General features: G+C 76.2%; 59 protein-coding genes and 1 riboswitch (2 of these 60 running past the window's edge). Of the genes, 19 read left to right on the top strand and 40 right to left on the bottom strand.

Annotation, left to right across the window (positions count from 1 at the left end):
• Both IEY94_RS21440 and IEY94_RS21435 read right to left on the bottom strand, forming a co-directional pair.
• Positions 1-529: the 5' end (the start) of a hypothetical protein gene (locus tag IEY94_RS21440; protein ID WP_189172037.1), read on the bottom strand. Its footprint begins 1,757 nt before the window's first position; 529 of the gene's 2,286 nt are visible here — the first part of the coding sequence; its start codon is at positions 527-529; the stop codon falls past the left edge of the window.
• Positions 519-983, bottom strand: coding sequence for a GtrA family protein (locus IEY94_RS21435; protein ID WP_189172036.1), 465 nt, complete (start codon positions 981-983; stop codon positions 519-521). The genes IEY94_RS21440 and IEY94_RS21435 overlap by 11 nt, the downstream gene beginning before the upstream one ends.
• A gap of 82 nt (positions 984-1,065) precedes the next feature.
• Here IEY94_RS21435 and IEY94_RS21430 point away from each other — a divergent pair, with 82 nt between their 5' ends.
• From IEY94_RS21430 to IEY94_RS21415, 4 genes are all read left to right on the top strand, one after another.
• Positions 1,066-2,031 (top strand): glycosyltransferase family 2 protein, encoded by a 966-nt coding sequence (locus IEY94_RS21430; protein ID WP_189172035.1) that lies wholly within the window; start codon positions 1,066-1,068, stop codon positions 2,029-2,031.
• 95 nt (positions 2,032-2,126) lie between these two features.
• Positions 2,127-2,567: a VOC family protein gene (locus IEY94_RS21425; RefSeq protein WP_189172034.1), complete on the top strand. Its 441-nt coding sequence runs from the start codon at positions 2,127-2,129 to the stop codon at positions 2,565-2,567.
• Positions 2,568-2,632: 65 nt separating this feature from the next.
• Positions 2,633-3,043: a YciI family protein gene (locus tag IEY94_RS21420; protein WP_189172033.1), complete on the top strand. Its 411-nt coding sequence runs from the start codon at positions 2,633-2,635 to the stop codon at positions 3,041-3,043.
• Positions 3,040-4,176: an RNA polymerase sigma factor gene (locus tag IEY94_RS21415; protein ID WP_189172032.1), complete on the top strand. Its 1,137-nt coding sequence runs from the start codon at positions 3,040-3,042 to the stop codon at positions 4,174-4,176. The genes IEY94_RS21420 and IEY94_RS21415 overlap by 4 nt, the downstream gene beginning before the upstream one ends.
• Positions 4,177-4,335: 159 nt before the next feature.
• Here the strand turns inward: IEY94_RS21415 and IEY94_RS21410 are convergent, their stop codons facing one another.
• From IEY94_RS21410 to IEY94_RS21390, 5 genes are all read right to left on the bottom strand, one after another.
• A complete protein-coding gene (locus IEY94_RS21410; protein ID WP_189172031.1) occupies positions 4,336-5,049 on the bottom strand; it encodes a class I SAM-dependent methyltransferase in 714 nt (237 codons plus the stop codon).
• A 173-nt stretch (positions 5,050-5,222) separates the two neighbouring features.
• Positions 5,223-5,804: a dienelactone hydrolase family protein gene (locus IEY94_RS21405; RefSeq protein ID WP_189172030.1), complete on the bottom strand. Its 582-nt coding sequence runs from the start codon at positions 5,802-5,804 to the stop codon at positions 5,223-5,225.
• A 38-nt stretch (positions 5,805-5,842) separates the two neighbouring features.
• Positions 5,843-6,712, bottom strand: coding sequence for a formyltransferase family protein (locus IEY94_RS21400; protein WP_189172029.1), 870 nt, complete (start codon positions 6,710-6,712; stop codon positions 5,843-5,845).
• Positions 6,709-7,878, bottom strand: a complete 1,170-nt coding sequence (gene rffA / locus IEY94_RS21395; protein WP_229784324.1) for a dTDP-4-amino-4,6-dideoxygalactose transaminase — start codon at positions 7,876-7,878, stop codon at positions 6,709-6,711. Before rffA ends, IEY94_RS21400 begins: the two co-directional genes overlap by 4 nt.
• A gap of 69 nt (positions 7,879-7,947) precedes the next feature.
• Positions 7,948-8,109, bottom strand: coding sequence for a hypothetical protein (locus IEY94_RS21390; RefSeq protein ID WP_189172028.1), 162 nt, complete (start codon positions 8,107-8,109; stop codon positions 7,948-7,950).
• A gap of 215 nt (positions 8,110-8,324) precedes the next feature.
• On the opposite strand from IEY94_RS21390, the gene IEY94_RS21385 reads away from it, so the two are divergent.
• The gene (locus tag IEY94_RS21385) at positions 8,325-8,912 is read left to right on the top strand and encodes a TIGR03086 family metal-binding protein (RefSeq protein ID WP_189172027.1); all 588 of its coding nucleotides are present in this window, start codon (positions 8,325-8,327) and stop codon (positions 8,910-8,912) included.
• Positions 8,913-9,093: 181 nt separating this feature from the next.
• The gene (locus IEY94_RS21380; RefSeq protein WP_306341617.1) at positions 9,094-9,681 is read left to right on the top strand and encodes a sugar O-acetyltransferase; all 588 of its coding nucleotides are present in this window, start codon (positions 9,094-9,096) and stop codon (positions 9,679-9,681) included.
• An 83-nt stretch (positions 9,682-9,764) separates the two neighbouring features.
• Here the strand turns inward: IEY94_RS21380 and IEY94_RS21375 are convergent, their stop codons facing one another.
• From IEY94_RS21375 to IEY94_RS21360, 4 genes are all read right to left on the bottom strand, one after another.
• On the bottom strand, positions 9,765-10,664 hold the full coding sequence (locus IEY94_RS21375; RefSeq protein WP_189172026.1) for a TSUP family transporter: 900 nt from the start codon (positions 10,662-10,664) through the stop codon (positions 9,765-9,767).
• Positions 10,661-11,467: a class I SAM-dependent methyltransferase gene (locus IEY94_RS21370; protein ID WP_189172025.1), complete on the bottom strand. Its 807-nt coding sequence runs from the start codon at positions 11,465-11,467 to the stop codon at positions 10,661-10,663. The genes IEY94_RS21375 and IEY94_RS21370 overlap by 4 nt, the downstream gene beginning before the upstream one ends.
• A 60-nt stretch (positions 11,468-11,527) precedes the next feature.
• Positions 11,528-12,181 carry a maleylpyruvate isomerase mycothiol-dependent enzyme family protein gene (locus IEY94_RS21365; RefSeq protein WP_189172024.1) on the bottom strand — a complete coding sequence of 218 codons (654 nt, stop codon included), beginning with the start codon at positions 12,179-12,181 and terminating at the stop codon, positions 11,528-11,530.
• 125 nt (positions 12,182-12,306) lie between these two features.
• Positions 12,307-12,555, bottom strand: a complete 249-nt coding sequence (locus IEY94_RS21360; protein ID WP_189172023.1) for a hypothetical protein — start codon at positions 12,553-12,555, stop codon at positions 12,307-12,309.
• A gap of 197 nt (positions 12,556-12,752) precedes the next feature.
• Between IEY94_RS21360 and IEY94_RS21355 the strand changes: the two genes are divergently transcribed.
• Complete coding sequence (locus IEY94_RS21355; protein WP_189172022.1) at positions 12,753-13,745, top strand: tyrosine-type recombinase/integrase; 993 nt, start codon at positions 12,753-12,755, stop codon at positions 13,743-13,745.
• A 4-nt stretch (positions 13,746-13,749) separates the two neighbouring features.
• On the opposite strand, the gene IEY94_RS21350 is transcribed toward IEY94_RS21355, so the two are convergent.
• The 5 genes from IEY94_RS21350 to IEY94_RS21330 all read right to left on the bottom strand — a co-directional run bounded on the left by IEY94_RS21350 (position 13,750) and on the right by IEY94_RS21330 (position 18,529).
• The gene (locus IEY94_RS21350) at positions 13,750-15,108 is read right to left on the bottom strand and encodes an MFS transporter (protein WP_189172021.1); all 1,359 of its coding nucleotides are present in this window, start codon (positions 15,106-15,108) and stop codon (positions 13,750-13,752) included.
• Complete coding sequence (locus tag IEY94_RS21345; RefSeq protein WP_189172060.1) at positions 15,099-15,878, bottom strand: glycerophosphodiester phosphodiesterase family protein; 780 nt, start codon at positions 15,876-15,878, stop codon at positions 15,099-15,101. The genes IEY94_RS21350 and IEY94_RS21345 overlap by 10 nt, the downstream gene beginning before the upstream one ends.
• 53 nt (positions 15,879-15,931) lie before the next feature.
• Entirely contained in the window at positions 15,932-16,669 is a 738-nt protein-coding gene (locus IEY94_RS21340) for a lysophospholipid acyltransferase family protein (RefSeq protein ID WP_189172061.1), read from the bottom strand.
• A 50-nt stretch (positions 16,670-16,719) separates the two neighbouring features.
• Positions 16,720-17,406 carry a DUF6319 family protein gene (locus tag IEY94_RS21335; protein ID WP_189172020.1) on the bottom strand — a complete coding sequence of 229 codons (687 nt, stop codon included), beginning with the start codon at positions 17,404-17,406 and terminating at the stop codon, positions 16,720-16,722.
• Between the two features lie 94 nt (positions 17,407-17,500).
• Positions 17,501-18,529, bottom strand: a complete 1,029-nt coding sequence (locus IEY94_RS21330; protein ID WP_189172019.1) for a hypothetical protein — start codon at positions 18,527-18,529, stop codon at positions 17,501-17,503.
• Between the two features lie 519 nt (positions 18,530-19,048).
• Between IEY94_RS21330 and IEY94_RS21325 the strand changes: the two genes are divergently transcribed.
• From IEY94_RS21325 to IEY94_RS21310, 4 genes are read left to right on the top strand one after another with little or no spacing between them, the layout of a single operon-like run.
• Positions 19,049-19,792: an SDR family oxidoreductase gene (locus tag IEY94_RS21325; RefSeq protein ID WP_189172018.1), complete on the top strand. Its 744-nt coding sequence runs from the start codon at positions 19,049-19,051 to the stop codon at positions 19,790-19,792.
• A 25-nt stretch (positions 19,793-19,817) separates the two neighbouring features.
• The gene (locus tag IEY94_RS21320; RefSeq protein ID WP_189172017.1) at positions 19,818-21,458 is read left to right on the top strand and encodes an IucA/IucC family protein; all 1,641 of its coding nucleotides are present in this window, start codon (positions 19,818-19,820) and stop codon (positions 21,456-21,458) included.
• Positions 21,455-23,038 (top strand): IucA/IucC family protein, encoded by a 1,584-nt coding sequence (locus tag IEY94_RS21315; protein ID WP_229784322.1) that lies wholly within the window; start codon positions 21,455-21,457, stop codon positions 23,036-23,038. The genes IEY94_RS21320 and IEY94_RS21315 overlap by 4 nt, the downstream gene beginning before the upstream one ends.
• Positions 23,010-24,188: a type III PLP-dependent enzyme domain-containing protein gene (locus IEY94_RS21310; protein ID WP_229784321.1), complete on the top strand. Its 1,179-nt coding sequence runs from the start codon at positions 23,010-23,012 to the stop codon at positions 24,186-24,188. Before IEY94_RS21315 ends, IEY94_RS21310 begins: the two co-directional genes overlap by 29 nt.
• Positions 24,189-24,386: 198 nt before the next feature.
• On the opposite strand, the gene IEY94_RS21305 is transcribed toward IEY94_RS21310, so the two are convergent.
• Positions 24,387-25,721: a chorismate-binding protein gene (locus IEY94_RS21305; RefSeq protein WP_373291346.1), complete on the bottom strand. Its 1,335-nt coding sequence runs from the start codon at positions 25,719-25,721 to the stop codon at positions 24,387-24,389.
• 152 nt (positions 25,722-25,873) lie between these two features.
• Here IEY94_RS21305 and IEY94_RS21300 point away from each other — a divergent pair, with 152 nt between their 5' ends.
• Entirely contained in the window at positions 25,874-26,074 is a 201-nt protein-coding gene (locus IEY94_RS21300; RefSeq protein WP_189172058.1) for a DUF5999 family protein, read from the top strand.
• Between the two features lie 97 nt (positions 26,075-26,171).
• Here the strand turns inward: IEY94_RS21300 and gcvP are convergent, their stop codons facing one another.
• The 12 genes from gcvP to IEY94_RS23775 all read right to left on the bottom strand — a co-directional run bounded on the left by gcvP (position 26,172) and on the right by IEY94_RS23775 (position 37,342).
• Complete coding sequence (gene gcvP / locus IEY94_RS21295; RefSeq protein ID WP_189172014.1) at positions 26,172-29,000, bottom strand: aminomethyl-transferring glycine dehydrogenase; 2,829 nt, start codon at positions 28,998-29,000, stop codon at positions 26,172-26,174.
• Between the two features lie 82 nt (positions 29,001-29,082).
• A riboswitch (glycine riboswitch) is annotated at positions 29,083-29,199 on the bottom strand.
• 336 nt (positions 29,200-29,535) lie between these two features.
• Complete coding sequence (locus tag IEY94_RS21290) at positions 29,536-30,243, bottom strand: SanA/YdcF family protein (protein WP_373291345.1); 708 nt, start codon at positions 30,241-30,243, stop codon at positions 29,536-29,538.
• A 175-nt stretch (positions 30,244-30,418) separates the two neighbouring features.
• A complete protein-coding gene (locus tag IEY94_RS21285; RefSeq protein WP_189172012.1) occupies positions 30,419-30,988 on the bottom strand; it encodes a MerR family transcriptional regulator in 570 nt (189 codons plus the stop codon).
• A 144-nt stretch (positions 30,989-31,132) separates the two neighbouring features.
• The gene (locus IEY94_RS21280) at positions 31,133-31,597 is read right to left on the bottom strand and encodes a bifunctional nuclease family protein (protein WP_189172011.1); all 465 of its coding nucleotides are present in this window, start codon (positions 31,595-31,597) and stop codon (positions 31,133-31,135) included.
• Between the two features lie 132 nt (positions 31,598-31,729).
• Positions 31,730-32,398, bottom strand: coding sequence for a transcriptional regulator FtsR (gene ftsR, locus IEY94_RS21275; protein WP_189172010.1), 669 nt, complete (start codon positions 32,396-32,398; stop codon positions 31,730-31,732).
• A 53-nt stretch (positions 32,399-32,451) separates the two neighbouring features.
• Positions 32,452-32,889: an oxoglutarate dehydrogenase inhibitor Odhl gene (gene odhI / locus IEY94_RS21270; RefSeq protein ID WP_189172009.1), complete on the bottom strand. Its 438-nt coding sequence runs from the start codon at positions 32,887-32,889 to the stop codon at positions 32,452-32,454.
• 227 nt (positions 32,890-33,116) lie between these two features.
• Positions 33,117-33,494 (bottom strand): glycine cleavage system protein GcvH, encoded by a 378-nt coding sequence (gene gcvH, locus IEY94_RS21265; RefSeq protein WP_189172008.1) that lies wholly within the window; start codon positions 33,492-33,494, stop codon positions 33,117-33,119.
• 110 nt (positions 33,495-33,604) lie between these two features.
• Positions 33,605-34,681, bottom strand: a complete 1,077-nt coding sequence (locus tag IEY94_RS24065) for a DUF881 domain-containing protein (protein WP_189172007.1) — start codon at positions 34,679-34,681, stop codon at positions 33,605-33,607.
• Positions 34,682-34,691: 10 nt separating this feature from the next.
• Positions 34,692-35,024 (bottom strand): small basic family protein, encoded by a 333-nt coding sequence (locus tag IEY94_RS21255; RefSeq protein WP_189172006.1) that lies wholly within the window; start codon positions 35,022-35,024, stop codon positions 34,692-34,694.
• Positions 35,025-36,011, bottom strand: coding sequence for a DUF881 domain-containing protein (locus tag IEY94_RS21250; protein ID WP_189172005.1), 987 nt, complete (start codon positions 36,009-36,011; stop codon positions 35,025-35,027).
• A complete protein-coding gene (gene clsA / locus IEY94_RS21245; protein WP_189172004.1) occupies positions 36,008-36,586 on the bottom strand; it encodes a cardiolipin synthase ClsA in 579 nt (192 codons plus the stop codon). The genes IEY94_RS21250 and clsA overlap by 4 nt, the downstream gene beginning before the upstream one ends.
• 153 nt (positions 36,587-36,739) lie before the next feature.
• Positions 36,740-37,342 (bottom strand): M23 family metallopeptidase, encoded by a 603-nt coding sequence (locus IEY94_RS23775; protein WP_229784319.1) that lies wholly within the window; start codon positions 37,340-37,342, stop codon positions 36,740-36,742.
• Positions 37,343-37,567: 225 nt separating this feature from the next.
• Between IEY94_RS23775 and IEY94_RS21235 the strand changes: the two genes are divergently transcribed.
• Together IEY94_RS21235 and IEY94_RS21230 are read left to right on the top strand one after the other, a co-directional pair.
• Positions 37,568-38,434, top strand: coding sequence for a sigma-70 family RNA polymerase sigma factor (locus IEY94_RS21235; RefSeq protein ID WP_189172003.1), 867 nt, complete (start codon positions 37,568-37,570; stop codon positions 38,432-38,434).
• A 386-nt stretch (positions 38,435-38,820) separates the two neighbouring features.
• On the top strand, positions 38,821-39,837 hold the full coding sequence (locus IEY94_RS21230) for a coiled-coil domain-containing protein (protein WP_189172056.1): 1,017 nt from the start codon (positions 38,821-38,823) through the stop codon (positions 39,835-39,837).
• Positions 39,838-39,867: 30 nt separating this feature from the next.
• Here IEY94_RS21230 and fabG read toward each other — a convergent pair whose 3' ends face one another.
• The 7 genes from fabG to IEY94_RS21200 form a co-directional block, all read right to left on the bottom strand.
• Complete coding sequence (fabG, locus tag IEY94_RS21225) at positions 39,868-40,626, bottom strand: 3-oxoacyl-ACP reductase FabG (RefSeq protein WP_189172002.1); 759 nt, start codon at positions 40,624-40,626, stop codon at positions 39,868-39,870.
• 17 nt (positions 40,627-40,643) lie between these two features.
• On the bottom strand, positions 40,644-41,828 hold the full coding sequence (locus tag IEY94_RS21220; protein WP_189172001.1) for a thiolase family protein: 1,185 nt from the start codon (positions 41,826-41,828) through the stop codon (positions 40,644-40,646).
• A gap of 194 nt (positions 41,829-42,022) precedes the next feature.
• A complete protein-coding gene (locus IEY94_RS21215) occupies positions 42,023-43,054 on the bottom strand; it encodes a hypothetical protein (RefSeq protein WP_189172000.1) in 1,032 nt (343 codons plus the stop codon).
• A 230-nt stretch (positions 43,055-43,284) separates the two neighbouring features.
• Positions 43,285-44,007: a PP2C family protein-serine/threonine phosphatase gene (locus IEY94_RS21210; protein WP_189171999.1), complete on the bottom strand. Its 723-nt coding sequence runs from the start codon at positions 44,005-44,007 to the stop codon at positions 43,285-43,287.
• 172 nt (positions 44,008-44,179) lie between these two features.
• On the bottom strand, positions 44,180-44,302 hold the full coding sequence (locus IEY94_RS24060) for a hypothetical protein (protein WP_268244868.1): 123 nt from the start codon (positions 44,300-44,302) through the stop codon (positions 44,180-44,182).
• Positions 44,299-45,750, bottom strand: coding sequence for an NADP-dependent phosphogluconate dehydrogenase (gene gnd, locus IEY94_RS21205; RefSeq protein WP_189171998.1), 1,452 nt, complete (start codon positions 45,748-45,750; stop codon positions 44,299-44,301). Before gnd ends, IEY94_RS24060 begins: the two co-directional genes overlap by 4 nt.
• A 284-nt stretch (positions 45,751-46,034) precedes the next feature.
• A complete protein-coding gene (locus IEY94_RS21200) occupies positions 46,035-47,000 on the bottom strand; it encodes a pirin family protein (protein ID WP_189171997.1) in 966 nt (321 codons plus the stop codon).
• A gap of 138 nt (positions 47,001-47,138) precedes the next feature.
• On the opposite strand from IEY94_RS21200, the gene IEY94_RS21195 reads away from it, so the two are divergent.
• Positions 47,139-47,363: a hypothetical protein gene (locus tag IEY94_RS21195; protein ID WP_189171996.1), complete on the top strand. Its 225-nt coding sequence runs from the start codon at positions 47,139-47,141 to the stop codon at positions 47,361-47,363.
• 284 nt (positions 47,364-47,647) lie between these two features.
• Here IEY94_RS21195 and IEY94_RS21190 read toward each other — a convergent pair whose 3' ends face one another.
• Positions 47,648-48,244, bottom strand: coding sequence for a PulJ/GspJ family protein (locus IEY94_RS21190; RefSeq protein WP_189171995.1), 597 nt, complete (start codon positions 48,242-48,244; stop codon positions 47,648-47,650).
• Entirely contained in the window at positions 48,241-49,113 is an 873-nt protein-coding gene (locus tag IEY94_RS21185) for an Ig domain-containing protein (protein ID WP_229784318.1), read from the bottom strand. Before IEY94_RS21185 ends, IEY94_RS21190 begins: the two co-directional genes overlap by 4 nt.
• Positions 49,114-49,311: 198 nt before the next feature.
• Between IEY94_RS21185 and IEY94_RS21180 the strand changes: the two genes are divergently transcribed.
• The 3 genes from IEY94_RS21180 to IEY94_RS21170 all read left to right on the top strand — a co-directional run bounded on the left by IEY94_RS21180 (position 49,312) and on the right by IEY94_RS21170 (position 53,779).
• Entirely contained in the window at positions 49,312-50,301 is a 990-nt protein-coding gene (locus tag IEY94_RS21180) for a winged helix-turn-helix domain-containing protein (protein ID WP_189171994.1), read from the top strand.
• A 227-nt stretch (positions 50,302-50,528) separates the two neighbouring features.
• A complete protein-coding gene (locus IEY94_RS21175; protein ID WP_189171993.1) occupies positions 50,529-51,752 on the top strand; it encodes a DUF418 domain-containing protein in 1,224 nt (407 codons plus the stop codon).
• Between the two features lie 191 nt (positions 51,753-51,943).
• On the top strand, positions 51,944-53,779 hold the full coding sequence (locus IEY94_RS21170) for a sensor histidine kinase (RefSeq protein ID WP_189171992.1): 1,836 nt from the start codon (positions 51,944-51,946) through the stop codon (positions 53,777-53,779).
• 31 nt (positions 53,780-53,810) lie between these two features.
• Here IEY94_RS21170 and IEY94_RS21165 read toward each other — a convergent pair whose 3' ends face one another.
• Complete coding sequence (locus IEY94_RS21165; RefSeq protein WP_189171991.1) at positions 53,811-54,311, bottom strand: response regulator; 501 nt, start codon at positions 54,309-54,311, stop codon at positions 53,811-53,813.
• 237 nt (positions 54,312-54,548) lie between these two features.
• Complete coding sequence (locus IEY94_RS21160) at positions 54,549-55,094, bottom strand: GNAT family N-acetyltransferase (protein WP_189171990.1); 546 nt, start codon at positions 55,092-55,094, stop codon at positions 54,549-54,551.
• A gap of 208 nt (positions 55,095-55,302) precedes the next feature.
• Here IEY94_RS21160 and IEY94_RS21155 point away from each other — a divergent pair, with 208 nt between their 5' ends.
• A protein-coding gene (locus IEY94_RS21155; protein ID WP_189171989.1) for a hypothetical protein crosses the window boundary here: on the top strand, positions 55,303-55,352 show its 5' end (the start). Its footprint extends 301 nt past the window's final position; the window shows 50 of its 351 coding nt (coding positions 1-50); the start codon lies at positions 55,303-55,305; its stop codon lies off the right edge, out of view.

The raw sequence follows: 55,352 nt of genomic DNA, 5'->3' as shown, positions 1-55,352 counted from the left end.
CCGGCCAGGTCAGCGGGTGCGGCCGGAAGTACGCCACCGCCGCCCAGCCCAGCACCGCGGCGGCGAGGCCGGCGACCGACCACGCCCACGCCGGCCGGGTGGGCGGGGCGTCGGTGCGCCAGTGGCGGCGCAGCCGCGGCGCCGCGGCGAACAGCACCACGACCGCGGCGGCCAGCACCACCGGCCCGTACGGGAAGCCGGCGGCCCGGCCGGGCAGGTAGGCGCCGATGGTCAGCGCGTACCCGGTGGCGGCGCCGCCGACCAGGTCGGCGGGCAGCCCGGCGGAGCCGCCGCGCAGCGCCCGCCACACGAGCACGCCGGGCAGCAGCACCACCCCGGCCAGGTAGCCGCCGAACCGGGCCTGGGTGGCGGGGTCGACGCCGTACCGGTACAGGACCGCGGCCGCGGCGGCGACCAGCAGCGCCCCCGGCAGCAGCCGCCACCACCGGTGGCCGGGGCGGGCCGGGACGGCCGCGGGCGCGGCCGGGCGGGCGGGGGCGTCGAGGACGGACGTGGACTCAGCGCGCACCGCGCACCTCCCGTCGGCGGAACGCCCAGCCGCGCCCCAGCCGGTAGTTGATCGCCGGGCCGGCGACCAGGACGGCCGCCTGCGCCACCAGCACGTGCACGCCGAGGACCTCGACCAGCAGCGCCAGTCCGGCCACGCCGAACAGCAGCGCCCACAGGCACACCGCGTAGAAGCGCAGGAACCCGGCGACGATCGGCCCGTCGGCGCGGAACACCCCCCGCCGGTACAGCGGGTAGGTGACCAGCGCGGTCGCCGTGCAGGTGGCCACGGCGAGCGCCGGGTACGGCAGCCACCGCCCGGCGGCCAGCCACCCGGCGGTGAACAGCAGGTAGTAGACGGCGGCGCTGAGCCCGCCGGCGAGCAGGTAGCGGACCCGCTGGTCGGCGGCCAGGCGGGCGAGGGTGGCGGCGGTGATCGGGACTCCCGGGGTCGACGCGACAGCGGCGGGAAACAATCGTACAGATACCCTCATACTGCATAATCAGCACTCAACTGCCGGAATAGATCAGTAACCGGCGCTCCCGAGGATGGCCCACGTGCACGTCTCGATCGTCGTCCCCTGCTTCCGCTCCGCCGGCACCCTCCCCGACCTCGTCGCCGGCCTGCACGCCGCCCTGCCCGCCCACACCGACGGCCACGAGATCATCCTCGTCGTCGACGACGGCGCCACCGACACCTGGCACACCGCCGCCGCCCTCGCCCGCACCCACCCGACCGTCCGCGCCCTGCGCCTGGCCCGCAACTACGGCCAGCACAACGCCCTCGTCGCCGGCCTCCGCGCCGCCCGCCACGACGTCATCGTCACCATGGACGACGACCTCCAACACCGCCCCGACCAGGTACCGGTCCTGCTCGCCGCCCTCACCGCCGACACCGACCTCGTCTACGGCACCCCCGACCGCGAGGAGCACGGCCCCGCCCGCAGCCTCGCCTCCCGCCTGGTCAAACTCGCCATGGCCCGCACCATGCGCGTCCCGCACGCCCGCGACCTCAGCGCCTTCCGCGCCTTCCGCGCCTTCCTCGTCGCCGGCTTCGACCGCATCGACGGACCGCACGCCTCCGTCGACGTCGCCCTCTCCTGGTCCACCACCCGCATCGCCGCCGCCACCGTCACCATGGACCGCCGCCGCACCGGCCGCTCCGGCTACACCCTGCGCACCCTGCTCCGGTACACCGCCAACATGCTCCTCGGCTACTCCACCACCCCCCTGCGGCTGGTCACCTGGCTCGGCTTCGGCGTCGGCCTGCTCGGCCTCGGCCTGTTCGGCCTGCTCGTGTACCAGTACGCCAGCGGCACCACCACCGTCGCCGGGTTCACCACCATCGCCTCGATGGTCGCCCTGTTCGCCGCCGCCCAGCTCATCGCCCTCGGCGTCCTGGGGGAGTACGTCGGCCGCATCCACACCGGCGGCATGGGCCGCCCCACCTACGTCATCCGCGAACACGTCGACGGCGCCGCCCGCCCCGCGGCCGAACCGGCGCTCGCCGGCGCCGCCCGCTAGATTTCCCGCCGCGGGGTGTCGAGAACGCGTCGCCGGCTCCGTCCCGGGTACAGCAGTGGCCGTACGGGCCGCGCCACCGAGAAGGAGCACCCACCGTGACGATCCACCGCCTGGACAACGTCGGCATCGTCGTCGGCGACCTGCCGGCCACCATCGCGTTCTTCACCGACCTCGGCCTGGAACTGGAGGGCGAGGCCCGGATCGAGGGCGACTGGGCCGACCGCACCGTCGGCCTGGACGGCGTCCGCTGCGACATCGCCATGATGCGCACCCCCGACGGCCACGGCCGGCTGGAACTGGCCCGCTACCACACCCCCGCCGCGACCCGCACCGGACCGCAGGACCCGCCCAACACCCTCGGCCTGCACCGCGTCATGTTCGCCGTCGACGACATCGACGCCACCCTGGCCCGGCTGCGCCCGCACGGCGCCGAAACCCTCGGCGGCGTCGCCCGGTACGGCGACAGCTACCGGCTCTGCTACGTCCGCGGGCCCGAGGGCATCATCGTGGGCCTGGCCGAACAGCTCGGCCGATAATCCGGTCGAGAACCCGCCCCCAGCTCCGTCCCCGCACCGTGGACACCCGAACAACGGAGGACATCATGGCCAAGTACCTGCTGCTCAAGCACTACCGCGGCGGCCCCACCCCCATCACCGCGCTGCCCCCCATGGACCAGTGGGCACCCGGCGAGGTCGACGCGCACATCCGGTTCATGCGCGACTTCGCCACCCGCCTGCAGGAGACCGGCGAATTCGTCGACGCCAGCGCCCTCGCCCCCGACGGCGCCTTCGTCCGGTACGACGGCGCGGGCCGCCCCCCGGTCACCGACGGCCCGTTCGCCGAAACCAAGGACCTGATCGCCGGCTGGTACGTCATCGACGTCGAATCCCGGGACCGCGCCCACGAACTCGCCGGCGAGCTCTCCGCCGCCCCCGGGCCCGGCGGCGAGCCCATCCACGAATGGCTGGAGGTCCGCCCGTTCCTGGGCCACGCCCCCGCGGCCACCGAGTGAACGAACCGCTGCTGCGCGACCTCGTCCCCGCGGTGATCGGCGTCCTCGTCCGCCGCGGGGCCGACTTCGCCGCGGCCGAGGACGCCGTCCAGGACGCCCTCGTCGAAGCCGTCCGCCGCTGGCCCGACGACCCGCCGCGCGACCCCAAGGGCTGGCTCGTCACCGCCGCCTGGCGCAAGTTCCTCGACGCCGCCCGCGCCGACACCTCCCGCCGCCGCCGCGAGGCCCGGGTCGACGACGAACCCCCGCCCGGACCGGCCGCCGCAGCCGACGACACCCTCCACCTGTACTTCCTGTGCGCCCACCCGTCCCTGACCCCGGCGGCGTCCGTCGCGCTCACCCTGCGCGCCGTCGGCGGCCTCACCACCCGCCAGATCGCCGACGCCCACCTCGTACCGGAAGCGACCATGGCCCAGCGCATCAGCCGGGCCAAACGCACCATCGCCGGCGTCCGCCTCAACCAACCCGGCGACGTCGCCACCGTCCTGCGCGTCCTCTACCTCGTCTTCAACGAGGGCTACTCCGGCAACATCGACCTCGCCGCCGAGGCGATCCGCCTCACCCGCCAACTCGCCGCCGCGATCGACCACGAGGAGGTCGCCGGCCTGCTCGCCCTCATGCTGCTCCACCACGCCCGCCGCCCCGCCCGCACCCGCGCCGATGGCACCCTCGTACCCCTCGCCGACCAGGACCGCAGCCGCTGGGACACCCACCTCATCACCGAGGGCATCGACATCCTCCGGACCGCCCTCGCCCGCGACCGGCTCGGGGAGTTCCAGGCCCAGGCCGCCATCGCCGCCCTCCACGCCGACGCACCCACCGCGGGGGAGACCGACTGGGTACAGATCGTCGAGTGGTACGACGAACTCCTGCGCCTCACCGACAACCCGGTCGCCCGACTCAACCGGGCCGTCGCGGTCGGCGAGGCCGACGGCCCCCGGGCCGGACTGGCCGCGCTCGCCGCCCTCGACCCCGCCCTGCCCCGGTACGCCGCCGCGTCCGCGTACCTGCACGAGCGGGCCGGCGACCCGGCGGCCGCCGCGCGGCTCTACGCCGACGCGGCCCGGGCGGCGCCCAACCTGCCCGAGCGCGACCACCTCACGCGGCAGGCCGCCCGGCTCAACGCGCGTTGAGTCTTTGTGCGTTGAGCCCTTGGTCGCGGTGGGGGTGGGGAGTGGTGGGTGACCCGGCAGGGGATCAAGCCTGACCGCCCCTGCCGGGTCACCCACCACTCCCCACCCCGTGCGGTCACCGCCCGTACGGCGCTCGCGGTCTGCGCTCGCGGTCTTCGGTCAGGTGTTGGGGCGGTGGGCGCGGAGCATCAGGGAGACGCCCGGCAGGGAGCGGACCGGCAGGTGGCGTTCGGCCGTGATGATCGCGGTCAGGGCCGCGTTGACCGGGGTCGGGAGGGCGGTGAGGTCGCTGCCGGACGCCGAGCGGCGCCGCAGCGCCACGACCGGGCGCAGCAGCACGTTCCAGCTCCACAGCTCGTCGACCACCAGGCCGGCCTTGGTGAGCAGGCGGCGCAGCCCCGGCCGGTCGTAGCGGCGGACGTGGTGGCTGGCCTCGTCGTGCGCCGACCACAGCCGCATGTCGCACGGCACCGTCACCAGCGCTGTACCGCCCGGCCGCAGCACCCGCCGGACCTCCGCCGCCGCCAGGTAGTCGTCCTCGATGTGCTCCAGCACGTCGAACGCCGTCACCAGGTCCAGCGACGCCGACGCCGCCGGCAGCGCGGTCGCGTCGCCGCGCACCACCGCCAACCCCCGCCCGGCGGCCACCGCGGCGCCGGCGGCGCTGTACTCCAGCGCCAGCGGCCGCCAGCCGTGGGCGCGCAGCACCCGCGTGTTGCCGCCGCCGGCGGCCCCGATGTCCAGCGCCGCACCGGGCGCCACACCGGCGCGGCGCAGCCCCCGCAGCCAGCGGCCCAGGATCGCCCGCCGCTCCCGGAACCACCAGTGCGCGTCCTCGATCCCGGCGAGCTGCCGAATATCCGTAGCGTCCATATAGGTACGATATCGGCGAACCCGGCAGGGGAGTGGCGGCCCGGAATGCGCGTACGGGTGGCCGCGCTGGCAGGCGGGGTGCGGGACGGGCCGCGCCGGTCGGACCAGCGGGCCGTGCGCGTCGCCGGCACCGCCCGCCGTCGCAGGGATTCGACCGGCCAGCGGACACGGTCTCAGTCGGCCCAGCGGCTCAGGAACTCCCGGACCCGGGTCAGCACCAGGTCGGCGGACGCGGGCTCGTACTCGCCCCGGCTGTCGTCGGTGAACAGGTGCGCCGACCCCGGGTACAGCGCCAGCTCCGCGTCCGCGCCGGCCGCCAGTGCCCCCGTGACCAGCTCGCCCGCCACCTCGACGTCACCCCACCCGTCGTCCCGGTTCACGTGCGCCCGCAGCGCCACCCCCACCGGCCACCCCGCCCCGAACGCCGCCGCCGGCACCGCCCCGTGCAGCAGCACCGCCGCGAGCGCCCCCGGCCGCGTCTGCGCCAGCCGCTGCGCCGGCAGCACCCCCAGCGAGAACCCCACGTACACGGCCCGCTCGGGCAGCCCGGCCGCCGCGGCGACACCCCGGGCGGTGATCGCGTCGAACGTCAGCCGCTGCGCGTGCGCCACGCCCTCGGCGACGGTGTCGAAGGTCTCCCCGTCGTACAGGTCCGGCAGCGTCACCCGATGCCCGTCGGCGCGCAGCCGGTCGGCGAACCCCCGCACGCCCGGGGTGAGCCCGAGGGCGTGGTGGAACACGATGACGTCGGCCATGCCGCCTCCCCGAACCCGGCCCGCCCCGGCCGGGCGCCTCACCCGAAGCGGCTCCGGAACCGGGCCAGTGGCAGGGCGCTCGCCGCGTTCGGTTCGTCGTGCCGCACGTCGTCCAGGCGCAGCAGGCCCGTTCCGCAGACCACGGTGGGTCGGCCGGCGCGCAGGAACACGACCTTACCGGGGGTGCGGTTGGCGATGGTGACGTCCGGTTCGACGGTCGCGTCGTACACCCGGACCGGGGTGCCGTTGAGCAGGGTCCGGGCGCCGCGGTAGGGCGGGCCGACGGCGAGGACGGTGTCGCGCAGCCGGACGGCGTCGCCGGTCCAGTCGAGGTCGTAGTCGGCGTCGTCGCGCCACAGGCTGTACGAGGCGGCGGCCTCGTCCTGCGGTACCCCGGCCAGGGGGCCGCCGGCGGCGATGCGTGCGCCGATGGCGGCGGCGAGTTCGCCGTAGGCGGCGGCGACCAGGGCGATCGCGTCGGCGATCCGGATCGGGCGGGGCAGCGGCACCTCGACCCGGCCGAGGATGTCGCCGCGGTCGTACTCGTCGGTGGCGAGCAGGGCGGTGACGCCGGTCCGGTCGTCGCCCTCGATGAGCGCGGTGACCAGCGGGTTGAAGCCCCGGTACCGGGGCAGCAGCGAGTCGTGGAAGACCACCAGGGTGGCCGGTCCGGGGTCGATCAGCCACCGCCAGCCGACCGCGACCAGGTACGGCGTGGCTGGCGGGCCGGCGGCGGCCCGGTCGGCGAACGGGATCCCGCGGTCGGCGCACAGGGCGCGCAGGGCGGCGTGCGAGCCGTCGGCGACGCCCGCGTCGTCGGCGCCGACGACGGCGGTGACCAGGCCGGCGTCGAGGAGGGCGGTGACGGCGGCGACGCCCTTGGCGGTCATCGCGTACGCGGTGATCACGGTCGCCAGTCCCGGACGGCGGCGACGACCCGCCGCTGCTCGGCGTCGGTCATGGCCGAGTGCAGGGGCAGCCGGACGATCCGGTCGGCGACGTCCTCGGTGACGGGGCAGCCGCCGGGGGCGGTGCGGCCGTAGCGGCGGCCGGCGGGGGCGGTGTGCAGGGGCTGGTAGTGGAAGGTGGCGGCGATGCCGGCCGCGGCGAGGGCGGCGAGCAGGCCGGCCCGCCGGCCGGGGTCGGGCAGCAGCAACTGGTACAGGTGGGCGGTGTGCGCGGCGCCGGCGGGGACGCCGGGTCGGGCGACGCCGCGGTCGGCGGCCCAGTCGGCGAGCGCCGCGTGGTACGTCTCCCACAGGTGGTGGCGGCGGGCCTGGATGGCGGGGAACTCTTCGAGCTGGGCGGTGAGGACGGCGGCGAGCAGGTCGGCGGGCGGGTAGCTGGAGCCGAGGTCGCGCCACCGGTACTTGTCGACGGCGCCGCGGAAGAAGCGGCTGCGGTCGGTGCCCTTCTCCCGGATGATCTCGGCGCGTTCGGCGAGGGCGGGGTCGGCGAGGACGAGGGCGCCGCCCTCGCCGCACTGGACGTTCTTGGTGGCGTGGAAGCTGAGGGTGGCCATCGCGCCGAGGGTGCCCAGGGGGCGGCCGTGGTGGGCGCCGCCGAGGCCGTGGGCGTTGTCCTCGATGACGGGCAGGCCGTGCCGGTCGGCGACGGCGGTGATGGTGTCCATGGCGCAGGCGACGCCGCCGTAGTGGACGACGACGATCGCCCGGGTGCGGGCGGTGACGGCGGCCTCGACGCGGGTTTCGTCGAGGTTGAGGGTGTCGGGGCGGCAGTCGACGAAGACGGGGACGGCGCCGCGCAGGGCGTAGGCGTTGGCGGTGGAGACGAACGTGTACGACGGCATGATCACTTCGTCGCCGGGGCGCAGGTCCAGGAGCAGGGCGGTCATCTCCAGGGCGTGCGTGCAGGACGTGGTGAGCAGCGTGGGCCGGCCGCCGACCAGGGGGCGGAGCAGGTCGACGGCGCGGCGGGTGAAGGGGCCGTCGCCGTGGGTGTGGCCGGTGGCGAGGGCCTCGGTCACGTACCGCTGGGTGCGGGCGGCGTGGTGCGGGCGGTGGAACGGGATGGGCGGGGCGGCGGCTGGCGCGGTGCCGGGGAGGGTAACCACCCGGACATTCTACGCGTCAGGGGAGTTATCCCTTCCCGTACGGCCGGACGCCCGCGGCGCCGGCCCCGTTCAGCCGCGGGGTTCCTGCTGCCAGTCCTGCTGGTTCTCGCCGCTGGTGGCGAGGTTGACGGCGGCGGCGTCGCCGGTCTCCGCGACGAGGTCCTCGTGGCGGGGCCGGTCGGGCAGGTTCCGCCACTGGTCCGCGGGCTTCTTCTCGGGTCCGTTCTCCATGCCCTCCACGGTCCCCCGCCGACCCCTGTCCGGGCAAGCCCCGCTCTTCCGTAGCACTACACCATAACGGTCATTATGGTGTAGTAGCCTGACGTGAGGACGACTCTCATTTGTCCGATTTCCTGGATTAATGGATTACGTTAACCGGCAATCCCATAATTATCGGGTTGGGTGGTGCTCAGCGGGTGTCGCGGGGCGCTGTTAGCGTCCGGGACATGAGTGCACTCGCTGACGAACGGCTGCCCGAGTTGCTCGACCGGGCCGTCGCCGCCACCACCGACGTCATCCGCCGCGTCCGGCCCGACCGGTACGCCGACCCCACCCCGTGCCGCGACCTGGACGTCCGGGCGCTGCTGAACCACCTCATCGGCGGGCAGCGGTTCTTCGCCGCCTCCGCCGCCGGCGAGACCGGCGACCCGGCCGCGTTCGCCGCCGACCACCTCGCCGCCGACACCACCCCCGCCGACCTGTACGCCGACGGCGGCCGGGCCGCCCTGGCCGCGTTCGCCGGGCCGGGCGCGCTGAGCCGGGCGGCGAAACTGCCCGACGGCTCGGACGGGCCGCCGCTGGCGGACATCTACCTGCTGGAGCAGGTCGTCCACGGCTGGGACGTCGCCGCCGCCATCGGCGCCGACCGCGGCGGCGACCCGGCCGCGGTGGCCGCCGTCCACGACGGCTGGTACGGGAAGGTCCCGCAGCACGTCCGCGACCTCGGCACGGTGTTCGGCCCGGAGCAGCCGTGCCCGCCCGACGCCGCCCCGGCCGACCGGCTCGCCGCGTACCTGGGCCGCCGCATCCCCTGAGACCCGCGCACCCGCCGCCCCGGCCGTCCGGCAGCGCCGCCGGCCCGGGGCCGCGGGTGCGCGTCATCGCGTCATACGGTTGCGGATGCCGTTCGGCTGCCGGCGACGCTGAGCGGCCGCCCCCCGGTGGTGGATCGTCGTCGGGCCGCGGGAACCGGTGGGGGCGCCTAGGCTCGGCGGGGTGGACGACGTCGACCCCCGCACCATGCGCGAACGCATGCTTGCCGGCGACCCGTACCGGGCCGACGACCCCGAACTCGTGGCCCTGACCCGCCGCGCCACCGACCTCGCCGACATCTACAACACCCTGCCGACCAGCGACCCCGACCGCCGGCGGGCGCTGCTGCACGACCTGCTCGGCGCCGTCGGCGACGGGGTCGACCTGCGCCCCCCGCTGCACGTCGACTACGGCCGGCACATCACCGTCGGCGCCGGTACGTTCGCCAACTACGGGCTGGTCGCCCTGGACGTCGCCCCGATCACCATCGGCGCCCGGGTCCAGCTCGGCCCGCGGGTGCAGTTGCTCACCCCGACCCACCCGGTCGAGCCGGAGCCCCGGCGGGCGGGGTGGGAGGCCGGGCAGCCGATCAGCATCGGCGACAACGTGTGGCTGGGCGGCGGGGTGATCGTGCTGCCGGGTGTGCGCATCGGCGCGGACACCGTCGTCGGCGCCGGTGCGGTCGTCACCCGCGACCTGCCGGCGGGCGTGGTGGCGGTCGGCAACCCGGCCCGCGTCGTCCGCCGCGTCACCGACGCCGACCGCGCCTGACCCGCCGGCCCGTCATCCACCGGGCCCGCCCGACTCCCGGGCGGGCCGCCGGCCATGGCCGCTGCGGATGCGTGACCGCCCGGTCAGCCGAGGGCCTGGACGGCGTACAGGGTGGCCAGGGCGACCGCGAGCGCCCCGAGCAGCGCGCGCAGGGCGCGTTCGGGCAGGCGGGGTTGGAGGCGGGCGCCGCAGTACCCGCCGATCAGGCCCCCGAGGCCGCACAGCAGGCCCAGCGGCCAGTCCGGCGCGGCGGCGTCGTCGACCGCAAGGCCGAGCAGCGCGTACGTGGCGGCGCCGACGATCGAGGTCGCGAACGTCGCCGCGAGCGCCGCCGGCGCGACCCTGCCGACGGGGAGTCCCCGCCCGACGAGCAGCGGCCCGAGCAGCGATCCGCCCCCGATGCCGTACACCCCGCCGACCACCCCGGCCACCACCGCGAACGAGGTGACAACCCGCCGCGACGGCCCCACCGCCGCACCGCCACTCGCGCCGGGACCGGGGCGGGCGCCGGCCGCGTCGGGATGGGGTGAGGTACCGGATCCGGCTCCCGCGACGTCGTGGGGCTCCTGCCCCGCGCCGGCCGGGTCAGCGGCAGGGGCCGGGCGGGGTCGGGGGCGGCCCAGGCACAGCCACAGTCCCAGGGGGAGCAGGAGAGCCGCGACCACCAGCCGGAACACCCGCGGCCCCGGTACCGCGAACACCCGGATCGCCGCACCCGCCACCACCCCCGGCAGCGTCCCCGCCAACAACCACCGCGTCAGCACCCCACCACCGCGGCCCGCCCGCCGGTACCGCAGCAGCGCCCCCGGCCCGGCGACCACGTTGAACAGCAGGTTCGTCGGCGTCACCGCCGGGCTCGGCACCCCCAGGACGCTGAGCTGCACCGGCAGCAGGAACACCGCCCCCGACACCCCCACCGGCGTGGCCACCACCGACAGCAGCAGCCCGGCCGCGAACCCGGTCAGGCCCGTCGCCCAGGTCACCGGCCCGGGCCGGGCCGGCGGGCGAGGGTGAGCAGGTGGGCGCTCGCGCCGAGCAGCGACGGTTCGTCCTCCACGCGGCGCAACTGGTCCAGCAGCGCCGCCGCCCGGGCCGGGTCGGCCAGGATCGGGTCGAGGCCGTCCAGGAGCAGCCACAGCGGGCCCTCGCAGAACACCGTCCGCGCGTCGGCCAACCCGGCCGCGGTGGCCTCGGCCGCCGGCTCGGTCGGGTGGTGGAAGTAGGCGGTCGTGAACCAGTCCGCGCCCGGCGGCGGCCGGTGCCGGCCGTCGGCGAGCGCCCCGGCCACCAGGTCAGCGAAGCCGGGGGCGTCGGCGTGGCCGTGCGCCCAGCCGTCGTGCAGGGACGCGAACCGGCTGATCGTCGCCGCCACGACCACCCCGCCGGGGCGCAGCAGCCGGCCGGCCTCCCGCCACGCCGCCAGCCGGTCGGCGGCGTCGATCAGGTGGTACAGCGGGCCCAGCAGCAGGACCGCGTCGGCGCTGCCGTCCGCCAGCGGCACCCGCCGGGCGTCCCCGGCCACCGCGGTGACGCCCGGGTGGCCGGCGGCGGCCGCCACGTGGTCGGGTACCGGGTCGACGACGGTGACCCGGTACCCCGCCGCGGCGAGCGGCCCGGCATACACACCCGTGCCGCCGCCGATGTCGAGCAGCCGGGCCGGCGCCGCCGGCAGGGCGCGGCGCAGGACGTCCCGGGTGCGCAGGTACTCCAGCCGGCCGGCGCCGCGGTCGAGGCGGTGGCGCTCGCCGCCGCGCCGGTAGTAGTCGAGGATCTCGGTGGGCAGCATCCACCGACCGTGCCCGCCCGCGGCCGGCCGGGCAACCGCATATCGGGGCGGTCCGGGCCGCTACTCGACCAGGTCGGCGGCCGGCGGGGTGAACACGACCAGGTGCGGCAGGTACGGCTCCGGATCCGTCGACCAGTCATAGCGCCGCCACTGGGCCAGCGAACGGCGGCCGATCACCGCCCGGGCCAGCTCGTACGCCGGCGCCCCGACCGTCGCGGCCGGGACGGCGCCGGACGGCCCGGCGACGGCCGTGCCCGCCGGGGTGCGCAGGCCCAGCGGCGGCAGCCCGGCCGGCCAGCGGCGGGCCAGCCAGCCCACGTGCAGGGCCAGGACCTCGCCGGCGTCGCCGCGGTCGCCCGCGGCGCCGGCCGCGGCGGCGATGTCGTGGCGGTGGTGCCAGCAGTCGAGGGTCATGAACGCGTACCGGCGGTCGCCCAGCCGCGCGTACAGGTCGGGCAGCCGCTCCCGCCACGCCTCGACGACCCCGGGCGGGGAGAGGTGGCGGCGCTCGGCGACGTGCCGGGCCGTCCAGTCGGCGCCGGGGGCGCCGTCGGTGCGGTCGTCGAGGACGTCGGCGCACACCCCGGCCAGGTGCCGGTACACGTCGGCCGCGGACCAGCCGGGGGTGGCCGGGACGGGCAGGTCGGGGTCGAGGTGGGGGGCGCGGGCGGCCAGGTCGGCGAACGCGCCGCGGTACAGGTCGAGCAGCGCCATCCCGGCAGCGTACGCCGTGCGGGCCACCGGTCTGCGGCGCAGCCGCACACGGCGGGCTGCCGCGGGACCCGCACGCCCCGGCCGACCTCCCGCAGCCCTGATCAGGACGGGACGGGTCGGGCGGGTCAGGCGGCCAGGGCCGGGGTGGCGGCCGCGTGCTCCGCCACCAGCCGGCGCGCCCACAGCAGCCGCGGCAGCGCCGTCTCGGCGCGCTCGCCGAACTCGCCGGCCACCGCCGGGCCGCAGCCGTCCCAGCCGTACCGGGCCAGCGTCGCCGCCACCGCCGCCTCGACCGCGGCCGCGTCCGGGCTCGCCGACGGCTGCAGGTCCGACAGGAAAACGGCTTCCGCCAGGTTCCGCATCGAGTCGCTCATGGTGCCCTCCCCCGCTTGCTCTCCCCCTATGTGACTCAGCTAACAGGGCGTCGAGAGCCGGGCGAGCGCCGACCGGTTGCGGCCCGGTTGCCGTCCAGCCGGCCCGGAAACGACCCCGACCGGCCGACACCGAAAACGGCGAAACCCGACATCCGGGCGGGTGCCGGGAGCGGGGCCCGTACCGATAGATTCGACCCGTGGTCGACCTCGTCCCCGCCGCCACCGCCGCGCTCGCCGCCGCCGGCGGCACCGCCGCCGACATCGTCGAGGCGTGGCTGCTCAACCGGCGCCTCTCCCCCCACACCCGGGCCGCGTACCGGCGGGACGTCACCGGCTGGCTGCACTGGTGCGCCGGCCGCGACCTCGACCCCCGCACCGCCACGTTCCTGCACGTCAACGCCTACGCCCGGGAACTCGAGACGACCCTCGACCCGCGCACCGGCAACCCGCTGACCCCCACCACCGTCGCCCGGAAACTGTCCGCCCTGTCGAGCTGGTACACGTTCCTGCACAAACTCAACGCCATCGCCGTCAACCCCGTCGCCGGCGCCGACCGGCCCCGCCTCGACCGCGACCACTCCGCCACCGTCGGCCTCAGCGCCGACGAGGTCGACGCCCTCCTCGCCGCCGCCCGGCAGGCCATCGGACCCACCGCCGACCGCACCCGCGCCGCCATCACCCTCCTCGCCGACCTCGGCCTGCGCGTCAGCGAACTCACCTCGCTCAACTGCGAGGACCTCAGCACCGAACGCGGCCACCGCAGCATCCGCTTCACCGGCAAGGGCGGCCACCAGCGCCGCCGCGCCCTCACCCCCGGCACCGCCGCCGCCGTCGACGCCTACCTCACCGCCCGCGGCCACGCCGAAGCCGCCCGCCCCGACGCCCTCACCGGACCGCTGCTCGTCACCAAGACCGGGCGGCGCCTCGACCGGCACGCCGTGTTCCGGCTCATCCGCGACCTCGCCCGCGCCGCCGGCATCCCCCACTGGGCGTCGCTGTCCCCGCACTCGCTGCGGCACGCGTTCGCCACCACCGCCCGCGACGAGGGCGTACCCCTGGAGGACGTCCAGGACGCCATGGGCCACGCCGACCCCCGCACCACCCGCCGCTACGACCGCGACCGGCACAACCTCGACCGCGACCCCGCGTACGCCATCTGGGCCGCCCGCGCCCGCCGCGGCAACACCTGACCCGTCACAGCACCCGCGGCGGCGTGTTCCCCGCCGCCACGATCGCCCGCCGCACCGGCACCGCCGCCAGCAGCCCGAACCCGATCACGAAGAACGACATCAGCGACAGCAGCGCCACCCGGTACGAGCCCGTCGCCTGGATCGCCAACCCGAACAGCAGCGGACCCAGCCACGACGTCCCCTTGTCCGAGATCTCGTACAGGCCGAAGTACTCGCCCTCCCGCCCCGGCGGGATCAACTGCGAGAACAACGACCGCGACAGCGCCTGCGACCCGCCCAGCACCACCCCGATCGCCCCACCCAACGCCACGAACGGCCCCGCCGCGCCCACCGGCAGCCAGAACGCCGCCACCACCGTCACCGACCACAGCACCAGCGACAACAGGATCGTCTTCCACGCCCCGATCCGCCGCGCCAGCCACCCCATCCCCAGCGCCCCGCCCAACGCCAGGAACTGCACCATCAGGATCGTCGGCACCAGCACGTCCTGCGACAGCTTCAACTCCTCCACCCCGTACACCGACGCCATCGCGATCACCGTCTGGATCCCGTCGTTGTACACCAGGTACGCGATCAGGAAGAACAGCGTCAACGGGTACGCCCGCAGCGACCGCAGCGTCGCCCACAACTGCCGGAACCCCGCCACCAGCAGCGGCCCCGACGCCGGACCCGCCACCGGCGGCCGATTCCGCAACCGCACCAGCGGCACCGTCGTGAACGCCGCCCACCACACCCCCGCCGACACGATGCACCACCGCGCCACGTCCCCCGTCGACACACCCCACCAACGCGGCGCCAGGACGACCGCCGCCAGGTTCAACGCCAGCAGCACCCCGCCGCCGCCGAACCCGAACGCCCACCCCACGCTCGACACCGCATCCCGGTCATCCGGGCCCGCCAACTGCGGCAGGAACGAGTAGTACACGACCACCGACGAACCGAACGCCACGTTCGCCACCACGAACAGCACCGCACCCAGCACATACCGGTCCCCGGTCAGGAACAGCATCCCCACCGTCGCCGCCGCACCCACGTACGCGCACCCGGCCATCAACCACTTCTTGTACGCCGTCCGATCCGCCACCGCACCCACCACCGGCAGCACGAACACCGTCAACAGCACCGACAGCGACGCCATGTACGGAAACAGCGACTCCGGCGCCACCGGCACCCCCGCCAGCGACACCGTCCGCCCCGCACACCCCGACTCCGGACACCCCGCCGCCGACTTCGCCACCGCCGTCAGGTACGGGCCCAGGAACACCGTCACCACCGACGTGTAGAACGCCGAATTCGCGACATCGTAGAAGTACCAGCCCACCCGCTCCCGACGATCCGCCCACCCCGCCGCGGTCACCGCCACAACCCCCGCTCCGCCAACACCCCGCGCAGCACATCCAGCCGGTCCGTCATGATCCCGTCCACCCCCAGATCCAGCAGCCCCCGCATCACCACCGGGTCATCCACCGTCCACACATGCACCTGCAACCCCAGCCGATGCGCATACGCCACGAACCGGCGCCCCACCACCGGCACCCCGAAGAACGACACCGGCACCTGCGCCGCCGCCACCGACCCCGGCAACCGCACCCGCCCGCCGTGCAACGCCGCCCAGCGCAGCCGACCCACCGACCGCACCCCCAACGACGTCGCCACCCGCGGACCCGCCAACGCCCGCAACCGCGCCAACCGCGCATCCGAGAACGACGCCAACAACACCCGATCCGCCGCCCCCGCCGACCGCACCGCCGCCACCACCGGCTCCACCGCCCCCGCCGACTTCACATCGACGTTGAACCGCACCCCCGGCCACCCGTCCAACACCTCGGCCAGCCGCGGCACCACCGGCTCCCCACCCACCCGCACCGACCGCACATCCGCCCAGCGCAGCCGCGCCACCCGGCCCCGCACCCCCGCCACCCGCCACAACGACCGGTCATGCAGCACCACCGGCACACCGTCCGCCGTCGCATGCACGTCCGTCTCCACGAACCGGTACCCCGCCGCCACCGCCGCCGCGAACGCCGCCGCCGAATTCTCCGGCAACCCCGCCGCCCGCGCCGACACCACACCACCCCGATGCGCGAACGCCAACGGCCGCGGCGCCTCCAGGAACGCGAAACCCTCCGCCATACGCCGCAGTATCCCGCCCCCGACCACCACCGCCCGCCCCGGACGCGCGGCCGTCACCGACCCGCCACACCCCCGTCACCGACCGACCGCACCCGCCGCGACCGCGCCACACTCACCGGCCGCGTCGGATCCACCCACCGCGGCACCACCGGCTCCGCCACCCGCAACGGCACCAACTCCCGCGCGATCGCCTCCACGATCAACTCCGTCGCCCGCGCCGCATCCCCCCGATCACCCGCCACACACCCCGACAGGTCCACCGGCTCCCCGACATGCACCCGCAGCACCGGCCGCCGCCACACCGCCCGGCCCACCGTCCGCAGCAACCGCCGCGGCACCCCGTACGGCAACACCTCGTGCGCACCCCACTGCGCCACCGGCACCACCGGCACCCCCGCCGCCAACGCCAACCGCGCCGCCCCCGTCTTCCCCCGCTCCGGCCACAACCCCGGATCCAACCCGATCCGACCCTCCGGATACACCAACACCGACGCCCCCGACGCCAGCACCACCCCCGCCGCCGCCAACGACTCCCGCACCGCCGCCGACCGCCGATCCACCCGCACATGACCCGACCGGCGCATCAACCAACCCAGCACCGGCGCCCGGAACACCCCACCCGTCGCCATGATCCGCGGCGCCAACCCCAACCGGGCCGCCGCCGCCACCAACACCACCGGATCCGCCGGACCCACATGATTCGCCGCCAACAACACCGGCCCGGACACCCGCACCCCGCCCGACACCCGCAACCGCCCCACCAACGCCACCAGCAGGCGGGCAGCCACCATCGCCACCCGCCACACCCACGGCGCCCGATCCCGCGGCCGCCCCGCACCACTCACGCCCCGGACGGCAACTCCGCCAGACGCGCCTCCACCTCCGCCAACTCCGCCCGCAACCGCTCCACCCGCTCCGCCGCCCGCGACCGCTCCGCCGCCACGATCTGCTCCACCGCCTCCGACAACGCCGGCACATCCAGCAACGCCACCACCCGCAGCGCCTCCGCCGGCCGGATCGCACACGGCTTCGCCAGCGTCCGCGAACCCTGCGCCGCCGCCACCGACCACTCCCCGTCGACACACGACACCGTCACCGTCAACCCCGCCGCCGGCTTCACCTTCGCCGCCTTCGGCCGCCGCACCGGCCTCTCCCCCTCCACCGGCGTCTCCACCGGAGCCGACCGCGGCGCCGGCGGCAGCAGCGGCGCACCCGACGGGACCGCCGGCTCCTCCACCTCCGGCACCGTCGCCCGGGCGGCGCTCGCGGCCTTCTTCGCCGCGGTGGCCGCGCCGCGCGGCGGGATCACCACGTCGGCCGGGGTGAACGGCAGCTCGTCCCGGCCGAACCGGACCACCACCGTCGTCTCGCCGTCGGCCTCCTCCACGCCGGCGACCTGGCCGAACTGGCCGGCGATCTGCCCGGCCGCCTCCGTGAACATCACCTTCGGCCTGCGGCCGGCCTCCAGGGCCGTACGGAGGGCGGCCAGATCGTCGGTGGACAGGCCGGCGTCAACGCGCGTCGCCATGTGTGGAACCTCATCTCGGTCGAAAAGTCGCTGACAGCTTCATAGCAGCCGCCACCGACAGCCCGCCGACGCGCCGGGGGTTGCCCCAGCCGGGTCACCGCGGCGCGACCGCCGCCCGGCGCGCCGTCATCGTCGCGGCCAGCAGCGCGGCCACCCCGGCCGCCACGAACGGCGTACCGGTCCAGTACTCGACGCCCGCCGGCATCCCGGCCGTGACGATCGCGTGCCCGATCAGGATCGACCACGTCACCAGCGCCGCCGCGGCGGCCCAGCCGATCACCGACCCGGCCCGGTCCGGTCCCGGCCGCAGCAGCCGGGTCAGCCCGTCCACCAGCAGCCCGCACGCCACCGTCAGCAGCAGCGCGCCCGGCGACGCGAACCCGCGCACCGCCCCGCCCATCACCGCCACCACCGCGTACACGATCGTCGCCGCGCCCGGCGGCAGCGGGCCGCGCCGGGTCAGCATCAGCAGCGGCGCGAGCAGCGCGATCGTCGTCACCACCACCGACGTGCCGTACTGGCGCATCAGCGACGTGTCGCCGAGGTCCGGCACCGACATCGCCGCCACCACCGCCCGCGGCGGCCACGACGTCGCCTCGGCGTACGACAGCAGCAGGAACACCACGACCAGCGCGAACGCCACGCCCAGCAGCAGCGGCAACTGCTCGCGCAGCGGCCGGCCGACGGTGGTGTCCCAGCCCGACCGCACCGGCCCGGTGACGATCACCACCATCGAGCCGATGAGCAGCATGTGCGTCGGCGAGAACGCGATGTTCAGGCCCTGCTCGACGCCGAACGCCAGGTGCCAGGCCATGTCGCCGGCACCGCCGATCGCGAACAGCGGCAGCGCCACCAGCGTGAGCCCGTAGCCGACCGGTACGGCGTCCAGCGCGCGGCGGCCCTCCTGCATCCGGCGCAGCACCGGCCAGCCCACCCACGCCGCCGTGGCGACGAACCCGGAGTAGAACACCGCGTGCCACGGCGTGAAGAACGACTCCAGCCCGGCCAGGTTGGTGTGGGCCCAACCGTCGATCAGCAGGCCCGCGACGAACCAGCCGCTCAGCAACGCCGTCACCAGATCGAACCGGTAGCCGGCCCGCGGCCGCACGCTGACCTCCGACACGCTGTACCGCCCTTCCCCCAGCCCGGAACCCGACCGCGAAACGGTACCGAAATCTGTTCTTGGCTGGTCGGTGCGTAGCACCGCTTTGGGTTTGGGGGTGCGCAGCACACCCGCTAAGGCGTCCTAGGAAGATAGCCCTTTGCCGGAATGGCAAGTACGACCGACCGCACCACCCCTAGAGCGTCCTAGGACGCAGATGATGCCCCGGCCTCGGGTCAAGGACGGCTGGTTGCCGTGGTCGGGGCGAGTGCGCGACCGCGCGCGCACTCGCCCCGAGGACGCCGGCGCTACCTGGCCGGCCGAGCAGCGGCGGCGCTGGCGGCATCGGGCTCCCGGGGATGGTGCATTCGTTGTCGCTCCCACGACAACGAATGCACCATCCCGCCAGTGGCCCGTCCGCTGCGGCAACGAGCGGTCGGGCTCGTGTCGGTGTTCGAGGTTGGGGGGTGGGGGGATTGGGAGATTGGCCACACCCCGTACAGCGTCCTAGGAAGACAATGTGGTCGCTACCATCCCCGCATGACGACGAGCCTGATCACCGGTGCCACCGGTGGGATCGGTGCCGCCATCGCCGCCGACCTCGCCGCGCGCGGCGACCGGCTCCTGCTCTGCGGCCGCGATCCCGACCGGCTCCGCGCGGCCCTCGCCGCCCTCCCGCCCGGCGGCGCCGCGGGCGCGGGGGGCGGTCATCCGGGACGTGAGGGCGACCCCTCCCCCGGGCACGGGGTCCTCGTTGCTGATCTGGGGCGGCCCGGGGGGCTCGCGGCGCAGGTCGCCGGGGTGCTGCCCGAGCGGCTGGACGTGCTCGTTCACTGTGCCGGGGTGGTCGACCTGGGTGGGATCGGGGAGACCGACGTCGCCGCGTGGGAGCGGGCGTTGGCCGTCAACCTGGTCGGGCCCGCCGAGCTGACCCGGCTCGCGCTGCCCGCGCTGCGGGCCGCCGGCGGGCACGTCGTACTGATCAACTCGGGGGCCGGGTTGAGTGCGGGGCCGCGGTGGGGGGCGTACGCGGCGAGCAAGTTCGGGCTGCGGGCGCTGGCCGACGCGCTGCGGGCCGAGGAGCCGGGGCTGCGGGTGACGAGCGTGTACCCGGGGCGGACGGCGACCGCGATGCAGGAGTCGGTGCACGCGCAGGAGGGTCGGGCGTACGACCCGGCGCGGTGGATCCGGCCCGGGGCGGTCGCGGCGGCGGTGCGAACGGCGCTGGACCTGCCGGCCGGTTCGCACCTGACCGAGGTGACCGTGCGGCCGGCCGCGGGCTGACCGTACGGGCGGGGCTGAACCATACGTGGACGGGCCGGTCGAGCGGGCGCGGGCGGCGGTGCTGGGCCGGCTGTGGTCGGCGCTGCGGCGTGAGCCGCTGGACTTCGTGGTCGGGGTGCGGGTGGCCGGCGGTACGGCGGAGTTGACGCTGCGGGACGGGCGGGTGCTGCGCGGTCCGGCGCCGGCGCCGTTCGGGCCGCACCCGCCGGGCCTGGCGGTGACCCTGACCGGCCCCGCCACCACTGACCGTGCCATCGCCGCCGACCACGCCGCGGGCGCCGACCGAACCGGCGCGCCGGACCGGACCACCGGGCCGAACCGGCTCGATGGTCCGAACCGGTCCGACCGGACCGACGCGAGCGGCGGCGGGGCGGTGCTGGATGATCCCGCCGCGTTGGTGCGGGAGCTGCCGGTGGCGGGGCGGGAGCGGTTCGCGGAGGAGTTGGGCGACAGCGTCGCCAACCTGGCGCTGGCGTACGCCGAGGCGCCGCCGCCGCCGACGCTCGGCGCGCTGGCGGCCATGCCCGCGGCGGACGCGGCCGTGCTCGGGGAGCAGCTCGTCGTGGCCGGGCACCCGCTGCACCCGGGCTGCCGTACCCGGCTGGGGATGAGCGCGGCGGAGGTGCGGGCGTACGCGCCGGAGCACCGGCCGGTCGTGCCCGTCCGCTGGTGGGCGGTGCCGGCGGGGCGGTGGTGGAGTCCGGCGGGGCTGCCGCCGCTGCTGCCGGTGCACCCGTGGCAGGAGGCGCACGTGCTGGGCCGGTACGGCGGCCTCCTCTCCCCCACCGACCGGGTGACGGCGGCGCGGCCGCTGATGTCGCTGCGGACGGTCGCCGCCGACGGGCGCACCCACCTGAAGCTGGCGGTGGACGTGCAGATGACCAGCGCGGTCCGGCGGGTGTCGGCGGCGGCGGTGCACAACGGGCCGCTGCTGAGCGGGCTGGTAGCGGGGCTGGCGCCGGCGGGATTCGGGGTGCTGGCCGAGGACGCGGGCGGGGCGGTGTGCGTCGGCGGCGAGCCGGTGCCGGCGCTGGCGGTGCTGCGCCGGGCGGCGCCGGTCGGGCCGGCGGGGTCGGTGGTGCTGCCGCTGGCGGCGTTGAGCGCGGACGGGGCGCCGGGGCGGCCGCCGCTGGCGGTGCAGGCGGCGCGGGCAGCGTACGGCGGGGACCCGGTGGCGTTCCTGCGGGCGCTGCTGCGGGTGCTGCTGCCGCCGCTGGCGGCGCTGCTGCGCGCGGGGGTGGCGCTGGAGGCGCACGGGCAGAACACGCTGGTCGTGCTGGCCGCCGGCCGGCCGGTGGGGCTGCGGTACCGGGACTTCGGCGGGGTGCGGGTGTCGGCGGCGCGGCTGGCCGCGGCCGGGGTGGCGGCGCCGCCGCTGCGCGGCGCGGTGCCCTGCGACGACCCGGCGGTGCTGCGGACGACGGTCGCGGCGGCGGCCGGGGTGGTCGTGGGCGAGCTGGTCGCGGTGCTGGGCCGGGCGGGTGCGGAGCCGGGGCGGTGCTGGGCGGCGGTGGGCGGGGAGCTGGCGGCGGCGTTCGCCGGCGCCGACCGGGCGGCGCTGCTGGCGGCGCCGGTGCCGGTGAAGGCGACGACGGCGATGCGGCTGGCCGGGGATCCGCTGGCGGAGCGGTGGGCGGCGATGCCGTACGGATGGGAGGGGCCGTGACGGTGGCGGCGCACGCGCCGGAGCTGGCCGACGCCGTGGCGGCGGCGTGGCCGCGGGCGGCGGACGCGGTGCGGCGGCGGCTGCTGGCCGCGCTGTGCCGGGAGGACGTGGGGGACGCGCGGCGCCGGTTCGGGGCGGCGGGGCGGTGGTCGGGGTACGGGCACGTGACGTTCCACGCGGCGCCGGACGTGCCGTTCGCCGACCTGCTGCCGGCCGGGGCGGCGGGGCTGGTGGCCGAGCTGGAGAACGCGGTGCTGAACCAGGCCATCGCGTACGCCCGCGGGCCGGGCGGCCGGGCCGGCAGCGGGCCGGACGCGGCGGTCGCGGCGGCGGAGCGGCTGGCCGTCGAGGGGCACAACCTGCACCCGTGCGGGCGTACCCGGCTCGGCTGGGATGTGGCGGACGTGCTGGCGCACGACCTGGAGGGCACCGGTACGGCGGTGGGGTTCGTGGCGGTGCCGCGGGCGGCGCACGCCGGCGACGACGTGGGCGAGCTGCTGCGGGGGGCGTACCCGGCGGTGCCGGCGGCGCCGGCCGGGCACGTGGTGCAGCCGGTGCACGCCTGGCAGTGGGAGCGGCTGCGCCGGGCGCCGGTGGCCGGGCTGCGGCTGCTGGACGGGCGGCTGCCGGCGACGGCGACGCTGGCGATCCGGACGCTGCTGCTGGCCGGGCCGGCGCGGTACCTGAAGCTGTCCCTGGACGTGCAGATCACCTCGACCCGGCGGACGATCTCGCCGGCGAGCGCCGCGAACGGGCCGCGGATCTCGGCGGTGCTGGGCAAGATCCTGGACGGCGACCCGGTGGGGGCGCGGGCGCTGGTGCTGGCGGAGCCGGCGGGCGCGGCGGCGCCGGGGCTGGGCGACGGGCGGGCGGCGTCGGTGGTGGTGCGGGAGCCGCTGGCCGGGCGGCTGCTGCCGGGCGAGCGGGTGTGGCCGGCGACGGCGCTGCCGGCGCTGGACGGCTCGGGGCGGCCGGTGCTGGCCGGGCTGGTGGACGCGTACGGGGTGCGGCACCGGGTGGCGGGGGCCGCGGCGGCGGGCGGGTTCCTGACGGCGTACGCGCGGCTGCTGCTGGCGCCGGTGCTGCGGCTGGCCACCCGGTACGGGGTGGGGCTGGAGGCGCACCTGCAGAACTGCCTGCCGACGTTCCGCGACGGCGACCCGTACCGGATGATCTTCCGCGACCTGGCGGGGCTGCGGCTGCACCGGCCGCGGCTGGCGGCGGCCGGGTACGCGCTGGACCTGCACCCGGGCTCGGTGGTGGGCACCGACGACGTGCGCGTACTGCGGGCGAAGGTGTGCTACACGGCGTTCCAGGCGCACCTGGCGGAGCTGGTCCGGCGGCTGGGCGACACGCACGGGCTCGGCGGGGACGCGGCGTGGGCGCGGGTGCGGGCGGTGGTGGACGAGCTGTCCGCCGGCGACGCCGACCACGCGGCGTGGGTGGCGCCGACGGTGCCGCACAAGGCGCTGGTGCGGATGCGCCTGGCCGGCGGCGCCGACCTGTACGTTCCCGTCCCCAATCCCCTGTCCCAGCACCCCGGAGGCCGTGGTGTCCGAACCGTCCCCCATCCCCGCTGACGTCGCCGCGGCGCTGGCCGCGCAGCCGGCGCCGGTGTGCGCGTACGTGTACCGGCGGGCCGACCTGGCCGCGGCCGCCGAGAGGCTGCGGGCGGTGCTGCCGGCGCGGGCGCGGCTGCTGTACGCGATGAAGGCCAACAGCGACCCGCGGGTGGTCAAGGCGCTGGCCGACGCGGTGGACGGGCTGGAGGTGGCCTCCGGCGGGGAGCTGCTGCTGGCCCGGACGCTGGGCGTGCGGCGGATCGCGTTCGGCGGGCCCGGCAAGACCGACGCGGCGCTGGCCGAGGCGGTGGACGCGGGCGCCCGGGTGCACGTGGAGAGCGTGCACGAGCTGCGCCGGCTGGACCACCTGGCCCGGGCCCGCGGGGGCGGGCCGGTGCCGGTGGCGCTGCGGGTCAACCGGGCGGCGGCCGGGCCGGTGGGCAGTCACGTGATGGCCGGCGCGGCGACGCCGTTCGGGCTGGACGAGGCGGACCTGGCGGCGGCGCTGGCCGTACCGGCGCCGGGGCTGCGGATCGACGGCCTGCACGTGCACGCGGTGTCGAACAGCCTGGACGCGGCGGCGCACGGGGCGTGGATCGCGGACACGGCGCGGTGGGCGGCGGGCGCCGCGGCGGCGCACGGGCTGCCGCTGGCGTACCTGAACGTCGGCGGCGGGCTCGGGGTGGACCACGCCGGCGGGGCGGAGCTGGACCTGGCGGCGCTGGGCAAGGGGCTGGCCGAGGCCGACGCGGCGCTGCCGGACGGGGTGGAGCTGGTGCTGGAGCCGGGGCGGTACCTGGCCGCGGGCGCCGGCTGGTACGCCGCCGAGGTGCTGGACCTCAAGCGGGTGCACGGGCGGTGGTTCGCGGTGCTGCGCGGCGGTACGCACCACTTCCGGCTGCCGGCGGCGTGGGGGTACGACCACCCGTGCGCGGTGCTGCCGGTGGCGGCGTGGCCGTACCCGTGGGAGCGGCCGGAGGTGCGCGACGCGGCGGTGGACGTGGTGGGCGAGCTGTGCACGCCGCGGGACGTGCTGTGCCGGGCGCGGCCGGTGGCGCGGCTGCGGGTCGGGGACGTGCTGGTGTTCGGCAACGCGGGGGCGTACGGGTGGGACATCTCCCACCACGACTTCCTGCGCCACCCGCACCCGGCGACGGTGGTGCTGTAGCGCGCCGGCCGGCGGGGTGGGCGGCCGGCGCTCGCCGCCGGCCGCCCCGGTGGCCGACGCGGCAGGTGGCGGGACGCCAAGTGTCCGGCGCGGCAGGTGGCGGCCGGCGGTGCGCGGTCACTGCCGGGCCCGGCCGCGGCGGCCCGGGTCGTCGCTCAGGTGGGTCAGGGCGGCGGCCCGGGCGGGCCGGGTCGCCGCTCAGGATCCGGTCGGGGTGGGGCCGGTCGGGGTGGTGAGGGCGGCGCGCAGCGGGGCCGCCTTGGCGGCGGCCTCGGCGACCTCGGCGGCCGGCTCGCTGCCCCAGGTGATCCCGCCGCCGGCCCACACGTGCAGGTGGGCCGGGTCGGCGGCGACCGTCCGGATCGTCAGGCCCAGGTCCAGGTGGTCGGGGCCGACCCAGCCCAGCGCGCCCATGCTCGCCCCCCGCCCCACCGGTTCGAGGTCGGCGATCTGCGCGAGCGCGGCCAGCTTCGGCGCCCCGGTGACCGAGCCGCCGGGCGCGAGCGCCCGCAGCAGCGTCGGCAGGTCGACGCCGTCGGCCAGGTCCGCGCGGACCACCGACTCCGCCTGCCAGAGGTCGCACCACCGGCGGACGGCGTACAGCGTGTCCACGGCCACCCCGCCGGTGCGGGCGACGTGCGCGAGGTCGTTGCGGGCCAGGTCGACGATCATGATGTGCTCGGCCCGCTCCTTGGCCGAGGCGAGCAGCTCGGCCCGGCCCGCGGGGGTGGCCGGGCGGGTGCCCTTGATCGGGCGGGTGGTGGCGACGCCGCCGCGGACCTCGACCAGCGTCTCCGGGGAGGCGCAGGCGATGGCCCAGCCGGCGCCGGCGAGCACCCCGCCGTACCGGGCGCCGGGCAGCGCGGCGACCGCGGCGAGCGCCGGGCCGGGGTCGCCGGCGTAGCGGGCGCGGGCGTGGCCGACGAGGTTGGCCTGGTACACGTCGCCGCGGGCGATGGCGGCGCGCAGTCGGCGGACGGCGTCGGCGTGCTGCCCGTCGGTCCAGCTCGCCCGCCACTCCCCCACCCGCCAGCGGGGTCCGGCCGGCGGGCCGGCGGGCAGCCACCCGGCGGGGGCGGCGGCGGTGGGGCCGGCGGCGGGCAGCCACCCGGCGGGGTCGCTGGCCGCCCGCCGGCGGGCGGCGGCCGGGTGGTCGGCGGCGGGGAGGAGCCGGCCGGCGGCCGGCGGCGGGGCGGGGTGGTCGGGGGCGGCGTAGGCGATGGCGACGACGTCCGGGAGGGTCGGGGCGGGCGAGGGCGGGCCCGGCGGGGCGCCGATCGCGGCGGCGCTCGCGGCCGCGGACACGTACACCGCCGCGCCCGCGGCGGCGCCCGGGCCGCCGCCGGGTCGGGCCACCTCCCGGGCCGGTAGGCCGTGCGCGGCGAGGAAGTCGGCGAGCAGGGCGAGCGGGTCACCGGGGTCGCCGCGCCGCCACGCGAACCGCTCCCGCTCGGTGAGAAGTCGACCACCGTTAGCAGCCGGCGGCGGGTACCAATGCGGGGTCAGGACAACCAACGGACCGATCCACCTCAACCGTTCAGCGAAATCCCGGGCACCGGCGGAACCGCGGTGGTCAACGCATCGATCGGGAGTGCTAGCGTGACGCCACGTCGTGTGAGGCATTACACAAGTTCCACTCACGCGTGACCGAGCCCACCCAGCTCGCCGGACCCCCGGAGGCATCGATGTGCACGCATCAGCCACCCTGCCCGACCGCCGCGGCCCCCGACCGGGAAGCCGCGCGGTGCGTCTCCGCCCACCCTGAGCAGGGGTGGAGCCTACTGTGCAACGGAGTGATCCTCTTCGAGGACACCGGCGACCTGCTGCCGGACGGCAGCATCATCGACCCGCACCGCGGTCCCGCCCCGCACGCTATCGCGGCCTGACCGACCCGGCCGCCCCGCCCCGCCGGTCACTGCGCGTGGCGGCGAGGCACCGGCCGCGGACCCGGCCCGAGGGCGGCCCCGCGGCGCGGCTGCCGTCTCAGGCGAACGCCTCCGGCGGCGGACAGGCGCAGACCAGGTTCCGGTCGCCGTACGCGCCGTCGATCCGCCGCACCGGCGGCCAGTACTTGCCCGCCGCCGCCGTCCCGCCGGGGTAGGCCCCCACCGACCGCGGGTACGCCCTGCTCCACTCGTCCGCCGTCACCATCGCCGCGGTGTGCGGGGCGTTGACCAGTGGATTGTCGTCCTTCGGCCAGGTGCCCGCGGCGACCGCGTCGACCTCCCCCCTGATCGCGATCATCGCGTCGCAGAAGCGGTCCAGCTCCGCCAGGTCCTCGCTCTCGGTCGGCTCGACCATCAGCGTCCCGGCCACCGGGAACGACATCGTCGGCGCGTGGAAGCCGTAGTCGATCAGCCGCTTGGCCACGTCGTCGACCGTCACGCCGGTCGCCTTGGTCAGCGGCCGCAGGTCGAGGATGCACTCGTGCGCGACCAGGCCCTTGTTGCCGGCGTACAGCACCGGGTAGTGCGGCCGCAGCCGGGCCGCGACGTAGTTGGCCGCGAGCACCGCCACCGCGGTGGCGTCGGCGAGCCCGTCCGGGCCCATCATCCGCAGGTACGCCCAGGAGATCGGCAGGATCCCCGCCGAGCCGTGCGGGGCGGCGGACACCGCGTGGTCGTCGCCGGCCAGCGGGTTCCCCGGCAGGTACGGCGCCAGGTGCGCCCGGACCGCCACCGGCCCGACGCCCGGGCCGCCGCCGCCGTGCGGGATGCAGAAGGTCTTGTGCAGGTTCAGGTGCGACACGTCCGCGCCGAACTTGCCCGGCTTGGCGAAGCCCAGCAGGGCGTTGAGGTTGGCGCCGTCGACGTACACCTGGCCGCCGGCCTCGTGCACCTTGGCGCAGAGCTGGGCGATGCCGGTCTCGTACACGCCGTGGGTCGACGGGTACGTGACCATGATCGCCGCGAGCGCCCCGGCGTGCGCCTCGATCTTCCGGTCGAGGTCGACGAGGTCGACGTTGCCGCCGTCGTCGCAGCCGACCACGACGACCCGCATGCCGGCCATCACCGCGGAGGCGGCGTTGGTGCCGTGCGCGCTGGACGGGATGAGGCAGATGTCGCGGCCGGCGTCGCCGTTGGCCCGGTGGTACGCCCGGATCGCCAGCAGCCCGGCCAGCTCCCCCTGCGAGCCGGCGTTCGGCTGCACGCTGACCGCGTCGTACCCGGTGACCTCCGCCAGCCACTCCTCGAGCTGGGTGACGAGCGCGGCGTACCCGGCGGTCTGCGCGGCGGGGGCGTACGGGTGGATGTTCGCGAACTCCGGCCAGGTCACCGCGGCCATCTCGGTGGTGGCGTTGAGCTTCATCGTGCACGAGCCCAGCGGGATCATGCCGCGGTCCAGCGCGTAGTCGGCGTCGGCGAGGCGGCGCAGGTAGCGCAGCATCGCGGTCTCCGAGTGGTGCGCGGTGAACACCGGGTGGGTCAGGTAGTCCGAGGTGCGGCGCAGCGCGGCCGGCAGCGCGGCCGGCGCGTCGGCCGGCGGCGCGGCGACGCCGAACGCCGCGCACACCGCGTCCACGTGTGCGTCGACGGTCGTCTCGTCGCAGGCCGCGCCGACGGTGTCGGCGTCGACCCGGCGCAGGTTCACCCCGGCCGCCGCGGCCGCGGCGACGACCTCGTCGGCGCGGCCGGGCACCACCGCGGTGACGGTGTCGAAGAACGCTTCGGCGCCCAGCGCCACCCCGCCGGCGCGCAGCGCGGCGGCCAGCCGGGCGGCGGCGGCGTGGGTGCGCTCGGCGATGGCGCGCAGCCCGTCCGGGCCGTGGTAGACGGCGTACATCGAGGCCATGACCGCCAGCAGCACCTGCGCGGTGCAGATGTTGCTGGTCGCCTTCTCCCGCCGGATGTGCTGCTCCCGGGTCTGCAACGCCAGCCGGTAGGCCGGGGCGCCGTCGGCGTCGCGGGAGACGCCGACGAGCCGGCCGGGCAGCAGCCGCTCCAGCCCCGCGCGCACGGCCAGGTAGCCGGCGTGCGGGCCGCCGAAGCCCATCGGTACGCCGAACCGCTGCGTCGTACCGGCGGCGATGTCGGCACCGAACTCCCCCGGCGTGCGCAGCAGGGTCAGCGCGAGCAGGTCCGCGGCGACGGTCACCAGGGCGCCGCGGGCGTGCGCGGCCTCGACCAGCGGGCCGAGGTCGCGGACGGCGCCGGACGCGCCCGGGTACTGCAGGTGCAGGCCGAAGAAGTGCTCCGGCAGCGCGTCGGCGGCCGGGTCCAGCACGCGCACGTCGATGCCCAGCGGCTCCGCCCGGTTCCGGATCACCGTGATCGTCTGCGGCAGCGCGTCGGCGTCGACGACGTACACCGGGCTCTTGGTCTTCGCCGCCCGGCGGGCCAGGGTCATCGCCTCGGCCGCGGCGGTCCCCTCGTCGAGCATCGAGGCGTTCGCGGTGCCCAGGCCGGTCAGGTCCGTGACCATCGTCTGGAAGTTCAGCAGCGCCTCCAGCCGGCCCTGGCTGATCTCCGGCTGGTACGGCGTGTACGCCGTGTACCAGGCCGGGTTCTCCAGCACGTTGCGCAGGATCACCGGCGGCGTGTGGGTGCCGTGGTACCCGATGCCGATCATCGACGTGGCGACCGTGTTGCGGCCGGCCAGCGCGCGCAGCTCGGCCAGCGTCTCCGGCTCGGTGGCGGCCGCCGGCAGGTCCAGGCCGCCGGTCCAGCGGATGACCTCGGGGATCGCGGCGTCCATCAGCTCCTCGACGCCGGAGTAGCCGATGGCCTCCAGCATGCGCCGGCGGTCGGCCTCCTGCGGGCCGATGTGGCGGCGGGCGAAGCGGTCGCCGGTCGGGCGGGGGGCTGCGCTCATGGGAAACTCCTGCGACGAGGGAAGCATGCGTTCCCTCCCCACCTGTCGCCCGTACCCGGGGGCACGCCGCTCCAGACAGCCATGCCCCGCAGCGGTCCTGGGTGCCTGAGAGGTTCCGGGGAGGAATTGCCCCTTCGGCGCCGGATCGGCGGCCAGGCTGGCTGGCCGACCGGGACGCGGACTCTCCCGCGCGGGGTACTCGGCTGCCGCACACGGTACCAGCGCCGCCGCCGGACATCGACCTACTGACGGGCGGATGTGCGGAGGGTTACGCGGGCGCGCCGGATCGGCCCCTTTTCGGGGTGGTGGTGCTGACGCTGCGCTACCGGCCTACCGTCGAGGGAGGGGTGATCGGCGCCTCCCTCTCCCACCCGACGAACCCCACCGCCTGACCCACTGACCCACCCACCACCGGCCCGGGACGAGCGTCAACATGAGATCAGCGACGTCATGGCGCCCCCGAAGGGTTCGTGGCCCCATAAATCACCGGTGGGTGGGGTAGGCCGCGGCCGACCGGGGCGGAACAGCGGGTGGGTCAGGGGGTCGTGGGGTTCAGGGCGGTCTCGCGGGGGCCCAGGAAGATCGGGTCGCGGCCGGAGAGGACGTCCGCGGCCGCCTTCACCGCCGCGCCGTACTCGCGCATCGCCCCCCAGCGCCACTGCCGCGGGTACTGCCGGGCCGTGTCGTCCCCCACGCCCGTGGCCTCGATGCCGGCGTGCGCGCACAGCGCCACCGCCCGCTCCAGGTGGAAACTCTGCGTCACCACCACCGCCGAGCGCACCCCGAACACCCGGCTGGCCCGCTGGCACGAGTCGTAGGTGTCGAAGCCCGCGTGGTCCTGCACCACCCGGTCCGCCGGCACCCCGCGCGAGGTCAGCCACCAAGCCATCGCGCCCGGCTCGTCGTACGCCCAACCCCCGTGGTCCCCGGAGACCAGGACGGCGCCGACCCGGCCGCGGGCGTACAGGTCAGCGGCCACCGCCAGCCGGGCCGCGAGGAAGCCGGACGGCGACCCGTCGGGGTTCACCTGCGCGCCCAGCACCAGCGCGACCGGCGCGGCCGGTACGGCCGCCGCGTCGTACACCCGCCCGTCCGCGGCGTGCCGGATCCACGCCACCGAACCGCCCACGGCGGCCGCCACGGCCAGCGCGCCGGCGACGCCGACGGCCAGCACCCAGCGCAGCAGCCGCCCCCGGCGGCGGGGCGGACCGACGGCGAGCGGGGAGCGGTTCGGCAGGCGCACCAAGCCAGCGTGCCACGCCCGCACCACCGGCGAACCCGGCCAATCGGACACCATCCGAAGCGAGCCGAGCGGGTGCACACCCCCGCCGAACCGCACCGGTCGCGCCGGCAGGAATGCCCCGAGGAATCGCGGTCGGGAAACGCCCGGACGCCGTCCGGGCGGGAGGAATCGCCCGTCAGCCGGCGCGGCGGCGGGCGCGGCGGGCGGCCAGCTCGTCGGCGGGCGCCGGAACCGTCGGCTCCACCACGCCGGCCGCCGGCTCCGCCGGCAGGTGCGACAGCGAGCCCTGGATCTCCTTGAACGCCCCGCCGATCGCGATGCCGAACACGCCCTGCCCGCCCTGCAGGAGGTCGACGACCTCCTCGGCGGAGCGGCACTCGTACACCGTCGTGCCGTCCGAGATGAGCGTGATGCCGGCCAGGTCGGCGACCCCGCGGGAGCGCAGCGCCTCGATCGCCCGGCGGATGTTCTGCAACGAGACGCCGGCGTCCAGCAGCCGTTTGACGACCTTGAGGACGACCAGGTCGCGGAACGAGTACAGCCGCTGCGTGCCCGAGCCGGACGCGTCCCGGACGCTCGGCACGACCAGCCCCGTGCGGGCCCAGTAGTCGAGCTGGCGATAGCTGATCCCGACCGCGTGGCAGGCGGTCACACCGCGGTACCCGACGCTGCCGTCGGCGTCGGTCCAGGGCTCGCCGGTGCCGGTGCCGGGCGGGGGTTCCGGTTGTGGGACTCGCTCGTCCATGACGACCAACCTCCCCCGGCCGTCCGCGACGGCCAACCTCCCCTGGCGCTGCCAACGCTCATCACCCTATAGCGCAGCCGGTCCGGCCGCGGGCACGCTTCGCCGCGACACGCCGCGGGCAGGCGAGCGTGCCGCCCCGGCGCGTCAGCTCGCGAAGTCGTCCGGGCTCACTTGATCGAGGAACTCGCGGAACTTCTCCACCTCGTCCTCCTGCTCGTCCGGGATCACGATGCCCGCCTCGGCGAGCACCTCCTCGGCGCAGCGGATGGGGGCGCCGACCCGCAGGGCCAGGGCGATGGAGTCGGACGGGCGGGCCGAGACGCGGACGTCCTCGCCGAGCAGCAGGTCGGCGTAGAAGACGTTGTCCTTCAGCTCCATGATCTCCACGGCGCGCAGCGGGGCCTTGAGGGCGGCGAGGATGTCGCGGAGCAGGTCGTGGGTGAGCGGGCGGGCGGGCTTGACGCCCTGCTGCTCGTACGCGATCGCGGTCGCCTCCACCGCGCCGATCCAGATCGGCAGGTAACGATCGCCGTCCGCCTCCCGCAGCAGGACGATCGGCTGGTTGCTCGGGAGTTCCACCCGGACCCCGACGACGTTCAGCTCGCGCACCGCAGTTCCTCCCGAACCGCCCGGCCCGACCCGGCGACGGACCGGTCGCCCGGCCCGACGACCGCGTCGCGCGTGTCCTCTCTGCACGGTACACGTCGTGACGGACAGTGCACCCTCACCGGCGCCCGCACCCTATCGCCCCAGCGTGCTCCGCAGCCCCGCCCGTACCAGCGCGCCGTGCAGGCGCGCGGACAGCGCGAGCAGCTCCCGTACCGTCTCGTCCGCCCTGGCCCGGGCGGCCGGGTCGGCCTGGCGCAGCAGCGGCGTGACCAACTGGGCGTAGAGGCCGACCTCGCGGTCGGCGGCGGCCCGGTACGCGCGCAGGTGCCGCGGCTCGATCCCGAACCGGGCCAGCTCGGCCACCACCGTGGCCACGGCCAGGGCGTCCGCGTCGTACCAGCCGCCGGGGCCGGCGGCCACCAGGTTGTCGGCCTCCAGCTTGCGCAGCACCGCGTCGGGCAGCCCGGACCGGGCCAGCAGCGTCGCCCGGTCGACCCGGTCCGGCTCGGCTGGCGGCGCGTCGACCGGGGCCAGCGCCATCCGCGGGCGGACCATCGGCGGCGGGCCGTCGCGGTCCAGCGCGGCGAGCTGGTCGCGGATCACCCGCAGCGGCAGGTAGTGGTCGCGCTGGGCGGTGAGCACGAAGCGCAGCCGCTCCAGATCGATGCGCGTGTACTTGCGGTAACCGGAGGCGGACCGCTGCGGCTCGACCAGGCCCTCGGCCTCGAGGAAGCGCAGCTTCGAGATCGTGGCGTCGGGAAAGTCCCCGCGCAGCGCCGCCAGCACCTCGCCGATGCTCATCAGCGCGGAGGCTCGCGGGTCGGGGCGCGCCTCCGCCGCCCCGGACGACGCCACTAGCGGCCGACCTCCCGGTCGGCGATGAAGACCAGCCGGAACTTGCCGATCTGTACCTCATCGCCGTTGCCCAGGGTGGCCGCCTCGACCCGCTCCCGGTTGACGTACGTGCCGTTCAGGCTGCCCACGTCGCGGACGGTGAACGAGCCGCGGTCGCGGTGGAACTCCGCGTGCCGGCGGGACACCGTGACGTCGTCGAGGAAGATGTCACTGTCCGGGTGCCGGCCGCTGGTGGTGACGTCGTGGTCCAGCAGGAACCGGGCACCGGCGTTGGGCCCGCGGCGGACCACCAGCAGGGCCATGCCGGGCGGCAGGTTGCCCGCGATCCGCCCGGGGACCACGTCGGCGTCCGGGCCGTCGAGGACCTCGTCCAGCGAACCGAGGTTCAGCGTGGACGTGACGTCGAGCGGGGGGAACTCGTCGTCTGGGCGCGTCATCGGACCACCTCACGGAATTCGGCGCGTCGAGCGGGCGTGTGGGGAGGCCACACCGCAGGCGCGCGGCCACCCCGACGCGCGGGCGACCGGCCCCTGGATGACCACCCTAGCGTGGGGCGGCCACCGAATTCGGATACTGAACCTCAAACGACTGTGCGAGCCTAGTCACCGCCCGAAACGGGGGTCAACCAGGCGCGCGGACACGGGGCGGCTTTGGCCCCCGTGGGTTAGCCCTTGGTGAGTTCGCGGTACGCCTCGGGCGACAGCAGACTGTCGAGATCGACGGACCCCGCGTCCAGCTCGACCAGCCAACCCTCGCCGTACGGGTCGGAGTTGATCAGTTCGGGCTGGTCGCCGAGCTGCTCGTTGCGGTTGACGATCGTCCCCGCCAGCGGGGCGTAGATCTCGGACACGCTCTTGGTCGACTCGACCTCGCCGAGCGAGTCGCCGACGGCCACCTCGGTGCCGGGCTCACGCAGGTCGACGTAGACGATGTCGCCGAGCGCGTCCTGGGCGAACGCGGTGATGCCGACCCGGACGGCGCCACTCTCGGTGGACGCCACCCACTCGTGCTCCTCGGTGTACCGCAGCTCGTCAGGGACCACGCCGACGTTCCTCACTCGCGGTGCCGCCCGCGCGGCGGCACGTTCTCGACCGGTCGACCGGGCCGGTCGACGCGGGTGTCGCGGTACGGACCCGAACCCCCGCGAACGGGTCAGGACGCCGGGCGCGCGTACTGCAGATTGAAGCCGGAGTACCGGGCGGTGACCTTGACGACCGCCGCTGGCTCCATCGTCACACTACCGCCGGCCTCGGACACGGTCTCGACCACCCCGCCGAAGATCGTCAGCGCGGACTGCATGATGGTCGCGTCGCCGACGACATCGATGGTGTACGGGCCGGTCAGCGCCTTACCGTCGACTTTGACCCCACCGTCGGCATCGATGAAGTAACTGGACGCGACGACCCGCAGCGGGTCGGCGTTGGCGCCGCTGAGCTGCATCACCTCGGCGCCCGAGTTGCGCAGCTCCTGCACCGTGTCCAGCAGCGTACGGGCGCTGACCTGGTCGGGGTTGCCGGACAGCCGCACGTGCATCCCCGACCCCTCCGCCGGCAGCGTGCCGGCGAGGATGCCCAGCGCGTTCGCCCGCCGGGACGCGTCCGCCAGCGCGGCCTCCCGGCGCTGCGCGCCGGAGCCGAGCTGCCGCTCGCTCTCCTCCAGCCGCCGGACGTCGGTGCTCAGCCGCTGCTCCCGCGCCTCCAGGTCCGACAGGATGCGGACCAGGTCGTCCTCGCGCGCGGTGTCCAGCGACTGGTCGTTGGCGACGTTGCGGAGCTGGGCGACCAGGCCGAAGCCGAGCAGCGCCAGCAGGACCGCGATCGCGGCGCCGGCGCCGGAGAGCCGCCGCTTGGCCGGGCGCTCGGTGCCGCCGTCGGCGGGGCGGGTCGCCGGCCAGCCCGCGGCGGCCGTTCTGGCAAGTCGGGCGGCCGCGCGGCGGGCCCGGGCCGCGGCGGCGGCGAGGCGGGCGGACGCGGCGTGCGCGCCGCCGCGCGGGTGCCCGGCCCCGTGCCCGCCACCCGCGCCGGGGCGCGCGGCGGCGTCACCGCCGGGTCGGGCATCGGCGGGCCGGGCGGCGCCGGGGCGGGGGTCGGTGGACGGCGCGGGGTCGGCGGCGCGGGCCACGTCGGGGTCGGGGTAGGCGGCCGGTCGGGGGTCCGGGGTGTCCGCCGGCGGGGTCGACCCGGCCGGGCGGGGCTCCGGCGGGCCGGCGGACGGCGGCGTGGCGGTCATCGACACCAGCCTACGCCCGGAACAGGTGCCGCCGGATGGCGGCCACATTGCCGAAGATCCGGACCCCGAGCACCACGACCACGCCGGTCGAGAGCTGCCCGCCCACGCCGAGCTGGTCGCCGAGGTACACGATGATCGCCGCGACCAGCACGTTCGAGATGAACGACACCACGAACTGCTTGTCGTCGAAGATGCCGTCCAGCCGGGCGCGGATGCCGCCGAACACGGCGTCCAGTGCCGCGACCACGGCGATCGGCAGGTACGGCTGGAGCTGGATCGGCACCGTCGGATGGATGAGCAGGCCCAGGATGACGCCGCCCACCATGGCGATGACGGGGATCATTCAACGGCCTCCCGGGGAAGCCCCGCGCGACGGGGTGGCCGGCGCGGGTGACGTGGACGAAGTGGCGGGGCGCAGCGGCCTGGCGTACCGGAGGGTCGGCTCGGCCGCCGCCGCGAGCGTCACCTCGTCGGCCTCGACCGTGTAGTGCATGCCGTAGGTGGCGGCCAGCCGGCGGGCGTACTGGGCGCCGGCGGTGCCGAGGTAGGCGCTGCGCAGGTTCGCCGGGCCGAGGGCCCGGATCTCGTACGGCGAGTGGATCGGGATCGTGTCGACGTGGATCGCCGGCCCGGCGAACCGGATCGTCGAGGTGGCCGTCAGCCGCACCCCGCCGACCTGCACCGCGCGGGCGCCGGCCGACCACACGGCGTTGACCACCTGGCGCAGGTCCCGGTCCTGGACCCGGCCGCGGGCGTCGCCGCGGCCGCCGGGCGTCCGCTGTGGATCGGCCAGGCTGATCACCACGCCGGCGCCGCTGAGCCGGGTCCGGCCGGCGGCGGCCTCGGCGGCGTCCAGGGCGGTGGTGCGGCCGGAGTCGCGGGCCTCGCGCAGCTTGTCCACTCTGGCCCGCAGGTCGGTGGACTGGCGGGCCATCGCGTCGGTCTTCGCCCGCAGCGTGTCGATCTGGCCGACCAGGCCGGTGCGGATGCGGGCCCGGCCGGGCTGGTCGTCGACGGTCTTGCGGTACGCGACGGCGAACAGCACGCCGATCGCGCACGCCACCAGGGCGGCCGTGCCGCGGACCAGCCGCCGCCGGCCCGGCGGGCGGGGGCCGCGCGCGGCCCGGGCGGCCGCGGCGTCGGCGTAGCCGGGGTCCAGCGGGAAGCGGAACAGCGTGGTGAGGAAGTCGGGGGCGAACACGGGCTTGGCCGGGTCGGCGGCGGCGTCCGCGGGCCGCACCGGGTCGGCGGCGCCCGGCGGGCGGTCCGGCGGCGGCGCGGCGGGCAGCCGGTCCGGCGGCGGCGGCGCGGCCGGGTCGGCCGGGCTCATCCGGGTACCGCCGGGGCGCGCAGCGCGCGGTACGCCTGGCCCGCGTACAGGGCGGCGGCCAGCCAGTACGTGCCCAGCCCCCACCACGCCAGCCCCCAGCCGGCGGCGCCGGCGACCGGCGCGGCGGCCGGGACGGCCGCGGCGAGCAGCAGCAGCGGGAACGCCGCGAGCAGCACGAACGTGGCCGCCTTGCCGAGGTAGTGGACCGGCGGCGGGGCGTAGCCGCGGCGGCGCAGCAGCGCCAGCACGACCAGCATCAGCACGTCCCTGGCGACCAGCGCGGCGGTGAACGGCCACGGCACGACGTCGCGGACGGTGAACGCGACCAGCGTCGCCACGATGTACAGCCGGTCGGCGAGCGGGTCGAGCAGCTCCCCCAGCCGGCTGACCTGGCCGGTGCGCCGGGCGAGCCAGCCGTCGAGCCAGTCGCTGGTGCCGCCGACGGCGAGCACGACCGTCGCGGCGATGTCGGCGTGCGGGACGAGCAGCAGGTACAGGAACAGCGGCACGCCGAGCAGGCGGGCGAAGCTGATGAGGTTCGGGCCGGTGAGCACGCGGTCGGTGGGCTGACTCACCGCACGCCCTCCCCTCCGAACCGGTACCGGCGGACGACGCCGCGGTCGGGGAGGAAGGGCCGCCCGGCCCGATCCCCGCGTGGCCGGTTCGGCCCGGCGGGTCCCGCGTCGAGTCACTATAACCAGTGGCCACCCGACGCCGGCCGCGCCGCTCTACAGCTTGACGCCGTGCTTGGCCAGCCAGGGTCGGGGGTTGATCGGCTTGTCCTTGACGTGGACCTCGAAGTGCAGGTGCGGGCCGGTGGAGTCGCCGGTGCTGCCGACCTTGGCGATCACCTGGCCGGCGGACACCCGCTGGCCCTCCTTGACGTTCAGCTTGGAGGCGTGGCCGTACAGCGTCTGCACGCCGTTGCCGTGGTCGATGATCACGGCGTTGCCGTAGCCGCCGTACCAGCTCGCCTTCTTCACCACGCCCGCCTTGGCGGCGTGGATCGGGGTGCCCATGCCGGCGGCGAAGTCCATGCCCTCGTGCTCGGTGCCCCAGCGCGGGCCGAACTCGCTGCTCACGTTCGCGCCGCGGACCGGCAGCGTCCAGCTCTGGCTGATCCCGGCCGGGCGGGCGACCGCGCCGGTGCCGGTGGTGGCCGCGGTGGCGGCGGTACCGGTGGTGCCGCCGGTCTTGGCGACGGCGGTCTGAAGGGCGGCGGCGAACTGGCTGGCCGATGTGGCGCCGGTGGCCGATGTGGCGGACGTGGCCGACGTCTTGCCGACCGCGGCGGACTGCGCCGCGACCATGAGCGACTGGATCTGCCCCATTCGAGCCTGCACTTCGGTAACCGACACCCGCGCGCCTCCCCGAGTTCCGCCTGGTGATAGCAGCTCGATCGGCAGGCCCCGCGGGCCCTGAGCGGTTCCGCCCGGGTGCAACCGGTCGGCAACCGAGCGTCACCGGACCGGGCACCCGGCGCGCCGGAGTCTTTCCTCATCGGCGAGCGCGGCCACTCCCCCGGCCGCCCCGACGAACGAAGGGACGGACCCCCGATGACCGTAGACGCGACGCAGGACGCGAAGCGCACCCAGGGCACCGACATCGACGCGCTCGTGCGGGAGCACATGCCGTTGGTCGGGCACCTCGTCCGCGAGGTGATGTCCCGGGTACCGGCGCACGTGAGCCGCGACGACCTCACCTCCGCCGGCCTGGCGGCACTGGTCGGGGCGGCCCGGTCGTTCGACCCGGAGCGCGGGATCGCGTTCGGCCGGTTCGCGGCCACCCGGGTGCGCGGCGCGCTGATCGACGAGCTGCGCGGGCTGGACTGGGCGAGCCGCTCGGTGCGGCACCGGGCCCGGCAGGCCGACACCGCGCGGCAGGAGCTGACCGCGGCGCTGGGCCGCAGCCCGGAGCCGCGGGAGATCGCCGAGAAGCTGGGCGTGCCGGTGACGGACCTGGCCACGGTCGAGGGCGACGTGCACCGGGCGATGGTGCTGAGCCTGCACGGCTTCGCGTACGGCACGGCCGAGGAGATGGTCACCGAGCGGACGGCCGGGCCGGAGGAGATGCTGCTGCACCGGGAGCGGATCGGGTACCTGCACCACGCGATCCGGGCCCTGCCGGAGCGGCTGCGCGCCGTGGTCGACGGCTACTTCCTGCGCGAGGAGCCGATGGCGGTCATCGCCCGCGAGCTGGGCGTGAGCGAGTCGCGGGTGTCGCAGTTGCGGGCCGAGGCGCTGACCCTGCTGCGGGACGGCCTGAACAGCCAGCTCGACCCCGAGCTGATGACCGACGCGCACGAGCGCGAGGGCTGCGTGGCCCGCCGCCGGGTGCACTACTACCGGCAGGTGGCCGCGGCCGGCGACCTGCGCGAGCGGCTGGCCATGACCAACCTGGACGGGCTGCCGGCCGCCGCCTGATCCGCGGCCCGGCGCCGCCGGGCGGGGCGCGGACCCCGGCCGGCGGGCGGTCGCCGACATCGATGGGGTGAATCGGGGTCCGTCGATGGACGGCCCCGGCGGGCGGTACGGGCCGCGCGCGAATCGGCAGATACCGCAACTCTTGTGGGCCAACCGGGCGCGTAACCGGCACGTGCGGGCAGGGCCCGGCTGCCCGGCCGGTGGTCGTGGACCCTTCATCCGGTCGGATACGCTACGCCCGGTTCCCGCTGGTGGGCGTCCCCCCGGCGCCCGGCGGGGCCCGCCGCCGGTCACCCGAGCACCGCGCGCGTCCCCCGCGCCGGTACCCCGACCCTGCAGCGCACCGGCACCGGCGGCGACCCACGGAAGGATCGCCTGGCCCCGTGCTGACCACACTGCTCCGCCGCCTCACCACCGCCGGCGCGGCCGTTCTCCTGGTCGCCACCCTCGGCGCGCCCGCGGGCGCCGCCCCGGACCCGAAGAAGAAGACCGGTACCGAGGGCGAGACGCCGCTGATCCGCGACGTGCTGGAGTCGGCCAGCCGCGGCTTCATCGAGGCCCGCACGGCGTACCGCCGCTCCCGGGACAACCAGGAGCGGCTGAGCCGGGAGCTGGTGGCGCTGGAGCGCCGCCGGGACGCGATGAGCGCCGAGGTGTCCCGGGTGGCCGCCGCCGGGTACCGGGCCGGCCGGCTGAACATGGCCTCGGCCCTGCTGCGCAGCGACACCCCCGACGCGTTCCTGGACCGGGCGGCGGCGCTGGAGACGATGACCGAGCGGGAGAACGCCAAGCTGCGCGAGCTGAACGCCGCCCGGGCCGACGTGACCCGGGCCCGGGCCGCGATCGACGCCGAGATCGGGCAGCAGCAGCGGCAGCTCGCGCTGATGACGAAGAAGCGGGAGGCGGCGCAGAAGCTGTTCTCGATCGCCGGCGGCGACTCGTTCGGCAACCTGGTGTCGGCGAACATCGCCACCGCCGAGCGGGCGCCCGGCGGCGACGACGGCAACTGGCCCGGCCAGGGGTGCAGCAGCGACGACCCGACGACGTCCGGCTGCATCACCGCCCGGACGCTGCACGCGCTGAAGCAGTCGCAGAAGGCGGGCTTCAAGCGGTTCGTGTCCTGCTTCCGGCCGGGCGGGCCGTTCGAGCACCCCAAGGGCCGGGCCTGCGACTTCTCGGTGCAGAAGGGCGACGGGTTCGGCGGCGACGCCACCGGCGGCGACAAGGTGTACGGCAGCAACCTCGCCGCGTTCCTGGTCAAGAACGCCGACCGGCTGGGCGTGATGTACGTCATCTGGTACCGGCGGGTGTGGCTGCCGTCGACCGGCTGGACGAACTACACCGAGGGCGGCGGCGACCCGTCCAGCGACCACACCAACCACGTGCACCTGTCGATGCTGTAGGGCCCCGGTGGCCGCCGGGCGGGGTCGCGGCTAGCGGGCGCCGCCGTTGACGTACAGCGTCTGGCCGCTCACGTACGCCGCGTCGTCGCTGGCCAGGAACGCGATCACCGACGCCACCTCCTCGGGCTGGCCGACCCGGCCCAGCGGGGTGCGCTGGGCGGCCGCCGTCTGGTGCTCCTCCGCGCTGCTGCCCACCCGGGCGGCCGTGGCGGCGGTCATAGCGGTGGCGATGTAGCCGGGCGCGACGGCGTTGACGTTGATGTTGTACGGGCCCAGCTCCAGGGCCAGCGTCGCCGTCAGGCCCTGCACGCCGGCCTTGGCGGCGGCGTAGTTGACCTGGCCGCGGTTGCCCAGCGCCGACCGGCTCGACAGGTTGACGATCTTGCCGTACCGGGCCGGGACCATCACCTTCTGCGCCGCCTTGCAGCACAGGAAGATGCTGGTCAGGTTCGTGCCGAGCACCGCGTCCCAGTCCGGGCGGGGCATCTTGAACAGCAGGTTGTCCCGGGTGATGCCGGCGTTGTTGACGAGGATGTCGAACTGCCCGTACGCGTCGACGGTCCGCTCCACCATGGCCGCCACGGCGGCCTCGTCGGTGACGTCGGCGCCGATCGCCAGGGCGTCGCCGCCGGCGGACGAGATCGCGGCGACCGTACCGGCGGCGCGGTGCTCGTCCAGGTCGACGACGGCGACCCGGGCGCCGCGCGCGGCGAGCAATTGGGCGGTGGCGGCGCCGATACCCTGCGCCGCACCGGTCACGACGGCCACCCGGCCGGCGAACGTGGTCACATGCACTCCCTTGGGGGTCAGGCGGCCTCGACCAGGACGGACGTGCCCTGGCCGACGCCGACACACATCGAGGCGAGGCCGCGCCGGGCGCCGGTCCGGCGCATCCGGTGCAGCAGCGTGGTGAGGATCCGGGCGCCCGAGCAGCCGAGCGGGTGGCCGAGCGCGATCGCGCCGCCGTCCGGGTTGACCCGCTCGGGGTCGATGCCGAGCTGGTCGACGACCGCGAGCGCCTGCGCGGCGAACGCCTCGTTCAGCTCGGCGGTGTCGACGTCGTCGAGCTTCCAGCCGGCCCGGTCGAGGGCCTTGCGGGTGGCCGGCACCGGGCCGAGGCCCATCACGTCGGGGTGCACGCCGGCGCTGTTGCCGCCGACGTACCGGGCCAGCGGGGTCACGCCCAGGTCGCGCAGGGCGTCGTCGGAGACGAGCAGGAGGCCGGCGGCGCCGTCGTTCATCGGCGAGGAGTTGCCGGCGGTGACCGACCCGCCGGCGCGGAACACCGGCTTGAGGGCGGCGAGCTTCGCCGCGGAGGTGTCCGGCCGGATGCCCTCGTCGCCGGTGACCGCCCCGGCCGGGGTGGTGACGGGGAACAGTTCGGCGGCGAAGTGGCCGGCGTCGCGGGCGGCGGCGGCGCGCTGGTGGCTGCGCAGCGCGAACGCGTCCTGCCGCTCGCGGTCGACGCCGCAGCGGCGGGCCACCTCCTCGGCGGTCTCCCCCATGGACAGGACGCCGTGCAGGTCCTTCATCCGCGGGTTGGTCAGCCGCCAGCCGAGCCGGGTGTCGACCAGGCCGAGCGCGTGCGGCAGCGCCTCGTCGGGGCGGGCCAGCACGAACGGCGCCCGGCTCATCGACTCGCTCCCGCCGACCAGGACGACGTCGGCGTCGCCCGCGGCGATCGCCCGGGCGCCGGAGGTGACCGCCTCCAGGCCGGACGCGCACAGCCGGTTGACCGTCGCGCCGGGTACGTGCTCGGGGAGGCCGGCGAGCAGCGCGGCCATCCGGGCGACGTTGCGGTTGTCCTCACCGGCCTGGTTGGCGGCGCCCCAGTAGATGTCGTCGATCCGGGCCGGGTCCAGCGCCGGGACGCTGTCCAGGACGGCGCGGACCGCCGCGGCGGCGAGGTCGTCCGGGCGGACGCCGGCCAGCGCGCCGCGCAGGCGGCCGATGGGGGTGCGGCGGGCGGCGGCGAACCAGACCGGGCGCATGGGGGCACTCCTCGTCCGTACGAAAAGGGGTCGGGGCGAGCCTAGTTCCCGGGGCGCGCGGCGGCTGGGCGGGGGCGCGCGATCATCGCGTGGGCGGGCGGCAGTGCGCGCTCGGGCGGTCGGTGCCGGCGTGCGACAGGGCGGCGCGGGGTGGTGGGGGCCCGGTGGGTGGTGCCGGGTGCGGGGTGGTGGCGTCAGCTCGCGGCCGGGGGTGCCGGGAGGGGCACCGCCGCCGGTGCCGCCGCCGGGGTGGGAGTGGGCGTGGGGCACGGCGCCGGTGCCCCGGCCGGGGCGTCCGCCGGTGCGGCGGCGGCTCGGCGGGCGGCCTCCGCGGCGGCGGCGAGCGCCGCGGCGGGATCGGCGGCGTCCGGGTCCGCGGGTGCGGGGGCGGTGGGGGCGCAGCGCAGGGCGGCGGCGGCCGCGGTCGCCGGGGCGCGGCGCGCCGCGGGGGCGGCCGGGGCCGGGGCGGCCGGGGCGGGATCGGCGGCGGGCGGCGCGAGGTCGGCCGGGGCGGCGGTCGGGCTCGGGGCCACCGGCGACCGCCGGGGGGCCGGCGCGGTCGGGCTCGGGGCGTCCGGGCTCGGGGCCTCGTCGTCCGGCGGGCCGCCGCGGTCGGTCGGCGGGGTGGTCGGCGCGGGCGGCGGGGCCGGCGCCGGGCGCGGGGCGACCGGGTTCGCCGCGTCCGGGTCGACCAGGGCGGTACCGGTACCGCCGCCGGGCACCGCGATGCCGGGCACGCTGACCCGCCCGCCGGGCCGGGCGGGCTGCCGGCCCGGCCGGTCGGCGGGCTGGCGGGCCCCGGCGGCGAGCGCGCGGGCGTACGCGGGGATGCGGTCGTCGACCGGCAGCGGCGGGAGCAGCCCGCGGGCGGTCCGGGAGGCGGCGGGGCGGGGCCGCTGGCCGGGCTCGGCGGACGGGCGGAAGTCGGCCTCGTCGTCCAGTGCCACGACGGCGGGCGGCGGCGAGCGGAACAGCACGCCGATGCCGATCAGGTACGGGCCGAGCAGCACCCCGTACGCGAGGGTGAGGCCGCCGAAGGCGGCGCCGACGACCCGGCCGCGGCCGCCGCGCGGGCCGGCGGCGCGGCCGAGGGTGCGGGCGTAGGCGCGCAGGCCGGTGCGGGGCGGCTCGTCGGCGCTGGCCGCCCGAAGGAACAGGTCGAGTCCGGCATCCGCGGACTCATCCGCCGGCCGGGCGGCGGCGAGCGTCAACCGATCGAAAGCCATGATTGACTATAAGCACCCGACCGCGCCGGTTCCGATCATCGCTTTCGATGTGTAGGGATCCGCCAAACGGATCAGTTGGGATGACGCCCGCGAATGCGGGCGCAATCGACCGCGGGCATTCGCGCGGTTGCCCGGGGCAAATCGCGAACAAGGGCGACAAGGCGGGGCGAGCGCGTTGCGAAATCGTTAGCCATGCAGCGTGATCTTGTCGAACGGTCGACCCGGGCCGCCTAGCTGACCTGCATGTCCGCGAGGACGACCGTGATGTTGTCCGGGCCGCCGCCGGCCAGCGCGAGCCCGATCAGGTGGGCGGCGCATTCGTCGGGATCGGCGATTCCGGCGAGCGCGTCGGCGATCCGGTCGTCGTCGACGACGTCCGACAATCCGTCGCTGCACAGCAGGTACCGGTCGCCGTCGTGAATGTCGAGTTCGCCGATGAACGGCGCGATCGGCTCGCCCTGCAGCGCCTGGGTGACGAGCGCCTTCTGCGGGTGTTCGCGGGCCTGCTGCCGGGTGAGCACGCCCTGGTCGACGAGCGCCTGCACGTACGTGTGGTCGGGGGTGAGCTGGCGCAGCGCCCCGGCCCGCCACTGGTAGCAGCGGGAGTCGCCGATGTGCAGCAGCCCGGCCCGGGTACCGTCGAGGAGCATGGCGGTGACGGTGGTGCCCATCCCCTGCCGCATCGGGTCGGCGGCCACGGCGGCGCGGATCGCCTCGTTGGCGGCCTCGATCCGGACGCGCAGCGCGCCGGTCAGGTCGGGGTCGGGCTCGGTGGCGTCGTCCACGTCGCGCAGCGACCGGATGGCGATCTCGCTCGCCAGCTCGCCGGCCGGGAGGCCGCCCATGCCGTCGGCGACGGCGAGCAGCCGGCGGCCCGCGAAGGCGGCGTCCTCGTTGTTGCCCCGCCGCCGGCCGAGATCCGACACCACCGCCGTACGCAAGCTCAGGCCCATGCCTTGCAGGCTGCCACGACATGCCCCTTTCGCCGGGCGCGACCAACAGTCCGATGAACCGGTCCGGGCAGTCCGGGAAAACCAGTCCGGATGAAACTGCCCATATGGTAGGTCCATGATGCCAGCGGCGGGGATCGGGCCCGCCGGCGGGCGGCGTTCCCGGCCCCGCGGGTCAGCCGGGGCGGCCGGGGCAGCCGGCGAGCCGGGCCGTCCGGGGGCGCCCCAGCGGCCGGACCGCCGTCGGCGAGCGCAGCCACCGGCCGGTGGCGGTGCACACCCGGCGGGAGCCGGTCACGCCCCTGTCTCCGTCCGGTCGCCGGACCAGCGGGTGTGGAAGCTGCCGGGGCGGTCCACCCGGCGGTAGCCGTGCGCGCCGAACCGGTCGCGCAGGCCCTGGATGAGCGCCGCCGGGAGGCGGTCGCGGCGCAGGCCGTCGTAGTACGCCAGGGAGGACGAGAACGCCGGTACCGGGATGCCGGCCTGGGCGGCGTCGCAGACCACCCGGCGCCAGCTCGCCACCCCGTCGGCGACCGCGCCGGCGAAGTACGGGTCGACCAGCATCGTCGGCAGCGCCGGGTCGGCCGCGTACGCGGCGCGGATGTGGTCCAGGAACCGGGCCCGGATGATGCAGCCGCCGCGCCAGATCGTCGCGATGGCGCCGCGGTCGATCTTCCAGCCGTACTCCTCGCTGCCGGCGTGGATCTGGTCGAAGCCCTGGGCGTACGCGATGACCTTCGACGCGTACAGCGCCCGCCGCACGTCCTCGATGAAGCCCGTGGTGTCCCGGACGGTGAGGGCGAAGCTGCCGCCGGCGTGGGCGAACGCCTCGGCGGCCGCGTGCCGGGCGACGACGCCGCCCGACAGCGCCCGGGCGAACGTGGCCTCGGCGATGCCGGTGATCGGTACGCCGAGGTCCAGCGCGCTCTGCACCGTCCACCGGCCGGTGCCCTTCTGCTCGGCGACGTCGGCGACGATGTCGATGAACGGGCGGCCGGTGTCGGCGTCCATGTGCTCCAGGACGTCCGCGGTGATCTCGATGAGGAACGACTCCAGCGGGCCGGCGTTCCACCGCCGGAAGATCGCGGCGATCTCCCGCGGCGACGCCCACAGCCCCTCGCGCAGCAGGTCGTACGCCTCGGCGATGAGCTGCATGTCGGCGTACTCGATGCCGTTGTGCACCATCTTGACGAAGTGCCCGGCGCCGTCGGGGCCGACGTGGGTGACGCACGGCTCGCCGTCGACCCGGGCGGCGATCGCGGCCAGGATGGGGCCGATCCGGGCGTACGCCTCGGCGGAGCCGCCGGGCATGATGGACGGTCCGGTCAGCGCCCCCTCCTCGCCGCCGGAGACGCCGCAGCCGACGAAGTGCAGCTTGTGCGCGCGCAGCCGCTCCTCGCGGCGGCGGGTGTCGGCGAAGTGGGCGTTGCCGCAGTCGACGACGACGTCGTCGGGGTCCAGCAGCGGTACCAGCTCGTCGATGACGGCGTCGGTGGCCGCGCCGGCCTGCACCATCACGATGATCGCCCGCGGCCGGCGCAGCGAGGCGACGAAGTCGGCGAGGGACTCGGCGGGGACGAACGTACCCTCGCCGCCGCACTCGGCGACCAGCGCGCGGGTGCGCTCGGGCGAACGGTTGTGCACGGCCACGGCGTGGCCGTGCCGGGCCAGGTTGCGGGCGAGGTTGCGGCCCATGACGGCCAGTCCGGTGACGCCGATGTCGGCGCCGGGGTGGGCACGGGGCATGCCGACTCCTCCTGTCGCGGTGGGACGCCAACAGGTACGCGTCGGATGGGTGAACGGTTGAACGGTGCGCGGGATTCATGCGTGGATCAACCGGTTGGCCCGGAGCGGGGCGAAGTGGCCGACAGTGGGGGTGCTCTCCCGCGCGTGGGGCTGGGTGGCTTCGGCGGTGGGGCGGCGGGAGGGGCGGGTGCCCCGGCCGGGGCGGTCGGGCTTGATCCCCTGCCTGGGCCACCCGCCCCTCCCGCCGCGGGTCCGTACGGGCCGTGCGGCGTTGTCCGCCGGGGTCAGCCGCCGGGTGGGCGCGGGACCAGGCGGACGATCGGCATCGGCGGGGCCGACAGGCGGTCGGGGTGGTCCGGGACCGGGGGCGTGAGGGTGCTCGCCTCCCAGGCCGCCCGGGCGGCGACGATCTCCTCGTGCGAGCCGGCGACGAAGTTCCACCACATGACCAGGTCGCCCGGGTAGGGCTCGCCGCCCAGCAGGAGGGCGGTGGCCGGGCCGGTGGGGGCGCGCAGGTGCAGGTCGCGGCGGCCCGTGCCCAGGTACAGCAGGGCGCCGCGGGGCGGGGCCATGCCCTCGACGTCCGGCCGGCCGGCCAGGGTCAGGACCGCGTGCTCGTGCGCCGGGTCGAGCGGCACCCGGACGTCGGCGCCCGGGCCGAGGGCCAGCTCGGCCCCCAGGAGCGGGCTGTACGCCCGGGCCGGCGAGGTCGCGCCGGCCAGGGTGCCGACGAGGACCGTGGCGGTCAGGCCGGGGGCGGTGTGCCGGGGCAGGTCGGCGTGGTGGGCGAAGTCGGGGGCCACCGCCCGCCGGTCCGGCGGCAGCGCCACCCAGAGCTGGACGCCGTGCAGGACGGGCGGCGCGTCCGGCGGGGTCTCCTCGGCGTGCGCGATGCCGGCGCCGGCGGTCATCAGGTTGAGCTGGCCGGGGCGGATGAGCTGGTCGTGGCCGAGGCTGTCCCGGTGCCGGACCGCGCCGTCGAGCAGCCAGGAGACCGTCTGCAGGCCGGTGTGCGGGTGCGGCGGGACGCGCATCCCCCCGCCCGCGGCCACCGGGTGCGGGCCGTAGTGGTCGACGAAGCACCAGGCGCCGACCATCCGCCGGGCGCGGGTGGGCAGGGTCCGGGTCACCCGCAGGCCGCGCGGGCCGCCCAGGGCGACCTCGTGGCCGGTGATCAGCCGGCGGGCGGGGGCCGGGGCGGGCGCGCCGGCGCACGGTACCTCCGCGGGGCGCGGGTCGAGGTTGCTCACCCGTTCAGTGTGCCGCGCGAACGCGCCGATCGGGTCGGGACGTTCATCAATTCGCATGTCTCGATCGGCCGGTCGGCCGACAACCCGCGGATGCGGGCACGACTAGCGTCGATGCGTACCCGGCCGCGAAGGAGCGCGATGAACCCCACCGCCGAGATGCCCGGCGTCCACCCCACCCCGCCGGCCGGGCTGCCCGAGGGCGGCGCGGCGTACGTCGTCAGCGGGGCGGCGTACCCGCCGCCGGCGCCGCAGCAGCCGGGTCGGGGGCCGCTGGCGGCGCTGCTGGTACTCGCGCTGGCCGGGCTGTGCCTGGCCGGCGGAGCGGTGGCCTGGTTCGTACTCACCGGCCTGCCGCCCCGCTGACCGGGTTCGGCCTACCACGCCCCGCAGCTCTCGGTACCCACTCAGAACCTCTTTCACCGAGTCGGTCACGGGCGCTTCCTCGGTGAGTGCCGTCCGGGCGTCGGCGTCGTGCTCCCGGAGTTCGATGGGTCCGGATGCGGCGACGTCCACCGCGAAGTGGAACCGACGGCTCAGGCCGCTCTCCTCCTCGACCTCACGGATCAGGGCGGCATCCAGCCAGCGTGCGGTGATTCTCGGTCACCTCGCGCGACCCCGGATGGCCAGTGGGTCAGGTGGTCGCGGTGCTACGGGGCTTCGGCGGTGCAGGAGGTCGCGCGGTCGGTGGCCGGGGTGGCGCTGTTCAGGGCCGCGAACGTCGCGTCCGTCGTGCGCACCGGCGCGCTGTCGCTCGTCGCCGCCCGCAGCCGGACCCGCAGCCGCTGGTACTGGTAGGCCGCGTCGGCCGCGTACCGCTGGAACGGCACCCCGCTGGCCGGCGCGCCCACCCCGCGGACCAGCAGCCCCCAGGTGCCGCCCGGCACGCCCAGCGGCCAGGTGCGCCGCTCGAACCGGTCGCCGGACAGCCGCACCTGGAGGCAGCGCCGCTCGGCGCTGTTGGTCAGCAGCATCGTGACCGTGTACGCGCCGGCCCGCTGCACCGGCTCGTCGATGTCGGCCACGTACCGGACCTCGCCGTCGAGGCGGGCGAACGCCCGGCGGGTCGAGTCCTGCGCGTCCGCGGCCGTCTCCACCACCCGGGAGGCGCGGCTGACCTGGATGATGCCGGTGGTGACCGTGACCATCACGACCAGCATGATGCCGCTGGCGACGAGGACCTCCAGCAGCGTCACGCCCGCGTCGCCGCGGGCCGCCCGGCGGACGGCCCGGAGCGCGGCCCTCACCGGATCACCCACGGGATGAGCCGGGTGGCCGCCTGCTGGCCGGAGTCCGTGGCGGTCACCCGCACGGTGTAAGCGCCGGCGGCGGTGGGGCGGCCGGCGAACGCGCCGGTGCGGGGGTTCAGGGTCACGCCGGCGGGCAGGCCCTCGGCGGTCCAGGCCACGTCGCCGGAGGCGTTGACCGCGGCGAGCTGGACCGAGACGGCGGCGCCGACCGTACCGGTCTGCGCGCCCGGCTCGGCGATGGACAGCGCGCTGGGGTTGAAGACCGGGTCGGTGGTGGCGGCCATCCGGGTGGTCGTGGAGCGGTACACGCAGCCGTCGGCCGCGCAGTCGCCGCCGCGCCACACCACCGCGACCACGACGCGGTAGAACGCGACGCCGGTGCCGCCGCCGACGCACGCCGCCGTCCCCTCGACCTGCCAGCAGCGGCCCACGTAGTACTGCCGGTCGTACGGCACCCCATCGACCTTCGCCACCCGGCTCGGCGCGGTGGACAGCGCGGCCGAGGCGCCCGAGCCGGCGGCGGCCGCCGGGTCGCTGGCCGCGGACATCGACGAGAGCAGGTCGCGCAGCGCGGTCGGCGCCGCCGCCCACTGGGCGGTGACGCTGGCGATGTCCCGGCCGCGGACCAGGTCGGCGACCGGCAGGCCGCGCGCGGTGTCGAGGCTGTCGGCGGCGATCCGGGTGGCCTCCTGGACGCCGCCCTGGGCGTCGGTGGTGCGCATCGCCCGGACCATGAACATCGTCACCGGCAGCATCACGACCGCCACCAGCGCCGCCGCCACCATGACCTCGACCAGCGTGAAGCCGCCGGCGGGGTCGGCCCCGCCGACCGGGCGGGCGAGCCGGCGACGCACAACAGGGTGCACGGCCTACCCATCGGCAGGCCGGCCGGGCAATCAAGCGTCCGTACCGCACCGCTCGCCGGTTATGCGGCGTTCCGGGCGATGCCTGTCCGATTCGGTGTTCGAGGATGTGAATTCGGCAATGCACAGCGTGGTGTCCAACCCCTACGATCGGTCCCGGGCCGCGCGCGGTCCGGGACCGGCGCCCCGGGGGAGGTGAGCGTGCTCCGGATCCACTTCAGCAGCGACGACCATGCCCGGGTCCGGCTGGCCGCCGCGCCGGATCCGCTCTGGGAGACCCTGCTCAGCCTGCACATGCTGAGCGGCAACCGGGAGGCGCTGTGGTTCCAGCCGTGGCGCCGCCGGGTGGCCGCCCGGGTCACGCCGCGGATGCGCCAGCTCGTCCACCTGGCCCCGCCCGTCGGGTACTCCGCCGACTTCCTCACCCCGCCCGACGCCGGGCCGAGCATCGAGACCGGCGTCGCCGCGATCCTCGCCACCCCGCGCGCCCGGCTCGCCGCCGACGTCGGCCACCTCGCCGCGCAGCGGCCGCTGCCGCGCTGGGTGCGCGACGTCGGCGCCGGCGACCCCGCCGCCCTGGGGGCGCTGGGCGCGACGCTGCGGGCGTACTTCGACGCCGTCCTGGCCCCGGAGTGGGCCGAGCTGTCCGCCGACCTGGCCCGGCACCGCAGCCAGCGGGCCGAGACCGTGCTCACCGGCGGGCTGGAGGCGCTGCTGGGCAACCTGCACCCGTCGATCACCTGGACGCCGCCGGTGCTCCAGGTGGCGTACCCGGCGGACCGGGACCTGCACCTGCACGGCCGCGGGCTGCTGCTGGTGCCGTCGCGGTTCTGCTGGCGGCTGCCGACCATGCTCCGGCACGACGACGCGGCGCCGACGCTGGTGTACCCGATCGAACAGCCGTGGGAGCTGCGCGCCGGCGCCGGGGACAGCGAGCGGGCGCTGGCCCGGCTGCTCGGCAGCACCCGGGCCCGGGTGCTGCTGGCGCTGGCCGACCACTCGTACGGCTGCGGCACCTCGGCCCTGGCCCGGCAGCTCGGCATCTCTGCCGCGAGCGTCAGCGAGCACGCCGGCACGCTGCGCGACGCCGGCCTGGTGGGGACCTCTCCGGACGGCCGGACCACCCGGCACCACGTGACGGCGCTGGGGCGGTCGCTGCTGCGCGGGAGCGTGCTCGCCGAGGTCTGCTGACCGTTCGTGGTACGTCTCACACCACCCGGACGGCCGAGGTCACGGCGGCCGTACGGGTGAATACCAGCACAAGATCGTTATCAAACGGACATCGGGCCGTGGCACTCGCCCGCGCCGCCCGTTAGCGTGAGTGCGGCTCGGTCGCCGCCTTCGGCCGCACCCTCCCCCACCAGGGGCCGGCCCTCCCGCTGCATGGCCCCCGGCCCCCGCTCCCCTGGACCAGGTGAATGACCGCAACCGCTGCTGCCCCCGCGCCCACCGACCAGTCCGCCCCGCGCATCGCCACCGTCGACGCGCTGCGCGGCCTGGCGCTGCTGGGCATCCTCGTCGTGAACATCACCTACTTCGCGTCCCAGTACCGCGGCACCGGCGTGCTCGACCCCCGGTTCGAGGGCCCGGTCGACAAGTGGACGTACCTGCTCATCGACACGCTCTTCGAGACGAAGTTCTACCTGCTGTTCTCGTTCCTGTTCGGGTACAGCTTCACCCTCCAGATCACCGCCGCGGCGCGGCGCGGTGCGGCGTTCACGCCGCGGTTCCTGCGCCGGCTGCTCGGGCTGTTCCTGATCGGGGCGCTGCACGCCCTGCTGCTGTTCCACGGCGACATCCTCATGCTGTACGCGCTGCTCGGGCTCGTGCTGCTACCGCTGCGCCGGATCACGCCGCGGACCGCCGCCATCGTCGCCGGGGCGCTGCTGGTGCTCGCGATGCAGTTCTGGCTGTGGCGGGCCGTGCTGGTCTGGGACAGCGGCGAGCCCAACGGCGTCGACGCCGTCGAGACGAGCGAGTGGGTGGGCTGGATCGAGGAGCAGTACCGCGGCGGCCTGCACGAGATCATCGTCCAGCGGTGGGACGACCTCATGGGCATGATCGCGATCCTGCTGGACTTCCAGGGGCCGGCGGCGCTGGCGATGTTCCTGCTCGGGTTCGCCGCCGGCAAGCTGGGCGTGCTCGCCGACCCGCTGCGGTACCGGGCGGTGCTGCGCTGGCTGCTCGTGCTGGCCGTGGCCGTCGGCCTCCCCGGCGGGATGCTGTACGCGTACGCCGGCAACTTCTACGCCGACACCGCGCTCCAGTACATCGCCGGCGCGCTGGACTTCGTCGGCTCCCCGCTGCTCGCCGCCGGGTACGGCGCCGCCGCGATCATGCTGTTCCACGGCGTGCCCGCGATCGCCCGGGTGTTCGCGCCGGCCGGGCGGATGGCGCTGACCAACTACCTCACCCAGTCGGTGTTCTGCGCGTTCGTCTTCACCGGGTACGGCCTCGGCCTCACCGGCCGGCTCGGCCCGCTGGCGGTGACCGGGCTGGCGCTGGCCCTGTTCGCGGCGCAGATCGTCCTCAGCGCGCACTGGCTGCGCACCCACCGGTACGGGCCGGCGGAGTGGCTGCTGCGCGGCTTCAGCTACCGGGAGATCCCGGTCTGGCGGGCCGGGCGGCACTGGGGCCGGTGACCCGCGCCATCCACGGCGTCGGGCCGGCCCGGGAGCGCGATCACCGGGCCGGGCACGAGCCGGCCGGCAGGCGGCGCCGGGCGCGCTGACGCCTGACCTTTGCGGCCGGCGGGCGCAGTTGGCCGCTGTGCCCCATGGGCGGCCCGGCGCGGTCGTACGGTTTCCGGTAGGACGGGAAAGACCGGTGACCGATGGCGAACTCATGGGTGCTGTTCAGCGGCCTGTGCCTGACGCTGATCTTCGCGCGGGCGGCCGGGAGCTGGATCCGGCACCGGCACCCGATGGACCGGGACGTGGCCCTGGTGTTCCTGCCGCCGGCGATCGTGCTGCTGGAGAACGTCCTGGCCGCGCTCGGCGTGGACCTGCCCGGCGCGCTGTCGTCGGTGGTGTCGGCCTTCGTTCTGTTCATCCCCTATCTCGCGCTGCGGCTGGCCGATCGGCTGCACGGCGTACCGCGTCCGGTGATGCTGGCGGCGCTGGTGATCTGCGTGGGGGCGTTCGTCCCGCTGACCTTCGTCCCGCAGCCGCTGCCGGCGGTGTGGCGGGTGGTGTACGAGACGGCGTTCGCGCTGCCCGGCGCGGCCGCCGCCGGCTACCTGCTGGCCGAGGCGCGGCGGCGGCACGGCTCGTCCGGGGTCCGGCTCGGCCTGGCCGCCACGGCGACCGCGCTGCTCACCGTCGGGATCATCGTCACCACGGCCACCTGGCCGGACCCGCCGACCTGGTCGGCCGTCACCGTCGTCCTCTCCACCCTGGGGTACCTGCTGGCGTTCCAGCCGCCGCGCTGGCTGCGCGACGTATGGTCCGGGCACGCCGCGCACGCGGTCAGCGTGCGGCTGACCGCCGCGACCGCCGGGCAGTCCGCCGAGTCGATCTGGGACAACTACGGCCGGGTGGTCCAGGCGGTCGCCGGCGCCGACGCCGTGGCCGCGGTGCTGCGCACCCACGGCGGGCTCACCCAGGCCGCGCACGTGGACGTGCCCGAGCAGTTGCTGACCGACGTGCCGGCGGCCGAGCTGGACGCCCTGCTGCGCGCCCGCCAGCCCGTCGACGTGCGCCGGCCGGGGCGCGCGGCGCCGACGCTCACCACCCGGTACCGCGGGGCGACGAAGCGCACCCGGTACATCACCGCCGCCCCGCTGGCCGTCCCGCCGGACGCCACCGGGGCGCTCCTGCTGCTCAACCACCGCCCGTCGCTGTTCAGCGACGACGACGTACGGCTGCTGGCCGCCCTCGGCGCCCAGGCCGGCATCCTCGCCGGCCACGCCGACGTGATCGCCGCGCTGCGCACCGCGAACAACGCCAAGAGCGACTTCCTGGCGCACATGAGCCACGAGCTGCGCACCCCGCTGAACGCCATCATCGGCTTCAGCGACCTGATGCTCGACGCCCCCGACGACCACCCGGACCCGGCCATCCCGATGAAGGACTGGGCCCGGCACATCCACGACAGCGGCCGCCGCCTGCTCGACCTGATCAACGACGTGCTGGACCTGACCAAAGTGGAGACCGGCCACCTGGACCTGCACACCGAGCCCGTCGGTCTCGCCGAGGCCGTGCAGGACAGCCTGACCGCGGTCCGGCTGATGCTGGACCGCAAGGGCCTCACCCAGCGGGTCGACATCCCGCCGACGGTACGCGCGCTGGCCGACGGCAAGCGGCTCCGCCAGATGATCGACAACCTGCTGACCAACGCGATCAAGTACACGCCCACCGGCGGCACGATCACGCTGACGGCCGCCGCCGGCGGCGCCACGGTCTCGCTGACCGTCACCGACACCGGGGTGGGCATCCGGGCCGCCGAGCAGGACCGGGTGTTCGAGCAGTTCCAGCAGGTCGGCGACCCGGCGCAGCGGCAGCCGGGGACCGGCCTGGGGCTGGCCCTGACCCGCCGGCTCGCCCGGGCGCACGGCGGCGACGTCACGCTGGTGTCCCGGCCGGGCGGGGGCAGCAGCTTCACGATCGTCCTGCCGGCCGCCGACCCCGCCGGCACGCCGGCGGGGTCGCGCCGCGCCGCCGGCGGCTAGGCCGGGCGGCGCGGGCGGGCCGGCGCGGCGGTCAGGCCGGGCGGGCGTACGCGGGCAGGACCGGCTCGACCGGCACGGCCGGCGCGGACGGGGTGAACGACGCCTGCGCGGCGGCCCGGGCGGCCAGCCGGGCGTACAGCGCGGCCGCCGCCGGCGGGTGCACCGCCTCGCCCAGCATCGTCTCCAGCCGGGACACCAGCTCGGCCCGGCGGAACGGCTTGGTCAGGTAGTCGTTGGCGCCCGCGGCGTAGCCGTTGGCGACGTCCTTGCCCAGCGCGTGCCCGCTCACGATCATGATGGGCAGCGTGGCGGTGGCCGGATCGGCGCGGAGCTGGGCGCAGAACCGCAGCCCGTCCAGCTCCGGCAGCGTGATGTCCAGCAGCAGCGCGTCGATCGGCAGCTCGCGCAGCAGCCGGCCGGCGACCGCGGCGGAGTCGGCGGTGAGGGCGCGGTACGAAGCGCGCTCCAGCATCATGGCGAACAGCTCGCGGTTGTCCGCGTCGTCGTCGACGACCAAGATCGTTCCCAGCATCCCTGTCCTCGGGTCGAACGGCTGTATGGCCGGTCGTCCGTGACCGAGATACGAATCCTGCTACCGGGAGCATCGGATCCCCGCCAGCGGCCATGAGGGAAATCCCGGCGGCGATTCGGCGGACCGGATGCCGGACATCCGGGCATGTCGGGGCGGAACGGCGCAGCGGGGCGGGCGGGTCCGCGGGCCGGCTGTGCCGGCCGCGGGGTCAGGGTGCCGGGTCGGGGGCCGCGGGGGTCAGGGAGCCGGGTCGGGGGTCGGGGCGAGGGCGGCGTACAGCAGGCGGTCGCGCCATTCGCCGTGCAGCAGGCAGTGGTCGCGCAGGTACCCCTCGCGCTGCATGCCGACGGCCTCCAGGATCCGCCGGGACGCCGCGTTCGCCGGGTCGCAGGTCGCCGTGACCTTGCGCAGCCCCAGTGCGGTGAACGCGTACCCGAGCAGCGCGGCCGCCGCCTCGGTGGCGTAGCCCCGCCCCCAGTGCGGGCGGGCCAGCGCGTACCCGATCTCGGCGCGCCGGTGCTCGGCGCTGGTCACGGCCAGCTCGACGTAGCCGACGAAGGCGCCGCCGGGGCGGTCGGCCGCGGCGAGGGCGTACCGGGTCCGGGGCGCGGCCGCCGCGGCGGCCGCGGCGGCGGCGGCCAGGAAGCCGTCGGGGTCGTCCGGGGAGTGCGGCGCCCAGTCGATGTACCGCATCACGTCGGCGTCGTCGGCGAGCGCCCGCACGGCGGCCCGGTCGGTCGGCAGCAGGTCGCGCAGCAGCAGGCGCGCGGTGGCCAGTTCCATGCCCCGATCCTCACCCGCGGGCGCCCGGCCCGCCACCGCTGCCCCGACCGGCCGGGGTGGACGGGGTGCGGGTCGGGGGTCGAGCAGCTCGCGGGCGGGGCGGGCGTCGGGGCGGTCGGTGTCGGGTGCGGCGCGCCACGGCGCCGGCCGGCGGGGGTCAGCGACGCCGGTACGCATGGTCCGGGCGCCGGGCGGGAATGCCCGGGGCATGGCCTCGTACTCGATCAACAAGGTGGCGGTCGACCGCGCCCGGCGGCT

The organism is Pilimelia anulata (genome assembly GCF_014647895.1).
Lineage (GTDB): Bacteria > Actinomycetota > Actinomycetes > Mycobacteriales > Micromonosporaceae > Pilimelia > Pilimelia anulata.
Note: the sequence above shows the minus strand (reverse complement) of the source record. Positions and strands in the feature narration are given on the sequence as shown.

Excerpts from the sequence above, each read along its gene's own strand:
- IEY94_RS21195 (WP_189171996.1), top strand. The coding sequence starts at position 47,139 with ATGAACCCCACCGCCGAGATGCCCGGCGTCCACCCCACCCCGCCGGCC.
- IEY94_RS21165 (WP_189171991.1), bottom strand. The coding sequence starts at position 54,311 with ATGCTGGGAACGATCTTGGTCGTCGACGACGACGCGGACAACCGCGAG.
- IEY94_RS21325 (WP_189172018.1), top strand. The coding sequence starts at position 19,049 with ATGACGACGAGCCTGATCACCGGTGCCACCGGTGGGATCGGTGCCGCC.
- ftsR (WP_189172010.1), bottom strand. The coding sequence starts at position 32,398 with ATGAGCATCGGCGAGGTGCTGGCGGCGCTGCGCGGGGACTTTCCCGAC.
- IEY94_RS21420 (WP_189172033.1), top strand. The coding sequence starts at position 2,633 with ATGGCCAAGTACCTGCTGCTCAAGCACTACCGCGGCGGCCCCACCCCC.
- IEY94_RS21215 (WP_189172000.1), bottom strand. The coding sequence starts at position 43,054 with ATGGCTTTCGATCGGTTGACGCTCGCCGCCGCCCGGCCGGCGGATGAG.
- IEY94_RS24065 (WP_189172007.1), bottom strand. The coding sequence starts at position 34,681 with ATGACCGCCACGCCGCCGTCCGCCGGCCCGCCGGAGCCCCGCCCGGCC.
- IEY94_RS21345 (WP_189172060.1), bottom strand. The coding sequence starts at position 15,878 with ATGGCGGAGGGTTTCGCGTTCCTGGAGGCGCCGCGGCCGTTGGCGTTC.
- IEY94_RS21170 (WP_189171992.1), top strand. The coding sequence starts at position 51,944 with ATGGCGAACTCATGGGTGCTGTTCAGCGGCCTGTGCCTGACGCTGATC.
- IEY94_RS21405 (WP_189172030.1), bottom strand. The coding sequence starts at position 5,804 with ATGGCCGACGTCATCGTGTTCCACCACGCCCTCGGGCTCACCCCGGGC.
- IEY94_RS21300 (WP_189172058.1), top strand. The coding sequence starts at position 25,874 with ATGTGCACGCATCAGCCACCCTGCCCGACCGCCGCGGCCCCCGACCGG.
- gnd (WP_189171998.1), bottom strand. The coding sequence starts at position 45,750 with ATGCCCCGTGCCCACCCCGGCGCCGACATCGGCGTCACCGGACTGGCC.
- IEY94_RS21235 (WP_189172003.1), top strand. The coding sequence starts at position 37,568 with ATGACCGTAGACGCGACGCAGGACGCGAAGCGCACCCAGGGCACCGAC.
- gcvP (WP_189172014.1), bottom strand. The coding sequence starts at position 29,000 with ATGAGCGCAGCCCCCCGCCCGACCGGCGACCGCTTCGCCCGCCGCCAC.
- IEY94_RS21160 (WP_189171990.1), bottom strand. The coding sequence starts at position 55,094 with ATGGAACTGGCCACCGCGCGCCTGCTGCTGCGCGACCTGCTGCCGACC.
- IEY94_RS21335 (WP_189172020.1), bottom strand. The coding sequence starts at position 17,406 with ATGGCGACGCGCGTTGACGCCGGCCTGTCCACCGACGATCTGGCCGCC.
- IEY94_RS21255 (WP_189172006.1), bottom strand. The coding sequence starts at position 35,024 with ATGATCCCCGTCATCGCCATGGTGGGCGGCGTCATCCTGGGCCTGCTC.
- IEY94_RS21410 (WP_189172031.1), bottom strand. The coding sequence starts at position 5,049 with ATGGACGCTACGGATATTCGGCAGCTCGCCGGGATCGAGGACGCGCAC.
- IEY94_RS21370 (WP_189172025.1), bottom strand. The coding sequence starts at position 11,467 with ATGCTGCCCACCGAGATCCTCGACTACTACCGGCGCGGCGGCGAGCGC.
- IEY94_RS21365 (WP_189172024.1), bottom strand. The coding sequence starts at position 12,181 with ATGGCGCTGCTCGACCTGTACCGCGGCGCGTTCGCCGACCTGGCCGCC.
- IEY94_RS21250 (WP_189172005.1), bottom strand. The coding sequence starts at position 36,011 with ATGAGCCCGGCCGACCCGGCCGCGCCGCCGCCGCCGGACCGGCTGCCC.
- IEY94_RS21175 (WP_189171993.1), top strand. The coding sequence starts at position 50,529 with ATGACCGCAACCGCTGCTGCCCCCGCGCCCACCGACCAGTCCGCCCCG.
- IEY94_RS21340 (WP_189172061.1), bottom strand. The coding sequence starts at position 16,669 with ATGGTGGCTGCCCGCCTGCTGGTGGCGTTGGTGGGGCGGTTGCGGGTG.
- IEY94_RS21360 (WP_189172023.1), bottom strand. The coding sequence starts at position 12,555 with ATGAGCGACTCGATGCGGAACCTGGCGGAAGCCGTTTTCCTGTCGGAC.
- IEY94_RS21285 (WP_189172012.1), bottom strand. The coding sequence starts at position 30,988 with ATGGACGAGCGAGTCCCACAACCGGAACCCCCGCCCGGCACCGGCACC.
- odhI (WP_189172009.1), bottom strand. The coding sequence starts at position 32,889 with ATGACGCGCCCAGACGACGAGTTCCCCCCGCTCGACGTCACGTCCACG.
- IEY94_RS21385 (WP_189172027.1), top strand. The coding sequence starts at position 8,325 with ATGAGTGCACTCGCTGACGAACGGCTGCCCGAGTTGCTCGACCGGGCC.
- IEY94_RS23775 (WP_229784319.1), bottom strand. The coding sequence starts at position 37,342 with ATGGGGCAGATCCAGTCGCTCATGGTCGCGGCGCAGTCCGCCGCGGTC.
- IEY94_RS21390 (WP_189172028.1), bottom strand. The coding sequence starts at position 8,109 with ATGGAGAACGGACCCGAGAAGAAGCCCGCGGACCAGTGGCGGAACCTG.
- IEY94_RS21210 (WP_189171999.1), bottom strand. The coding sequence starts at position 44,007 with ATGGGCCTGAGCTTGCGTACGGCGGTGGTGTCGGATCTCGGCCGGCGG.
- IEY94_RS21220 (WP_189172001.1), bottom strand. The coding sequence starts at position 41,828 with ATGCGCCCGGTCTGGTTCGCCGCCGCCCGCCGCACCCCCATCGGCCGC.